The following is a 57,671-nucleotide window of genomic DNA, read 5'->3' on the forward strand; positions in this document are numbered from 1 at the left end:
AGACTTCCTCCACACCTACAACCACCACCGCTGCCACACCGCACTCGACGGACACCCGCCCATCAGCCGCGTCAACAACCCTGCGGGTCAATACAGCTAGGCAGTACCGGCGGGCGCACGGCGGGACAGGGCGGCCTTCGCGTACAGCAGGTGGGCGATGGCCTCGGCGGCGAGGATCAGTACCACGAGCCACGGCGCGAGCACGTCCGCGCCGAGGACCACCAGGAGAGGGACCGCGATCCCGGGCAGGGCCCAGACCGCCACCTCGCGCAGCGGCCGGCCGAACCGCAGCGCGATCAGGGCGTGCGCTCCGTGATAGACCGCCAACCCGCCGGCGAGGGCCCACACCGCGCCCCTCGCCAGATGGTCATGGCTGGACTCCTCCACGGCCGTGGCGAGTCCGGCGGCCATGGAGATGACGGCGGCGGTGACGAAGAAGTGCAGGAAGCCGCCCACGTCACGGGCGAGGAAGAAGGCCTCACGGGTGCCGGCGGTGCCGATGACGCGCTCCGCCGCGGTCGCGGCGAAGTCGAAGTAGGACCACCACAGCGCGGCCAGCAGGACGAATCCGAGCACGGCCACGATCCCGGCCCGGGCGGTCCAGGTGTGGTCCGTGGCGGTGATCAGGGCCAGCACCGACTCCCCGAGGACGATGATCACGAAGAGGCCGACCCGTTCGACGAGGTGGCCGGTATGGACCCGCCCCGGGATGCCTCGCCCCCGCGCGGTCAGCAACAGGACCATCTCCGCCAGGAGCAGCACGGCCCACACCCCGTAGCGCCAGGGAGACGGAACCGCCGCCGAACCGGCCCAGAGCAGCCCGGAGAGCAGACAGTAGGTCAGCGGCCGCCAGCGGGGCACCGTGCGGGGCGCGGGGAAGCGGGTGGCGGGCCACCACAGGGCGAGCAGGACGAGGCGGGTGCCGGCGTAGCCGAGGGCGTAGGCAGGGGCCCGGTCCCCGTCCGCCTCGGGCACCGCGGCGGCCATCACCGCGAGGCACAGCATCGCGGTCAGCATGACGAGGCGACGGCGGGCACTGTCGTCCTGGAAGAAGTTGGCGGAGACCGTGAGGTTCGCCCACATCCACCAGGGCGGGAAGTAGAGCCCGAGGAACACGCCGAACTCCCGCCACCCGGGGTCGCCGTGGAGACCGTGCGAGAGCTGGGCGACAACGGCCACGAAGACCAGATCGAAGAAGAGTTCCAGCCATCCGGCGTGTCGGGGCTCCGGCTCCGGTACCGACGTGGGCGAGGACGACGGCGCGGGGGTGTGCGGAGTGCTCATCGGGCCATCCGAGTGGGGATTCGACCGCGGCTCGGTCTGACCGCATCACATCACGAACCGGGTCACTCGTCGGCGAGGCATGCTCACCGAACGACGGCCGGACGCGGAAAGAGGCTTTCCGGGGGCGTCGCGACCGAGCTCGTCGCCCATGCCGTCCGCCAGCATGATCAGCAGCGGCGGTTCCCGCTGGCGGCAATCGGACATCGTCCTGCGCTTCCGTACCGCACGCCGGAGGGCTCGACAGACGTGCCGGGCATCTGCTCTCGTCGGTTCAGGTGTCCGTGGAGGTCCAGCCGTAGACGAAGCGCAGCATGCCGGTCGCGCGGCGGGCATGGTGGAGTGCTTCCCGAGGTGAGTCGCCGACGGCGAGGACCCGGCCGGAGCGGTCGAAGTTGTGCCGGACGGTGGGCTGGGGGCTGCCCGGTTCCCTCAGGAGCGTGACGGCGCGGACATGCGGGAGGCCGCGGACCTGGTCGACGCCCTGGACTTCCAGCAGGGTGAGTGTCGGGGGGCCGGAGGGTGCCGCGTACCAGGCGGCGGCGCTGCGCTCGTGGACGATCTCGTCGGGCAGCAGCAGGCTGACGTCCTCGCCGATGCTCTGCCGTGCGACCAGGTCGTACATGTCCACCCCCGTGGAGAGGTGGACGAGGTCCATGATCGCGTCACCGCCGATCCGGTTGTGCATCTCGATGATCCGCGGGCCGTGCTCGGTGAGCATGACCTCGGTGTGCGAGGGGCAGTCGTGGAAGCCGAACGCGTCGAGGACGCGGGTGACGTACGCCGTCACGGCGGCGTGCTCGTCGGTGGTGAGGGGGGCGGGGATCACGTGGCCCCGCGAGACGAAGGTCACCGGGTCGGTGAACTTGCGGGTGACCGCGACGATGCGATGGCGGCCGCCCGTGGACAGCGCCTCGACGCTGAACTCGTCGCCGTCGAGGAACTCCTCGACCACCACCCCCCTTTCGATGTGGTACGGGCCGACCCGGCGCAGTGCCGCCTCGATGTCCTGCGCGGTGTCGATCCGGGACACCCCGAGGCTCCCTTCGGTGTCCACGGGCTTGACCATGCAGGGCAGGCCGACCTCCTCGACGGCTTCGAGGACGGCCCGGCGGCCTCGTGCGAAGACGAAGCGGCAGCTGGGGATCGCGTGTTCGTCGAGGATCCGCCTCATCCGTGCCTTGTCCAGGACCCGGTCGAACAGCTCGGCATCGACCGTGGTGGGGATGCCGAGCCGCTCGCTGACGGCCCGCACGATGGGATAGGTGTGCTCGTTGTAGGCGGCCACGGCGTCGAAGGGGTACCGGCGGTGCAGGACCTCGGCCGTCTCGGCCCACAGGTCGGTCCCGGCCTCGTCGTCGAGGATCACCACACGGGAGTACGGGCCGACGGCGTCCTCGCGCCGGGCCCGGCCGCGGGGAACGAAGAGCACCATCTCGTGCCCCTGGTCGCGAAGCCGGTCGTGGCACACCCTGTTGGTGCCGATGACGAGAACGCGCATGGTCCCTCCAGGACGTGGTGCGGAGCGGCGCCGGGCCCGGTGCACGGCGTCATGGCGGGTATCCGCATCCCTCCGGGCGCCGGTCCGGATTCCCCCGGGGTGCAAGACACCACCTAGGTCCGTCGAGTCGCGCCGGGACCTTCGGGGAGCGGCACCGAGTCGACCCGGACGAGGTCCCGCGCCGCCTCGGCCTTGGCCATGGCGTCCTTCGTGCTGTCACCGGCGCAGAGCACGTATCCCTGCCGGGAGTCGGAGGAGAGGAGCGGGCCGAGGTCCTGGCCGGGGCGCAGCGTGCACACCGCCCGGATCACGCCCGGTGCGGTCCGGGCTTCGGTGAGGCCGTCCACGTGCCGGACGCGGACGTTCTCCTGGGAGAAGAAGCGGATGGCGGCCGCGGGGGCGCGGGGGACGCGCGGCGGGTCGGGAAGGCCGAGCAGGGCGCACATGGTCTCGGTGATCTGGTCGGCTCCGCTGACGGTTTCGCACATCTCCCAGATCTGGTCGCCGCCGACGCGGGTCTGGGCTTCGATCAGGCGGGGGCCGTGCGGGGTGAGGCGCAGTTCGCTGTGGACCGGACCGGTCTGCTGGCCGATGAGTTCGAGGAACTCCAGGATGAGCTTCTCGATCGCCTCCAGGTCTCCGGCGTCGAGGCGGGCGGGCACCTGGTGGCCGAGTTCCACGAAGCCCGGGAAGCCGGTGGTCAGCTTCTCGGTGACCATGACGACTTCGTGGGCGCCGTGCCGGGAGACCGACTCGACGCTGAACTCGGGCCCGGACAGGAACTCCTCGGCGAGCACCGGTTCCGGGCCGGCCACGGCCGAGGTCCAGGCCCATCGCTCCGCGAGCTGGCGGCCGGACTCGACGACGTAGACGCCTTCGCTGAGACCGCCCGAGGGAGGCTTGAGGACGAGGGGCTGTCCGTCGAGCTCGGCCAGGAAGTCGGCCGCGTCCGCTTCGGTGGCGCACACCCGGTGGCGCACCGGGCTCAGCCCGTGCCGGTCGAGCAGGGCGCGGGTTCTGGTCTTGTCCCGGGTGGCGAGGACGGCGGCCAGGTTGTCCCCGGGAACGCCGAGATCGATCGCGACCCGGGACGCGGGCTCCAGGCCGTACTCGGTGAAGGAGAGCACGGCGTCGAAGGGGTCCGCCCGGTGCCAGTCCCGCACCACGGGTAGGAGCGAGTCGAGGTCTCGGTAGTCGAGTACGGCGTACCGCGCGGCGGCCGCCTCCTGTTCCCCGCTCGCCCGCTCGGGGCTCTGGACCATCGAGTGGCGCAGGCCCAGCGCCACCGCCTTGGGAATCTCGTGCCCCCGGCCGCCGACCAGCAAGATGTGCTGCTGCCTCATGGGCTCTTTGTACCTCACTGACGCAGGCGGGACAGGTCGATGTCCATCCGGTCGGCCAGTGCCCTCGCCCTGGCGACGACGACGTCGAACAGCTCCGAGTGGGTGACGCGCAGCTCGTCCGGATTGAGGGCGAGCGCGAGGAGTTCACCGATGCGCTGGCGGACGTGGGCACGGAGGTTGGCTTCGTCCAGGCACTTGCGGCCGAGTCCGATGGAGTCGCTGAGGAGCTCGATGCGGTGGAACCACAGGGCGGGCAGGTACAGCACATCGCCGGGGCGCAGGACGAAACGCATCAGCCGGGTGTCGGGGGCGGTGCACAGCGCGTCCAGGCCCGGCTCGCCTCCGGGGCCGGGCAGGAGCTCGGCGCCGGGCCCCATGATGTGCCAGAGCTTCTCGCCGACGACCTGCGCGTGCATGACGTCGACGGAGTACGCGTCCTGGTGCAGGCGTGTGATGCCGCCCTGCTGTCCGATCCACAGCTGGTGGTTGGTCGACGCTGCCTCGCCGTACAGGTCCCGCCGGAAGTCGTACTGGGCGATGTCCAGTTCGGGCATGTCCGCCGCGAGGTGGGGAGCGGTGGTCTGGTAGTACCACTCCTGCAGGTAGAGGGGGGCCGCGCCGCTGCCGGCGTTCTCCTCCAGGAGGTCGACGAACGCTCCGAAGGTGGTCGTACGCGCCGCGGCGCTGCTGTAGCTGTCGACGACGACCGGGACGTCCGCGCAGCGCTCGGCGAGGTTCCGGAAGGTCCATTCGCGCACAGAGGGCCAGTCGGCGGCGTACCCCTCCAGCACGACCGGACGGCCCTTGAAGCGGTACTCCCGCTCGAACTCCTCCCGGGTCAGATCGCTGCGGCGTTCCAGTTCCGGGGCGGATGCGAGGAGATCCGCGAGAGGGCCGGAGTGGAAGGCGGCCTCGACCGTCTTGAGGGCGTCGATGTCACGTCGTTTGAGCAGGTTCCGCTCGTTCTGCACGGCCATGGCGATGCGTCTCCTGGATACGGGAGCGGGGCGGGAAGCACAGTTGGGGCGAGGACTCGGGCGACTCGGACAGGACAGGGGCGTCAGGCGGCGAGCAGGCGCAGCACGACCCGGACGGTCTGCTCCCGCTCCGGCACCCGGTCGGGCAGCCAGCGGTGGACGAAGTGGTCGCAGCGCTCGAACCACACGACCTCCGCGGACCGCGCACGGCGGGCGTTGTCGAGGTACCCCTCGATGACCTCGGGCGCGCACACCTGGTCCTGGCGGGCGCCGAAGATCAGCAGGTCGCCGTCGAATTCCCGCAGGGCGGCGTACGCAGGGGAGTCGGAGTGGTTGGCGGGGCGCACCAGGCTGCCGTCGAAGGGCAGATCGATGGCGTGTGCGGGGTAGGCCGCCGGGCAGAACAGCACCAGGGCGCGCGGGCGCAGCTCCCGCACGGTCCACGCGGCGAGATGGGCGCCCAGGCTGGTGCCGACGACCACGGGCGGCCTGTCCTTGCGGAGCCAGGCGGCCGCGGCCAGTGTCTCGGCACGGCGGCGGCGCAGGGTGGAGCGGCTGAGATCGCCGCTGCTGTCGCCGTTGCCGGAGAAGTCGAAGGTGAGCGAGCCGTGTCCGTGGGCCGCCCAAGCGTCGAGCAGGTACCGCGCCCGGTGCCGGGTCGCGGTCGTGCCCAGACCGTGCAGGGTCAGGATCTCCGGATCCGCCCCGCCGGTCCCCGTGGTCCTCGTCGCCGCCAGCCGTTCTCCAGCGGATTCGAAGAAGAACTCCTCCCCCACGGCCCACTCCCTTTCCTCCGCGTCGGACCACTCGTCGGGCTCGACTGTCGGACTCAGCCGTCGGTGTCGGTCGCGCCGACGGTTCCGGCGGCCAGACCGGCTCCCGTGGCCTCGAACCGCTCCTTGCGTACGGTGGGCCAGGCGTCGCGCAGGATGCTGTAGTAGACGACGTCCCGGCGGCGCCCGCCCGGCATGACGTTGAAGCTGCGCAAGACGCCTTCCTCGTGCGCCCCGATGCCGGCCAGCCCCGCGCGTGCTCCGGTGTTGAGGACGTCGGTCTTGAACTCGACCCGTTCACAGCCCAGCTCGTCGAACGCGTGGTCGAGGAGGGCGAGCTTGACGGCTCGGTTGACACCGGTCCGGCGAGCCCCCGCGTACAGCCAGGACCATCCGATCTCCAGCCGGCGTTCGGCGGGAGCGAGATTGCCGTAAGCGGTGCTGCCGACGATCCGGCCGCTGGACCTGTCGATGACGGCGAACACGATGCGGGTACCGGTCAGCGTGTCCCTGATCGCTGTCTCGAGGAACGCATGGAGATCGTCCGCCGTTTCGATCCGCTGGACGAAGTAGCTCCAGATCTCCGGCTCGTACACGATCTGCGAGAACGCCTCGATGTCGGTGACGCGGACACGCCGCAGCGCCACCCGGTCATTGCCCAGTTCGAGATCGGCCAGCCCGTCCCAGCTCACTGTTCCTGTCCCTCCGCTTCCCTCACCAGCACCGGCGCGCCGCCGATCGTGCCGTCGTTGTAGACGCGGTGCTCGTCGTAGACCCGCTCCAGGGCCTGGGCGTAGCGTGCGCCGATCCGTCCTCGCACCAGCTTGTACTGGGCGTTCAGGAGACCGTTGTCGATGGAGAAGGGCTGCTCCGCGACGACGGCCGCGTAGACGCGCTGCTCGTAGCGGAACTCCTCGTTCAGCTTGGCCAGACCGCGGGCGAGCTCCTCCCGGTACGTCCGCGCCCCGCCGGCCCGGTCCACCCCGCCGGGCGAGGCGGCAGGAGAGATCACCACGGTGAGGTAGGGCCGGCCGTCGCCGAACACGGCGCAGTCGTGCACCCCGGGAAGTTCCCGGACGCGTTCCTCCACGAGCGGGACCAGGACGTTGAGCGCCCCGCTCAGCGTGACGATGTCGTCGACACGGCCGTCGATGTAGAGGAAGCCGTCCTCGTCGACGTGGCCGACGTCGTAGGTCCTGACCTCACCGGTGGGCAGGAACACCTTCTCGCTCGTACCGGGTGCGCACCAGGTGTACCGGGTGTTGACGGGGGCGCTGCTGCCGACGATGAGGACGCCGTCCTCGTCGAAGCGGATCCGCTTGTGCGGCAGGACCCGTCCGACGCTGCCCAGCCGGAACGCCCCGGGATGGTTCTTGGAGACGATGCACGTCTCGTTCAGCCCGTAGCCCTCGTAGAGGGGAACGCCGGCATCGTTGAAGAACCGCAGCACCTGCCGGCCTGCGGGAGCGGAACCGGTCCACAGGTAGCGGACGCGGCCGCCGAGCGCCTGCTGGATCGCCGCCTCCCGGTCTCCGGGATCGGCGGGGACCCCGTCGGCCTCGAGCCGGGCCTTCAGCTGCTCGTAGAAGCCGGGCACGCCCATGACGACGGTGGGAGAGACCGCCCGCGCCGTCGTCTCGGCGGTGACCCGGTCGGCCAGGGTGACGTCGTGGCCGTGGACGAGGGCGGAGTAGAACCAGTAGCGCTGCTGCAGGAACCTGACGGGCAGGAAGACGAGCAGGTTGTCGCCGTCGCGGTGATCGAACATCTCCTGGACGGCGGCCAGCGACCGGTTGATGCTGGCGACGGTGACCTCGATGCCCTTGGGAGGGCCGGTGCTCCCGGAGGTCTGCTTGATCGCGCAGATGTCGGCGGGATCATGCCCGGGGTGGGGCGGGATGCCGGAGGGGTCGGTGGGCCCTCCGGTGGAGCCGAAGGCCCACTCGCGGACCTGCGCGATGTCTCGCACCGGACCGGAATCCGGTCCGGCGTCCCCGAGGCGCGCGTCGCCGGCGTCGGCGGTGAAGAGCAGGGTGAGACCGAACTCGGCGAGCACGGCGGACGGCTCGTACCGGTCCGGCTCGATGCCCGCGGTCACCGCGCCCAGCTTGAGCACGGCCAGATCGAGCAGCAGCCACTCGATCCGGTTCGGCGCCATGACGCCGACGCGGTCACGGGCGCGGACCCCCAGCGCGTGAAGCCGGGCCGCCACTCGCAGGGCCGCGGCGTCGAACGCGGCCAAGCTCAGTGAACGGACCTCGTCGCCGTCGCGGTAGTAGAGGCGATGGCGGGTGTCCTGGCAGCTGCCGCGGGCGATGGTACCGATGACGTCGACGGGTGGGGGCGGGCTCTGGGCCGGACCTGGAAGCTGCTCGCTCATCTACGGGGTGTCCTCCTCGAAGGGGGCCGTGCCATCGGGCCGACGGCGGCGTTCAGCCGGGAACGGAGAGCGCGCCGGCCGCAAGCAGGTACGCGTCAAGACGCTCCCAGCCCCGTGACGCGTACCAGTCGCGGTCGAAGCCGCGCAGCGGGCGTACGGGCAGGCCGCCGTGCTGGACGCCGTCCGCGAGGGTGCGCCACAACTCGTCGACGAGGGAGCAGTGGCGCACGGCTTCGCGCAGCTCCCGAAGGGTGTACGCCGGGCCTTCCATGCGCACGAGCCGGATGTCGTAGCAGCCGCGGAAGCCGTGACCGTAGACGGTGAAAGGCGGGTGCCACACCTGGGCGCCCGGCGCCCGGATGGTGAAACGCACCCGCGAGGCGGCGTGGCCGCCGTGGTGGTGCTCGGCGTGTTCGGCGATGTCGGGGATCTGGGGCGGAAAGAAGTAGTGCCGCGTCTCGGGAATGTCCTCGCGGTCGAATTCCCCGGGAGCGAAGTGCCAGCGGTTGTACATCATGCGCTGGGCCGACCGCCAGAGGACGGACGAGGTGTCGTCACCGACGTCGGCCATCCGCGTGGGGTGAGGCAGACAGCAGCAGACGAAGTCCCTCTTCCCCAGTTCCAGCACACCGTCGGCACCACCCGGACGCGCGCCGCGCAGCCGCGTCAGATCGCGGACCGCGCTGCTCATGCCGTAGTCGGAGTCGGTGGAGCAGACGGCGGAGAGCACGATGGCCGCGAGGAGTTCACCGACGGCGCCGTGTCCGGCCCAGTGCCCGGCGCCCGCGGGCACCTCGGCGTCCTCGCCGGTCCGGGCGTCGAGGAGGACGGCGGCGGTGGCCAGGGCGCGCAGGTCGTCCCGCGCCCGGCCCGTCGGTTCGACGCCGAGCTGTCGGCGGCCGTGGCGGGCGACCAACTCGGGCAGGCCGTGAGGGTCGCGGGGCTTCGGAAAGTCTGCCAGGTACTCGTTCTTGACGAAGGTCAGGCCGTTGATGCGCCGGTAGCGCATCAGGGGCGAGTGCCGGTCGACCTCTTCCTGGAGAGCCCGGACCTCCTCCGCCAGGTCCAGCAGCCCGATGCCGTGGAGGTCACGGGAGGGACGCCCGACAGCGGCGGAGTAATTCGCGTACCGGTCAAGGAAGTACTGCCGCAGCCGGGTCGCCGAGAGCTGCCGTCCGTTGAATTCCTCGAACCGGACAGAGCGGCCGCTGCTGAACAGGCAGTGTGCGAGGACCACGAACAACCGGTCCGCCGCGCTCCAGCTGTCCACCGGGCGAATCCGCAAATCTGAGAGGCGACCCTCTCGTGTCAGGGTATTGCTGCCTGCATCGGACTTCGAGAAGACGTCGCGGCCCACGAAGATGTAAACCGTCTCGACCCGCTCGACCCAATCCGCGAGCCGGTCCAGGCGGCTGCCGATCTCCCCCTTGGCTTCCCATTCCCGGAGAATCGTGTCGACCTCGTGGAGTTCGGCGGCCTCACGCGCCTCGACGGACCGCGCCTCCTCCTCGGCCAGCTCCAGCACTTCCGGCGGCACCCGTAACCAGGCGAGCGGTTCGGCAGACGATTTCGGCAGCTCACCCGGCTTCCAGAACGACACGCTGAAGAGCGCCGAACGGGTCACCGCGACGAGGTCCCCACCCGCAGACGGGTCCGTCACGACCTCGAAGTCCGAGCGGCCGAGGACATGTTGGACGAGCAGCCCTTCCCAGGCCGTCAGTCTCTGGCTAGCGAGACGAAAGGAAATCCGCCCCCTGCTGGTGAGTTCACGCAGTAACCAGCCCGACGCTTCCTGTGCACATAAGACGGCAGTGCCCGACTCAGACGAAAGCATGAAATCCCCGTCGTTCGGCAATGAATCGCGTCAACCAATGTGATGGAACGTGCTGTCCAGCCTGACGGAACATCAGCCATCGTGACGGCGTGCCGCCTTCGACGTACACACACATTCCAGCCGTTCATCACCGGAAGAGGAGGCCGTTTCAGCCTGAACAGCGCGCCAGCCGGGCGAGCGCGGCGAGCACCGGCGCGACCCCGTCCTCCACGGCCAGGCGGTCGGCAAGCGCGCGAGCACACGCGCGGTGGGAGTCGTCCGCCGTCGCCCGGCGCAGAGCCTCGGTCAGGGTCCCGGAGCTGAGACGGGGCAGTGGCATCACCCCGGGCGCGGTGCCCAGCGCAGTCAGCCGGGACGCCCAGAACGCCGCGTCGAACTGGACCGGCACCGGAACGTTGGGAACCCCGGCCCGCAGGACGGCGCCGGTCGTGCCCGCTCCCGCGTGGTGGACGACGGCGGCCGTCCGCGGAAACAGAAGGGAATGCGGCACCTCGTCGACGGTCAGGATGTCGTCGCCCCGAGCGTCCAGACCCGCCCAGCCCCGCTGAACGATCCCGCGTACCTTCGCCGCGCGCAGAGCGGTGACGATCTCGCGGCTCACCCGCTCAGGTTCGGGAACGGTGGCGCTGCCCAGGCCGACGAAGACCGGCCGGGGCCCCGCGGCGAGGAAGTCCTCCAGCTCCCGGGACAGCCGTCCGGTCTCGTGCGGCCACCAGTACCCCGACACCTCAAGCCCGGCCGGCCAGTCCCGGGGCCGGGGGACGACGAGCTCACTGTAGCCGTGCAGCACGGGCCACCCCCGCAGCCCCCGGTACCGGCCCGCCGTCACGAGCCCGTGCCGCCGCAGTGACCGTACGGCGCCGGAGAACATCAGCTCCACCGACGTCATGACGGCCCGTCCGCTCAGCCGGTTCCCCACCGTGCCCAGGGACCGTGTCCCCAGGACGGGGGCGAAGAACTCCCCCGTCGGGTGCAGCGGCTGGAGGTGCAGCCCGATGGCCGGCACCGACAGGCCCTCGGCGATGGCGTACCCCATCGGCCCCAGCGCCCCGCCGACCAGCAGGACCTCACCCTCCTTCGCCACCTCCACCAGGGACGCCGTCATCTCGTCGACCAATCCCCGGGCCATCGACGCCAGCCGTACGAGCTTGCCCGCACCGGTCCGCGCCTGATGCAGCCGCCGACCCTGCGCGGAGTGCAGTGCGGCGCGGGGGTCCACCGGAAGCGGATGGAACCGCACCCCCGACCCCGCCACCAGCGGCTCGAACACCCCGTGCGCGGCCAACGTCACCTCATGCCCGGCCCGTACGAGACCGGCACCCAGACCCGTGTACGGCGCGACGTCACCCCGCGAACCCGCCGTCATCATCACGATGCGCACGCCGCCAGTGTGCCCCACCCGGAGCCGACACCACCGGAAAACCCGCCCGCACGGGGCGATCAGAAATCGAACCAACTGGGCTCCTGCCGCAAGGGCATTGCTCAGGTTCTGTACCTCCAGCATCCCACCGCGCAGATGACGCTGCATGCTGGCACTCTCGCCGGTTGTATGGAATCAAAGGCCAAGGTTGCCCAGGTGCGGATGCCGTACGCATAACGGACACTAATATCGGAAACATGCGGCCGGATCCATGTCGCAGGCAGTTGCCACCACGCAAGAACATCGTTCCGTGGATCCCGCATCGAGGTGCCGTCAATCGGCTTTTCAAACGATCCCAACGAGAACGAGATGGGGCGGTCACCGTGATGTACGACCTGCTCGCCGGCAGTTGGACCTACCGGAGCTTCATCAATCGGTCCGACCTCCTCCCCGGCCTCGACCCCGAGCACATCGTGGAGGACGCCGTCGCCAAGTGGTCCCGCTACCTCTTCGCCCAGGGGGTGATGACGTTTCACCCGACGGTCACGGGCGCACTCACCGGACTGTTCGAGATGGGCACCGATGAAAGTCCGCTCGACATGCACCTGAACGGCAAGATCGAGGATCGCGGCGGAGTCACCTGGATCAAGTGGAACGCCCATGGCCTGCCCGAGACACCGAGCGACGGCTGGCTGTACGAGTACGACGGGTACTTCACCGCCATGTGGCCGGACGGCCGCCGGCAGATCGACGCGATCGTCGGTTCGGTCGTACGCACCGCGCCGCACGACGACCTCGCGCCGAACCAGACGGCGGATCGCGCGGCCGGGGCCGGCAGTGTCGCCTCGTTCGTCATGGTGCGCCCCTCGTTCGTCGAGGCTCGCGATGTGATCGGGCTTCCCCCTGAGCTGCTCGAAATGCTGGGATCACGGTCCCATCGCCTGCACCACGCGATCTGGCACGGACTGCGGGACAATTGGTCCACTCCGAGCGATGGCGACATCTCAGACGACGACAAGGTGGAGATCACCAACCTCGGTTGGGCCCCGCCGCACCCGAATCAACGCCCCACACGCGGAACCGTGGATCTCCGCGAACCGGACAACGGCGCCGGTGAGGATTTTCTCTACATGCACCGCCAGATGATCCAAGAGGTCCGTGAGCTGCTGAGCGGACAGGGCCTGCCCGTGATCGAGGCATGGACCTCCATCCCCTCCCCGAACCGGAAGTCACGGAACCTCGACGGGTTCTCCGTGCCCCAGGCCTGGGATCAGGGACAAGGCGATGCCGCTTTCAAGGGGCTGGCGGTCATCAAGAGCGATGAGTACTGGCAATCGCGGATGACGTTCCTCGAGCGGAAGTTCAAGGATCCGGAATACCTTGCGACGCTGTCCCTCGACCAGCTCGGCGCGAAGATCGAATGGTTGATCCACAATCTGATGCACATCCGGTGGTGCTCGCGTCAGACAGATCCCGCAAATCCTCTCGTGCCGCTGCCCGGCGGCCGGCCGCCCACCGACACGTCCGACAAGTGGATCAAAGCCACGCGTAACGGCAAGCCCTTCTACTACGACGATCTCAACGACACGTTCTCCTCGCACGTACACCCCGTCTTCTGGCGCCTGCACGGCTGGGTCGACGACCGCATCGAGGATTGGTACGCGGCGCACGCCGCCGCGCATCCAGGGCAGGTCACACGCACGACCGTCGGAACCGTCTCCTGGTTCGCCAAGGGAGCATGGGTCAGCGTCGAGACACCGTGGGTGGGCCCGACGGTCGCTGGACATGGTCCGGGTGGCCATGCCGACGGACACGACCACGACCACGACCACGGTGGGCAGGGCCAGCACGGATACGACGTGGCCGTCATGCAGCGGGTCTACGACCTGATCTTCAAGCCCGGGACGACAGCAGCGGTCGCGGCGCCGGCAACACCGACGATGCGCAGCGTCCGGTTCACGGACAAGATCCTCAGGAGCGTACGCCCCGAGACCGCGGTGCTCTAGCGCGACGCCGACATGCTCTGTGCGGGGTTCCCGTTCGTGTCGGGGTCAGCTCGTAGTCGGCGTTCGGGGCCCGCCTCGTGACGCGGACGCGGGCTCCCTCACCCGTCCGGACTGTCCTGACGATCGCCTCAGGCGTACCGCTGCGAAGCTGGAAGCCCCCAACCCCAACAAGCCTTCACCGGCAGCCGAAGGATCTCTGGATGTCCTGTCACGGGCCGGTGGGAGAGGTTGCCCCATGCGAACCGACGACGATGTGAGGGACCTGCCCCTCTTCATCCTGAAGCGGATCAAGACCTCCCGGGACTGGGATCGTTTCCTGATCGCCCAGGCCCAGCGTTACGTGGTGCGTGCCCTGCCCGAGGCCAAGGCGCGCACCTTGTACGGCGACCTGACCCGGGTGGCGGCAGGACTGAACGGCGCCAACGAGACGGTCACCCCGATGGACGCCTTCGCCCGAATGGAACCCCTGCTGGAGACGTTCACCGACATCGAGGACCTGTGTCCGCCGCCGAGACGCCTTCCCATCAAGATCAAGTGGCCGAGGGCGGCGCAGGACGTGGACGTCGTCGAAGGCCCGGTGCCCGACCCATGGCTCGTCATGGGCCCGGTGCCCGACCCGTGGCTCCCGTTCCCCGACATCACGCCCGTCCGGGCCCTTCCCGTACTGGAAGCCCTGGGCTCGCTGGCCGAGGCCTTCACCGACGGTCAGGCCGCCAAGCAATTCCGGGAAGCCCTCGCCAGAGCCCAGTCCGACGTCGCTTAGCGTCACGTCGGCAAACGGGTACCGCCGTTCCCGGGACGGGAGCACCGACCACGCCGGCCCTCGGCGGCTCCCGGGCGTGCGTTCGACCCGATGTGCGGCGCCTTCAGGGCCGGCGGGGATCAGAAGCCCTGGGCCAGCCGGTGGTAGGCCTGGTTCCAGCGCAGTTCCTTGGTGAAGCGGCGCATCGTCGTGTCGTCGTCGATCACCAGGAGCTCGACGCCGAGCATCTCGGCGAGATCGTCGAGCTCCTCGGTGCCGACCGCTCCGGACAGCACGGTGTGGTGTGGCGCGCCGGCGGTCAGCCAGGCCTCGGCGGAGGTGGGCAGGTCCGGGCGCGGCTTCCAGACGGCGCGGGCGACGGGCAGCTTGGGCAGCGGCTCCGGTGACGGGACCACGTCGACCTCGTTGGCGACCAGCCGGAACCGGTCGCCCAGGTCCGCGAGGCCGACCACCACGGCCGGACCGGGCTCGGCGTCGAAGACCAGGCGGACGGGGTCCTCGCGGCCGCCGATGCCGAGCGGGTGGATCTCGCACGAGGGGGTGCCGGAGGCGATGCTCGGGCAGACCTCCAGCATGTGCGCGCCGAGGATCAGCTCCCTGCCGGACTCCAGGTGGTAGGTGTAGTCCTCCATGAAGGAGGTGCCGCCGGGCAGTCCGCCGGCGGTCACCTTGAGCGTGCGCAGCAGGGTCGCGGTCTTCCAGTCCCCCTCACCGCCGAAGCCGTATCCGTCGGCCATCAACCGCTGTACCGCCAGGCCGGGCAGCTGGCGCAGACCGCCGAGATCCTCGAAGTTGGTGGTGAAGGCCTTGAAGCCGCCCTGTTCCAGGAAGCCCCGCAGGCCGAGCTCGATGCGCGCGGCGTAGCGCAGCGACTCGTGGCGCTCCCCGCCGGCCCGCAGTTCGGGCGCGAGGCGGTAGGTGTCCTCGTACTCCTTGGCCAGGTCGGTGACCTCGGCGTCGTCCGTCGCGTCCACGACGGCGACCAGGTCGTTGACGCCGTAGGTGTTGACGGAGACCCCGAAGCGCAGCTGGGCCTCGACCTTGTCGCCCTCGGTGACGGCCACGTCGCGCATGTTGTCACCGAAGCGGGCGAGCCTGAGGCCGCGCAGTTCGGCGCGGCCGGCCGCGGCACGGGCCCAGGTGGCGACCCTGGCGGCCACGGCCGGGTCGCTGACGTGTCCGGCGACGGTCTTGCGGGCGACGCCGAGGCGGGACTGGATGTAGCCGAACTCGCGGTCGCCGTGGGCGGCCTGGTTCAGGTTCATGAAGTCCATGTCGATGCTGTGCCAGGGCAGTTCGACGTTCGCCTGGGTGTGCAGGTGGAGCAGCGGCTTGCGGAGGGCGTCCAGTCCGGCGATCCACATCTTGGCCGGCGAGAAGGTGTGCATCCAGGCGATCAGGCCGATGCAGCCGTCCGCGGAGTTGGCCTCCAGACAGACCCGGCGGATCGCGTCGGCGTCGGTGAGGACGGGCTTCCAGACGATCTCTACCGGGACGGCGGGGTGGCGGTCCAGGGTTTCGGCGATGCGCTGGGACTGCTCGGCGACCTGGCGCAGCGTGTCCTCGCCGTAGAGCCCTTGGCTGCCGGTCAGGAACCAGACCTGGCGGCCTTCGAGTGGCTTGCTCATGGGGTGGCTCCTCACCGGGCCTGGGGCTGGCCGTAGACGTTCTGGTAGCGGAAGTTGAGGCTGTCGATGTCCGCCTGGGCGATCGGCAGGGGCTCGCCGAGCTGGCGGGAGAGGTGGACGGTGCGGGCGACGTCCTCGCACATCACGGCGGCCTTGACCGCCGCCTTGGCGTCCTTGCCGATGGTGAAGACGCCGTGGTTCTGCATCAGGACGGCGGGCGAGCGGTGGCCCTTGAGGGTGTCCACGATGCCCCGGCCGATCGAGTCGTCGCCGATCAGGGCGAAGGGGCCGACGGGAATCTCGGCGCCGAACTCGTCGGCCATCGCGGTGAGGACGCAGGGGACGGCCTCGCCTCGGGCCGCCCAGGCGCAGGCGTAGGTGGAGTGGGTGTGCACCACTCCACCGACCTCGGGCAGCTGGCGGTAGACGTAGGCGTGCGCTGCGGTGTCGGAGGAGGGCGCGTGCTCGCCTTCGACGACGTTGCCGTCCAGGTCGCAGACGATCATGTCGCCGGGCGTCAGCTCGTCGTAGGAGACGCCGCTGGGCTTGATGACCAGCAGGTCCTCGCCGGGAACGCGGGCGGAGACGTTGCCCGCCGTCCACACGACGAGGCCGTAGCGGACGAGTTCCTGGTGGAGGTCGCTGACCTGGTGGCGAATGGCGTCGATGGTCACGTTCACAATGCCTCGCTCGGGGTGGTGAGGGCGGCGTTCCGGATGTCACGCAGGCGGTGCAGGAGCTTGTCCGCGCCCAGGCCGAAGGAGTCGTGCAGGGCGCGGTACTCGGCGAAGAGCAGGTCGTACGTGTCGGCGGCGGCCCGGTGCGGCTGGTAGGCGCCCCGGTGCACCCGGCCCATGGCGGCGGCCGCGGCCCGGACGTCCGGGTGGGCTCCGGCGGCGACGGCGGCGTGGATCGCCGAGCCGAGCGCCGGGCCCTGCTCCGACGCGGCGACCGAGACCGGGCGGCGCAGCACGTCGGCGTAGATCTGCATGAGCAGGGGGTTCTTCTTCAGTCCGCCGGTGACGATGAACTCGGTGACGGGGACGCCGCCCTGCTCCAGTGTCTCGACGATGACACGGGTGCCGAAGGCGGTGGCCTCCAGGAGTGCGCGGTAGATCTCCTCGGGACGGGTGGCGAGGGTCAGGCCGGCGATCACCCCGGAGAGGTGGTGGTCGACCAGGGTGGAGCGGTTGCCGTTCATCCAGTCGAGCGCCACCAGGCCGTGCGCGCCGACGGGTCGGGCAGCGGCCTTGCGGGTGAGCAGCTCGTGTGGGTCTTCGCCGGTCTCCTCGGCCTCGGCCAGGTAGTCGGCCGGCAGGCCCTGGCGCAGCCACCAGGCGAAGATGTCCCCGACGGCGCTCTGTCCGGCCTCGTAGCCGTACGAGCCGGCGATGATGCCGTCCTCGACCACGCCGCAGATGCCGGGGACGTCGGCGAGCGTGGCGCCGTTGACGACGTGGCAGGTGGACGTGCCCATGATGGCCAGGAGTTGGCCGTTGTCGACGGCGCGGGCGGCCGGTGCGGCGACGTGCGCGTCGACGTTGCCGGCGGCGACCGCGATGCCTTCGGGCAGGCCGGTCCACTGGGCGGCCTGCGCGGTGAGCGAGCCGACCCGGGAGCCGAGCGGGGAGAGCGGGTGCTCAAGGCGGGTGCGGGCGAAGTCGGCGAAGTCCGGGTGGAGCGCGGCGAGATAGTCCTCGCCGGGGTAGCTCCCGTCCTGGTGGATGCCCTTGTATCCGGCGGCGCAGGTGTTGCGGCTCTCGGTGCCGGTGAGCTGCCAGACGATCCAGTCGGCTGCCTCGATCCAGCGGGCGGTAGCGGCGTATACGGCCGGGTCCTCTTCCAGGACCTGGAGGGCCTTGGCGTACTGCCACTCGGCGGAGATCCTGCCGCCGTAGCGGGAGATCCACTTCTCGCCGCGGGCGTGGGCCAGTGCGTTGATCCGGTCCGCCTGGCCCTGGGCGGCGTGGTGCTTCCAGAGCTTGGGCCAGGCGTGCGGGCGCGCGGCCCACTGCGGAAGTTCGGCGAGCGGAGTGCCGTCGGCCAGGGTCGGCAGGACGGTGCAGGCGGTGAAGTCGGTGGCGATCCCGATGACGTGAGCGGGGTCGATGCCGGCGGCGGCGAGCGCGGCCGGGACGGTGGTGCGCAGCACGTCCCGCCAGTCGGCGGGGTGCTGCAGCGCCCAGTCGGGCGGCAGCCGCCGGCCGGTGCCGGGCAGCTCGCGTTCGATGACGGCGTGCGGGTACTCGTGGACGGCGGCTGCGACTTCCTCGCCGTCCCGTACGCGGACCACCACGGCACGGCCGGAGAGGGTGCCGAAGTCGATGCCGACGACGTACCGGTCGGTGTCGGGGGCGGCGGGGATCACGGTCACTTCCTCATCCTTCGTACGGGAGGTATGCGTGGTCGTCTGTCACAGCCGCCGTCGTCGGCCCCCTTCGGGGGGCGGAACGTGGGGCCGCCGGAGGACGGACCGAAGCGGGGATTCCGGCCTGGCAGGCAGCTCGGGGGGTGTTTCCGTTGGCGCTCAGAGGAATTGTGAGCGTTAACAATCGCCCCGTCAAGGGCATCGCGACCGGGCGCCGCCCTCGAACCGGGTGAGCCCGATGTTTCGAACCGCTATGAGTTCAACGTCGGTTGGCGGGGGCAACGCTGCGGCGCAGCACCATCTCCGGGGTGATCTGCGCATGAGCCCGGGAGACCGCCCCGCCTTCCAGCTCTTCGACCAGCAGTTCCAGAGCACGGCGGCCGAGCTCGCCGAAGTCCTGCCGCACGGTGGTCAGCGGCGGGATGAAGTACGCGGCTTCCGGAATGTCGTCGAAGCCCACCACGCTGATCTCGTCAGGGACGGACCGGCCGGCCTCGTGCAGGGCGCGCAGCAGGCCGAGGGCCATGTGGTCGTTGGCGCAGAAGACGGCGGTGACATCCGGCAGTTCGGCGATCCGCAGGCCCGCCTGATAGCCCGAGCGGGCGCTCCAGTCCCCGCGCTCCACCTCGGGCACGGGTGCGCCGGCCGCCTGCAGGGCGAGGCGCCAGCCCTCCTCGCGATCCTGGCTCTCCAGCCAGTTGGCCGGGCCCGCCACGTGGTGCACGGTACGGTGCCCCAGGTCGAGCAGGTGCCCGGTGGCCGCCCCGGCACCGTAGCGGTTGCCCACCGACACCATGGGCACCCGGGTCTGGTTGCCGGAGCCGACCGCGACGAGCGGTACGGAGCTGGAGAGCCGGGCCACCGCGCTGACCGCGGAGGTCTGCGGCGCGATCACGACGACACCCTCCACCCCCTGGTCCCGCAGCCGGTCGACGGCCTCCTGGACCGACCGGCCGTCCAGGGAGCGCAGGCTGGTCACGCTCACGAAGTACCCGGCGCTGCGCGCTGCCCGCTCGATGCCCTCCAGCATCGAGGCCGGGCCGTAGAGCGTCGAGTCGAAGCTCACCACGCCGAGCGTCTGGGAGCGGCGGGTCACCAGGGCTCGGGCCGCGGAGTTGGGCCGGTAGTCCAGCTCCCGGATGGCGGCCACCACCCTGTCGCGGGTGTCCGGCCGCACGTGCGGGGCGCCGTTGAGCACGCGGGACACCGTCTGGTGGGACACCCCCGCCAGTTTCGCCACGTCCGCCATCACGGGCTGGCGATGTTCCGTCCCGGCACTCTCGGTTCCCACGCGTCATCCTCCTCGGCCATGAACCACAGTACGCGACCAGGTCCAGGCCAATCCGTCACCCTCGGTCCAACGATGCCTCTCTTCTTACCAGCCGCCAAGGGGCAGCCGTCAGTGATCCCCAGACCCTTGACGCCACCCTTGTGAGCGTTAACACTTCACCACGCCAGGCCAGAGCCACCGCAGCCCCCGACGCCCCGCAGCCCGAGGGAACGGTCCCGGCCGGCCCCGCCCGACCGCTCCCAGTCGCCCAGTCAGGGTCGCTCTGCGCCGGTCGCGGAACACCACTGGAGGAACTGTGCGAAAGATTTCGGCGGGCCTCGTCGCCGCGGGCCTGGTGCTCTCGCTGGCGGCCTGCGGCCAGAGCGCCAACGGCGTCGGCGACGGCACGGCCAAGGCAGACGCCAAGGGCGACGCCAAGGGCGGACTGGTCGGCATCGCGATGCCGACCAAGTCCTCGGAACGCTGGATCAACGACGGCACCAACATGGTCAAGGAGTTCCAGGCCAAGGGCTACACGACCGACCTGCAGTACGGCGACAACGTGGTCGAGAACCAGGTCTCCCAGGTGGAGAACATGATCACCAAGGGCGCCAAGCTGCTGGTGATCGCCGCCATCGACGGTTCCTCCCTCACCAACGTGCTGCAGAAGGCCGCCGACGCCCACATCCCGGTGATCTCCTACGACCGGCTGATCCGCGGCACGGCGAACGTCGACTACTACGCGACCTTCGACAACTACAAGGTCGGTGTTCTCCAGGGCGGTTACATCGCCGACAAGCTCGGCCTCAAGGACGGCAAGGGCCCGTTCAACATCGAGCTGTTCGCCGGCTCGCCGGACGACAACAACGCCGGATTCTTCTTCAACGGCGCGATGAGCGTCCTCAAGCCGTACATCGACAAGAAGAAGCTGGTCGTGCGGAGCGGCCAGACCGACTTCAACCAGGTCGCCACGCTGCGCTGGGACGGCGGACTCGCCCAGTCCCGGATGGACAACCTGCTGAGCAAGTCGTACACCAACGCCCACGTCGACGCCGTGCTCTCGCCGTACGACGGCATCTCGATCGGCATCTTCTCCTCCCTGAAGGGCGTCGGCTACGGCACCGCCAAGTCGCTGCCGATCGTCACGGGCCAGGACGCCGAGCTGGCCTCGGTGAAGTCGATCATCGCGGGCGAGCAGACCCAGACCGTCTACAAGGACACCCGCGAACTGGCCAAGGTCGCCGTCCAGATGGGCGACGCGGTGCTGACCGGCGGCAAGCCCGAGGTCAACGACACCAAGCAGTACGACAACGGCGTCAAGACCGTCCCGGCGCAGCTGCTGCAGCCGGTCAGCGTCGACAAGGACAACTACCGGAAGGTCCTGGTCGACAGCGGTCAGTACACCGCGGACCAGCTCAAGTAGCCCGCGGGGCCCGGTTCCGCCGGGCCCCACGCCGAACCGGCGGTGCGGAATCCGGGAGACCTCGGCCCCCGAGGGCTCCCCCACCGCACCGCCCCGAACGATACGGACGCACAACCATGGCTGGACCCGTTCTCGAAATGCGGTCGATCAGCAAGTCGTTCCCCGGCGTCAAGGCGCTCTCGGAGGTCAACCTGAGCATCGCCGCCGGTGAGGTGCACGCCGTCTGCGGCGAGAACGGCGCCGGCAAGTCCACCCTGATGAAGGTGCTCAGCGGCGTGTACCCGCACGGCGGCTACGAGGGCGAGATCCTCTTCGAGGGCGAGCCCTGCCGGTTCAAGGACATCAGGGCCAGCGAGCAGCGCGGCATCGTCATCATCCACCAGGAACTGGCGCTGGTGCCGTACCTGTCCATCGCCGAGAACGTCTTCCTCGGCAACGAGCACGCCTCCCGGGGCGTCATCAGCTGGCACCGGACGCTCACGCACGCCGCCGAACTGCTCCGCCAGGTCGGCCTCGACGAGAGCCCGCACACCAGGATCGCCGACCTCGGCGTGGGCAAGCAGCAGCTGGTCGAGATCGCCAAGGCGCTCGCCAAGAAGGTCAAGCTGCTCATCCTGGACGAGCCGACGGCCGCGCTGAACGACGAGGACAGCCGCAAGCTGCTCGACCTGATCCTGGAACTCAAGGCGCAGGGCATCTCCTGCATCATCATCTCGCACAAGCTGAACGAGATCGCCCGGGTCGCCGACGCCGTGACCATCCTGCGCGACGGGCAGACCATCGAGACCATCGAGATCGGCCCCGGGGGCATCTCCGAGGAGCGGATCATCCGCGGCATGGTCGGCCGCGACCTGGAGCACCGCTACCCCGAACGCACCCCCGACATCGGCGAGATCGCCTTCGAGGTCGAGGAGTGGAGCGTCCGGCATCCGATCGACCAGCAGCGCATGGTGGTGGACGGCGCCTCGCTGAACGTGCGGCGCGGCGAGATCGTCGGCATCGCCGGTCTCATGGGCGCCGGCCGCACCGAGCTGGCCATGAGCGTCTTCGGCCGCTCGTACGGGCGGTGGGCCGCCGGGCGGGTGCGGATGCACGGCCGGGAGATCCGTACCCGGACGGTTCCCGAGGCGATCGGGCACGGCATCGCGTACGTCACCGAGGACCGCAAGCAGCTCGGCCTCAACCTCATCGACGACATCAGCCGGAACATCTCGCTGAGCGCGCTCGGCAAGGTCGCCCGGTACGGCCGGGTCGACCGGCACGAGGAGGCCCGGGTCGCCGAGTCCTTCCGGCGCACCATGAACATCAAGACCCCCTCCGTGTTCGCGGAGACCGGCAAGCTCAGCGGCGGCAACCAGCAGAAGGTCGTCCTCAGCAAGTGGATCTTCGCCGAGCCCGAGGTGCTGATCCTCGACGAGCCCACCCGCGGGATCGACATCGGCGCCAAGGCGGAGATCTACACCGTCATCGCCGAGCTCGCCGCCCAGGGCAAGGCGGTGCTCGTCATCTCGTCCGAACTCCCCGAACTCCTGGGCCTGTGCGACCGGATCTACACCATGGCCGAAGGCCGGATCACCGGCGAGGTGGCCCGCGCCGACGCCACCCAGGAATCCCTCATGCGGCTCATGACCATGAGCGCCGCATCCAGCAACGAGCAGGTGTGAGGCATGGCCCAGACCGAGATCATCCCGGACTCGTCCCCGAAGGCACGGCAGGACGGCCCGAGCGCCTCCGCCGGCTCCGTCCTGGCCCGCGCGCTGCGCGGGAACGTGCGCCAGTACGGCATGCTGGTCGCACTCGCGCTGATCGTGCTGCTGTTCCAGATCTGGACGGACGGCATCCTCCTCCAGCCGCTGAACATCACCAACCTGATCCAGCAGAACGGCTACATCCTCATCCTGGCGATCGGGATGATGATCGTCATCATCTCCGGGCACATCGACCTCTCGGTCGGCTCCCTGGCCGCCTTCGTCGGTGCCGCCGCCGCGGTGATGATGGTCGAGCACGACGTGTCGTGGCCCGTGGCGATGCTGGCCGCGCTGGTGATCGGCGCGCTGGCCGGCGCCTGGCAGGGCTTCTGGATCGCCTACCTGGGGATCCCGTCGTTCATCGTCACCCTGGCGGGCATGCTGCTGTTCCGCGGCGGCACCCAGATCCTGCTCCAGGGCCAGTCGGTGGCGCCGTTCCCCAAGGGCTTCCAGAACATCAGCAGCGGGTTCCTCCCCGAGGTCGGCCCGCACACCAACTACCACAACCTCACCGTGCTGCTCGGCCTCGCGGTGCTGGCCGTCGCGATCCTCCAGGAGCTGCGCGGACGGCGCCAGACCGCCTCGTACGGGCTTGAGCTGCTCCCGCTCGGGCTGTTCCTCGCCAAGCTCGCCGTGATCACCGCGGCCGTGGCCGTCTTCACCCTGCTGCTGGCCAGCTATCACGGCGCGCCGATCGTGCTGCTGATCCTGGGCGCGCTCCTTGTCGGCTTCGGCTACCTGATGCGCAACTCCGTCATCGGACGGCACACCTACGCCACCGGCGGCAACGAGGCGGCGGCGAAGCTGTCCGGGGTGAAGAGCAAGCGGGTCGTCTTCCTCGCCTTCACCACCATGGGCGTCCTCGCGGCCCTCGCCGGGCTGGTCTTCGCCGCGCGCCTGAACGCCGGCACCCCGCAGGCAGGCATCAACTTCGAACTGGAGGCCATCGCCGCCGCGTTCATCGGCGGCGCCTCCGCCAGTGGCGGCGTGGGCACCGTACTCGGCGCGATCATCGGCGGCCTGGTACTTGGCGTGCTCAACAACGGCATGTCCCTGGTCGGCGTCGGTACGGACTACCAGCAGGTGATCAAGGGCCTGGTCCTGCTCGCGGCCGTCGGCTTCGACGTCTACAACAAGCGCCGGGCCGGTTCCTGACGGTTTCTGACCGGTTCCGACCGGATCCTGAGCTGCCGCCGGACTCCGGACCGACGCGGACGCCCCCCCCCCCGGGTGGGGGGGCGTCCGCGCGAGCAAGCCGGAGCGGGGAGGCCTCCGACCCGCGTCCCCCCTGCCCCAGGCATGCCGCGATTCCCACGATCAGGGGATATGCCAGAAATGGATCAACGATCAGGATAGAGGCGTGCCCGCCGACCCGCGTGTCCCCGGTCCGTCCGATTCCCCGTCTCCTTCTTCTCTTGCCCCCTCTCCTTTCTCCTCCGCCGTTCCGGCCCCTCCTGGCCTCTCGCTCCCCAAGGCCGGCGGCGCGATCCGCAGTATGGGGGAGAAGTTCACCACCGGGCCGGTGACCGGCACGGCGTCGCTCGGGGTGCCGCTCGCCCTCACCCCGGCCCGTGGCGGCTCCGAGCCGAAGCTGACGCTGGCGTACGACTCCGGATCCGGCAACGGGCCCTTCGGGCTCGGCTGGTCGCTCGACGTGCCGTCGGTCTCCCGGACCACCGACAAGGGGCTGCCCCGATATCTGGACGGCGACGTGTTCCAGCTGTCCGGCGCCGAGGATCTCGTCCCCGTCGTGTCCCCGCCGGCACGCACGGAGGGGCCGTACGAGGTCACCCGCTACCGGCCGCGCACGGAGGGGCTGTTCGCGCGGATCGAGCGCTGGCGAGAGCGCGCGACCGGCGACACCCACTGGCGGGTCACCTCCCGTGAGAACGTCACCAGTGTCTTCGGCCGCGGCCCGGCCGCCCGCATCGCCGACCCGGCCGACCCCTCCCGTGTCTTCCGCTGGCTCCTGGAGGAGACCGCCGACGACCACGGCAACCTGGCGCGCTACACCTACAAGGCGGAGGACGGCCCCGTCACCGCCGACCGGCTGCTCAAACGGATCCAGTACGGCAACCCCCGGCCCGGATCGGGCGACGGTTTCTGCTTCGAGGTCGTCCTCGACTACGGGGAGCACGACGACACCGCGCCGACGCCCGAGGAGGACCGGCCGTGGACGGAGCGGGCCGACCCCTTCTCCACCCGCCGCCCCGGCTTCGAAGTGCGCACCGCCCGGCTGTGCCGCCGTGTCCTGATGTTCCACCGCTTCCCCGAACTCGGACCGGATCCCGTCCTCGTCTCCTCCACCCGCCTCGGACACCGGGCCGACCCCGTCGCCACCGAACTGACCACGCTCACCCATCGCGGACACTCCCCCACCTCCGACGGGCCGGTCCGCGCCGAACTGCCCGCGCTCACCTTCACCTACACCGAACGCACCGTCACGTCCGAGACGCGCCCGCTGCGCGCGGCTTCCGGCGACCCGCTGCCCGTCATGGGGCCGGGCAGCCGGTGGACCGACCTCGACGGCGACGGCATCGCCGGGCTCCTCACCGAGACCGGAGGAGCCTGGTACTACCGGCGGAACCAGGGCGACGGACTGCTCGCCGGACCGGCCCCGGTCGACCCGCTGCCCTCCGGCGGCGGACTGGCCCGCGGCCGTCGGCTCCTCGACCTCGCCGGCGACGGGCGGCTCTCCCTGGCCGAGCTCGCCGGACCGGTCCCCGGCCACCATCGGCGTACGGACGACGGCTGGGCCCCTTTCACCCCCTTCGTCCGGCTCCCCGTCCTGGACTGGAACGCGCCCGGCGTCCAGCTCGTCGACCTCACCGGCGACGGACTCGCCGACGTCCTCCTGGCCGGCGACGAGGGCTTCACCTGGCATCCCTCCCTAGGCGCCGACGGCTTCGGCGACGGCCTCTCCGTCCCGACCGCCCGCACCGAGGAGCACGGCCCCCGGCTCCTCCTCGCCGACCCCGAACAGAGCGTCCACCTGGCCGACATGACCGGTGACGGCCTCACCGACCTCGTCAGGATCCGCAACGGCGAGACCGTGTACTGGCCCAGCCTCGGCCACGGCCGCTTCGGCCCCAAGGTCACCATGGCGGGCGCGCCTCACTTCGACCACCCCGACCGCTTCGACCCGCGTCGCGTCCACCTCGCCGACATCGACGGCTCCGCACCCGCCGACCTGGTCTACGCCGGCCCGGACCGGGTCCGCGTCTGGTTCAACCAGTCCGGCAACTCCTGGAGCCCGCCCGAGACGCTGTCCGTCGAGGCCCCCGCGCCGTCAGCGGTCGCCGTCACCGACCTCCTCGGCCACGGCACCGCCTGCCTCGTCCTCACCGATCCCCGCCCCGACCCCGAGCCGCAGATCCGCTACATCGACCTGATGGCGGGCGGAAAGCCCCGTCTGCTGCACACCGTCGACAACGGCATGGGGCTGCGCACCACCCTGCGCTACTCGTCGTCCACCTCCCAACGGCTCGCCGACCAGGCCGCCGGCCTGCCCTGGCTGACCCGTCTCCCGTTCCCCGTCCAGGTCGTCGCCGAGGTGCACACCGAGGACCAGGTCGCGGGCACCGTCCAGGTGTCCTCCTATCGCTACCGGCACGGCCACTACGACGGCACGGAGCGCGAGTTCCGCGGCTTCGGCTACGTCGAGCACCGCGACGCGCTCTCCTACCCGACGGGCGACGACCGGGCGTACGAACCCCCCGCCGTCACCCGGCGCTGGCAGCACACCGGCTGGACCGACGAGCGCGTCTCGACCCGCCTCGCCCACGAGTACTGGCGGCCCGACCCACAGCGGCCCGAGCCCGGCACGCTGCTCCCCGACACCGTCCTGCCGCCCGGACTCGCGCCCGAGGAGGCCCGCCAGGCGGTCCGGGCCCTGCGCGGCAACCCGCTGCGTGAGGAGGTCTTCGCCGAGGACCGCGACGGCGCCCTCGGCACGCCGTACGCCGTCACCGAGACCAACCACCTGCTGCGGGTGCTCCAGCCACAGCACGAAGGACCGCACTGCGTGGTCCTCGCCGTCCCCGGCGAGACGGTCACCGTGCACACCGAGCGCGAGGCCGGAGACGCGCGGACCAGCCATGAACTGACCCTGGAATTCGATGACTTCGGCACCGTCCTGCACTCGGCCCGGGTCGCGTACCCTCGCGCCACCCCGGCCTGCCCCGAACAGGAACGGCTGTGGCTGACCGTCGACGAGCACCTGCCCGCGCACGACACCGGGGTCGAAGGCCCCTGGCGGATCGGCACCCGGGTCGAGGACTCCGCCTACGAGATCGGCGGCGCCGAACCGCCGGCGCAGCCCGGCCTCCTCACGGCCGGTGCCCTGAGGGACCTCCTCGCCGCTGCCGCGGGGAACGAAGTCCCGTACCACGTCCCCCTCTCCGGGGCCGGGCCGCAGCGCCGGCTGATCGCCCGCACCCGGTACACCTACTGCTCGAACGACCTGACGGAGGAACTGCCGTCCGGTGCGACCGGACTGCGGGCGCTGCCCTGGGGCGTGTACCGGCAGGCGTACGCCGACGGCCAGGTCCGGGAGCTCTACGGGGACCGCGTCACCGACACCGACGTGGCCGAGGCCGGATACGTACGGCGCGAAGGACTGTGGTGGGCGCCCGCCCCGCGACAGATCCACGACCCGGACCGCGGCTACCTGCCCGTCGCTCAGGTCGACCCGTTCGGAGCCCGGTGGACCATCGGGTACGACCCCCACCTCCTGCAGGCCACCGAACTCACCGATCCCGCCGGCAACCGCACCCGCGCTGCCCTGAACTACCGGGTGTGCCGTCCCTGGCTGCTCACCGACCCCAACGGCAACCGCTTCGGGGTCCGCTTCGACCCCCTCGGCTTCGTCGTCGCCACCGCCGTCCTCGGCGCGCCCGACCGGGCGGAGGGCGACCGCCTCGACCTGACCCGGGCGGAACCGTCCCGCGCGGACGACCCGACCACGCGCCTCGAGTACGCCCTGGACACGGTCCCCGCCCGCTTCCGGCAACTGGCCAGGGAGCTCCACGGCACCACCGACAGCCCGTACCAGGAGTCCTGGACCTACGCCGACGGCACCGGCCGCACCGCCCTCGTCAAGGCGAAGGCCGAGGCGGTGTCGGGCCGGCCCCGCTGGGTCGGCACCGGCCGCACCGTGTACGACGCCCGCGGGAACCCCGTGAAGCGGTACGAGCCGTACTTCGCCCCCGACCCCGGCTACGACAGCGAGCCCGAGATGGTCGAGCGCGGCGTGACGCCCGTCCTGCACTACGACCCGCTCGGCAGACCCGAGCGGACCGAGTACCCCGACGGCACCGAGGAACGGACCGTCACCGGAGCCTGGGAGCGCGCGGACTGGGACCGCAACGACACGGTCCGCGGCAGCCGCTGGCAGCACGAACGCCTCGCCCTGCCCGCCACGGACGCCCGGCACCGGGCCGCCGTCCTCGCCGACGCCCATGCGGGCACCCCCACCCGTGTCCTGCTCGACGCGCTCGGCCGCCCTCGGGTCACCATCGTGGACCTCGGCGGCGGGCAGACCCTGGTCAGCCGCGTCGAGCTCGACGTCCAGGGCCACGAGACGGAGACGTTCGACGCCCGCGGGATCCGCGTGCGCGAGCAGCACTTCGACATGCTCGGCCGGCCCGCCCACGTCCGCACGGCGGGCGCCGGCCGGCGGTGGACCCTGCACGACGCCGCGGGCCGCCCGGCGCGTGCCTGGGACGGCCGGGGCACCTCCTTCCGCACCCTCCACGACGGTCCCGGCCGCCCCACCCACGCCTACGCCACCGACCCCGGTGGCGGCGAGCGACTGCGCACCCGCTGGTTCTACGGTGAGTCCCTCGGGCGGCCCGAAGCGGGCAACCTGCGCGGCCGGGCCTGCCTGGTCCTCGACGGCGCGGGCGCCACCCGCACCACGGAGGTCGACTTCAAGGGCAATGTCCTGGAGACCGTCCGCCGGTTCGCCCGGGACCCACGCGGCGAGCCCGACTGGTCGGCGTTCGCCGGCCTCACCGACCCGGACGAGGCCCTGCGGGCCGCCGCCGCACTCCTGGAGGACGAGGAACACCGCACCCGCACCGCGTACGACGCACTGGACCGGCCGACCCTGGTCACCCATCCCGACGGCAGCCGGCTGTCGACCTCGTACAACGAGGCCGGGCTGCCCGAGACGCTGGAACTGGAGAGCCCCGGCGAGGAACGCCGTTTCCTCGTCCGCGACATCGACTACGACGAACACGGGCGCCGCACCCTGCTCGAACGCGGCTGCGGCGCCCGGACCCTCACCACCTACGAGCCGGACACCTTCCGGCTGTCCACCGTGACCACCCGCTCCGCGACCGGCGAACCGCTCCAGCTTCTCGAGTACACCTACGACCCGGTGGGCAACGTCACGGCCACCGCGGACCGGGCCCAGGACACCCTGTTCTTCGCCAACGCCGTGGTGCCCGCCTCCCGCGAGTACGGCTACGACGCGGCATACCGCCTGGTCGCCGCCACCGGCCGGGAGCACGTCGGACAGACCGCGCCCGGCATGCCCGAGCCCGGCGGACCGGCGGTGCACCAGCTGCCCCACGCCAACGACGCGACCGCGATGCGCCGTTACGCCGAGTCCTACGGCTACGACCCCTCCGGCAACCTCCTCGTCCTCACCCACACAGCGGGGCCCGACGGCAGCTGGACCCGACGGCACGAGATCGCGGCCGACTCCGACCGGCTGCTCGGCTCCAGCCTCCCCGGCGATCCGGCGGGCACCCACTCGGCGCGCTACACCTACGACGACGAGGGCTGCGTCACCTCCATGCCCCACCTGCCCGCCCTCGCCTGGGACGCCGACGACCGGCTCGTACGCGCCGAACTCGGCGGCGGAGGCACCGCCCACTACCAGTACGACGAGCACGGAAACCGGGTCCGTGCCACCGTCGGCACCGGCACCCGCACCGAGACCCGCATCTACTGCGGCACCTGGGAGCGGTACGTGAGACAGGGCGCCGCCACCGGGCCCCTGACCCGGACCACCGTGCACGCCGAGGACGAGCACGGCCGGATCGCCCTCGCCGAGACCACCACCGGCGGCGGCACCGAGGACGGCACGCTCCTGCGCCACCAGCTCACCGACCTGCTCGGCAGCGCGACCGTCGAACTCGACGAGGAAGGCCGTCCGCTGTCGTACGAGGAGTACCACCCGTACGGCACCACCTCCTTCCGGTCGGCGGCCGGTGCGGCCCGCGCGAGCGCCAAGCGCTACCGCTTCACCGGCCGGGAGAGCGACGCCGAGACCGGCTTCAGCCACCACGGAGCCCGCTTCTACGCGCCTTGGCTCGCGCGCTGGACCAGCCCCGACCCGGCGGGCCCCGGCGCCGACGGACCCAACCTGTACGCCTACGCCCGCGGCAACCCCGTCACCCTGCACGACCCCGACGGCCTGGAGTCGACGCTGCCGGCCGTCACGCACGAAGGGGTGCTCGGCGGGAAGGTGGCGAAGGCGTGGGAGGAGTCCGTCCAGCACGTGCTGTCCGCCCGGTACGGAGGCAAGGACCTCAAGGCGAACCTCCAGCGCTTCCAGGACGAGGTGCAGTGGCTGACGGAGATGCGCGGCGGTCCGGGCTCCAACAGGGCCAAGGGCACGGCGATCAACCACGCCAGGAAGACGTTCGAAGCGGTCGGCGCGCGCTTCCGCTCTGTGACGGGGCTGGAGAAGGGCATCCAGATCCACCACGTGTTCGACAAGCTCGCGAAGGTTCCTTCGAAGGCCCTCGACGCGGCCAATCTGGCGCTGGCCCGTGGCCAGGCCGGCGTCGCGGGCACCACCCACTCGATCCTCCACGCGGCGGACGGAGCAGCCGCCCAGGGCGTTGCCAACCCTGTGGAAGCGGCCGCGCGGGCCGCCGGCAAAGACGGTCTGTACGGCCCCGGCCGCGGGGTGATCAAACTGGGACAACGGGGACAGGCCGCGGCGCGAGGGGTGGCCAAGGGTGCCGGAGCACTCCGCGCGGCGGCCCATTCCTTCTTCACGGCGGCCAAGACCGGCGCGGGACACGTCGCGAAGGTCGCCGGGAAGTACTCCGGCGCCGCTGAGTCCTTGGCCAAGAACGCCAAGGGCGCCGTCCGCATCGCACCGCTCCTCGGTGCCGCGATCGCCATCCACGGCATTCGCGAGGACCTCAAACAGGGGGACTACACGCATGCCGCGGTCAACGTGCTCTCCGCCGTGCCGGGCGTCGTCGGCGCCGCCACGTCCGCCTTGGACTTCGCGGTCGGCAAGCTCGTCGACCACGTAGGCGTACCGCTCCTCGCCAAGTCGGAAGGCTTCCGCAATCACGTGATCGCTGTCAACAAGTTCTTCGGATGGTGAGGAAATGACCAGCGAGCTCCCGAGCCCCGCCGCCCCCGCGCCCGCCGCCGGTCTCCGCAGACTGCGCGGGCGCGTCCTGCGGGCCGACGGCGCGCCCGGCGCCGGTGCGACCGTCGCCGTCAGCGCCCGACGGCTGCGCGCCACCGAACCGGTGTGCGCGACCCGCACCGACGGCGACGGCGGCTACTTCGTCGAATTCACGCGTCCGGCGGGGCCGGTGGACCTGCTGGTCGAGGTCAGTCTCGACGGCACGTCGGCCCGGGCGGTGCGACCGCTCGACGGGCGGCCAGACGCCCCGCTCGACATCACCCTCCCGCAGGACCGGCGTACCGGGTACGAGCGGCTGCTCGCCGATCTGACGCCGCTGCTCGACGGCGCCGACCCGGCGGAACTCACCGACGAGCAGATGGACTTCCTGGCCCGCGTCACCGGACAGGAGCGGAAACGGGTCGCGTGGCTGGCCGCCGCCGCCCGGCACGCGGCGGCCACCGGCCAGCCCGCCGAGGTCTTCTACGCCTTGCTGCGATACGGCTGTCCGGACGACCTGGGCGCCCTGGCGCAGCTGCGGGCGCGGGACGTACGGCGGGCTCTCGGCACGCCCGTGGAAGGGCACGTCACCGATGGACACGCCGACGACGGGCGTTCTGTCGACGGCCACTCCGGCGGCAGGCGCTCCGACGGCGGGCGCTCGGCCGACGGCCACTTCGGCGACGGGCACTCCAGCGGAGGCCCCTCCGTCGACGGCCACTTCGGCGGAGGCCGCTCCGTCGGCGGGCGCGACGGCTCTGCCCGGTCGCGCGCCGCGTACCCGTCGGCGACGGTGCCCCATCAAGACCTCTCCGGGCACACCGACGACTTCCTCACCGCCCTGCGTTCGCGCCAACTCGACTCCGCCGCCGAGCGCGATGCCGCTCCTTCCGCGGCTCCCCCGGGCGGCACCGCCGCCACGACCCCGCTGGCCCGGATCTTCGCCGTCGCCGTCACCGACGCCCCCGCCCGCGAACGTCTCTACAACGCCTACCTCGACCGTACGGACGAGGACACCTGGCACACAGAGGTCGCAGCCGACCCGGACACCGCTCCCCACACCGACCGGCTGCGGCTCGCCCTCGGCCTGGCCGCGGCCACCGCCCAACACCCCGATCTGGTCGCCGTCGTCCTGAACCGCTTCGATTCCGGCGAACTCTCCGCACTCCGCGATCTGGTCACCCTGGACGAGCAATGGACGGACCTGGTCGGCGAGGCCGGCGGGCCGCCGGAGGGGCGTACGGCCGAGGAGTACGCCGAATCGGTCCGCGCCGCCGTCGCCGCCGCCCACCCCACGGCCTACGTGGCGCACAAGCTGGCCGCGCTGCCGGAACACAGGAACGCCCCGGCCGCCCGCTTCCTCGCCGCCCACCCCGATTTCGACATCGTCGGCACCCCGGTCAACCGTGCGACCGTCCCGGACGCCGAGGCCCGCAGCGAACTGCGCCCCGTACAGCGCCTGTTCAAGATCGCGCCACGCTTCGAGACCCTGCGGGCACTGCGCGACAGCGGATTCGACTCGGCCCAGGCCATCGCCCGGATCGACCGGGCCGGCTTCGCCCGCCGGATCGCCGGCCACGTCGGCGAGGAGGAGGCGCACCTCCTCCACGAACGGGCCACCCAGGTGCATGCCGCCGCCCTCAACCTCGTGGCCGACCTGAGGACCGCCGGGCACTTCGACGTACCGTGGCTGCCCGCCGCCGTCGACGGGGACCCGCGCATCCCCGACTGGGAGGAGCTGTTCGGTTCGGCCGACTACCCTGCGGTCGAGGAGTGGCAGACCTTCTACGGCCAGCCCGCCTATCTGGTGGACCTCCTGTACTACCTGCGCCGGCTCGGGGAGAACTACGGCACGCCTCCGCCCACCACGTCCGGCGACGGGCCCGTCGCCGACGTCCTCTTCGCCCGCCGTCCCGATCTGTGGGAACTCCACCTGGGCAAGGACAACACCGAACTGGCCCTGCCCTATGTGGACCTGGTCAACGAACTCCTCGAATCGGCCGTGGCACCCGACACCGCCGTCCTCGCGGAGCGGCGCCAGAGCACGGGCGACGCCGCCGAACTCCGGGTCCGCCCCCAGCACGTCAACCCCGGCGCGTACGACAAGCTGCGCACGGCCGTGTACCCCTGGGACCAGCCCTTCGACCTCTGGCACGCGCAGACCGGCGCCTGCCTCGGGCACCTCGGCGTGACCAGGGACGCGCTCCTCACCACCCTCGGCGTATCCGGCGCGAGCCCCGAGGAGGCCAGTGCCGCCCGCACCGCCGAGCGGCTCGGCCTCAGCCGGGCGCAGCACCGGATCATCGCCGGCGAGGTGCTCACCCCGGCCCGTACCCTCGCCGAGTTCTACGGGCGGCCCGCCGACCAGACCCCCGCCGAACTGGTCACCAAGATGACCCGGGTGCGCGCCCTCCTGGACACCGGGCAGCTGCGCTACGCGGAGCTCGACCTCGCCCTGCGGACCCGCTTCGTCAACCCGGCCGGCACCGTCACCATCCAGCCCGACGACCCCAAGTTCCCCTACACGACCACCGCCATGTACCTGACCGGGGTCGACGCCGTCTTCCTCGACCGGTTCCACCGCTTCGTCCGGCTGCGCCGGGCGCTCGGCCTCTCCGACGAGGAGACCGACCGGCTCATCGCCGGCAGCGGCTCCGGCGGACGTCTGGACACGGCCGCCCTGCGCTGCATCGCCGCCGCCCGGGGGCTCGCCGCCCGCCTCGGTCTCGACGTCGACCAGGTCCTCGCCTTCACCCAGCCGCTCGACACCCACCAGCACCCGGGGGCCGCCCGGCCGCCGCTCTACGACCGGCTGTTCCTCGACCCGGCCGCCGTCACCGTCCCGCCCGGCGAGGCTCACCCCTTCCAGCTCACCCCGGACCGCACGGAACTCCAGGAGGTCGGGCCACTCACCGGACGGCCCGCCGTCGCGGCCGCCCTCCTGGCCGTCCTGCGCGTCACCGACGACGAACTCACCGCACTCACCACCGGCCCCGACGCCGTCATCGGCGACCGGCTCGACCTCCTCGCGCTCACCAAGCTCGTCGCCTGGGTCACGCTCGCCCGGGCCGTCGCGCTGAGCGTGCCCGACACCCTGCGGCTCGCCCACTACTGCCCGCCGTTCCTCTGGGCCACTCCCCCGACCGGGGCCGGGGACCGGGCCGCCGACGGCGAGACCGAACTGGCCGGCGGCGCACCCGTCCGCCTGCCCGCCCGCCCCGCGCACACTCCGGGCGAGACCGAACTCGGCGCGGGTGCGCCCCTGGCCTTCGAGGACCTCGGCCCCGCCGCGGCCGACGCGCCCCCGCAGCCCGTCGACCTCGGGATCGCGCGGACCGAGGAGTTCCTCGACCTCGCGGGGCTGCTCGCCGAAGCCGGACTCGGCGTCGCCGAACTCGACGCCCTGCTCCTCGCGGCACCGCCCGGCCCCGGCGGGCAGAGCCCCGTGCCCCGGGACGAGGCGCTCGCCGCCACCCTCACCACGCTGCGCGCCGCCGTCCAGACGATCCACCAGCAGACCGCCCGCACCACGGACGACAAGGGCGAACTGACCCGCAAGAACCTCGCCCTGCTCGGCTGGGACACCGCCCTCACCCAGCAGGCCGTCGCCACCCTGCTCGGCACCGTCACCTACACCACACCGCTTGCCGCCCTGCCCACCGGCCTGGTCCTGCCTCCCGACCTGCCGCTGCGCCACGAGCCGGGCGAGCGTCCACAGGACGGGCTGCTGACCTTCGGCGGCCCCATGACGAAGGCCCAGCTCGACCGCCTCCTCGCGCTGAGCGGCGACGCAGCCTTCAAGACCGCGGTGGCCGCCCTGCACGACGCACCCCGCGCCTTCGTCCGCGACCGCATGAAGCTCCTGCGCATCCCCGTCTTCGCGGCGCGCCTGGAGGCTCTCCCCGCCGGATACCGCATCCCCCCGACCCTCACGGCCAAGGTCTTCCACGACCCGAGCCTGGGCGCCCTGCGCTGCCGCGGCTACCTCACCGAGCCCGAGATCGCGCTCCTCACCCCCACCGACCCGCGCCCGGGGACGCCCCCGGCGATCGTGCGCGCGGTCAACGACCTCCGGACCGCCCAGAACGAACCGCCCGCGGACGGCAACGCGTTCCTCGACGCCCAGGCCGCCGACACCCTCTTCGACGGCTCGGACATCACCCCGGCGGACCGCTTCCACCTCGTCCTGGAGCGCCTCGCCCCCTACCTCCGGCGGACCCTGAGCGAGACGGCCGCCGTCCAGCAACTCGGTCAGGCCACCGGCCTGGACACCGCGAGCGCCGACGTCCTGCTGCGCACCTGGCTGCGCCCGGCCGGCCGGCCGCCGGCCCTCCAGGAGTTCCTGGCACCGGAGTTCACCGACAGCGACCCCGGTGTCTCGGTGACCCGGACGGCCTTCGACCGGCAGTTCCGGACACTGGCCTTCCTGTACCGGGTGGCGCTCGTACTCGGCCGGCTGCGGGTGACCGCCGAGGAGATCCCGTACGTCTTCGGGTACGCGGCCCAGGGCGGCTGGCTCGACCTCAACACGCTGCCCCTCGCACCCCTGCCCGCCGCCCCTGTCGGCCCGCTGCGGATCCTGCTCGAACTGGGCCGGCTGCGGTCGGCGATCCGCGGCGGCGTACCCACCCTGCGCGCCGTCTTCGACGTGGCCCGTACCCCCGGCGCCCAGGAACGCGACGCCGCCGCCGAACTCGCCCGCCGCACCGGCTGGAACGCCTCGGACATCACGGCCGTGGCCCGCGACCACGGGATCACGACAGCGACCCAGTACGGCGGCGTCCCCGCGCTGCGTGCCGTACAGGCCGGGATCGGACTGCTGCGGCGCCTCGGCGTGGCCGCGGAACGGGCGCGACCATGGCAGCGACCCGAGCTCACGGCCGAGGCCGCGGAGGCCGCATGGCTGACGGCCAAGTCCCGGCACTCGCCCCGCGACTGGACGGCCGCCGCCACGCCGCTGCGCGACGCCCTGCGCGAGCGGCAGGGGGCCGCGCTCGTGTCGTACCTGGTCGCCCACCCACTGCTTGACGGGGACGGCCGGCCTCGGTGGCGCGACGCGAACGACCTGCACGACCACTTCCTGCTGGACGTGGAGATGGGCCCGACGCAGCTCACCACCCGGCTCGCCCAGGCCATCTACACCGTGCAGCTGTTCGTCCAGCGGATCCAGCTCAATCTGGAGCAGGTGTACACCTGGCACGGCGACGGCCTGTGGGCCCAGTGGGAGTGGATGAAGCAGTACCGGCTCTGGGAGGCCAACCAGAAGGTCTTCCTGTACCCCGAAAACTACTTCGAGCCCGAACTGCGCACGGACAAGACGCCGTTCTTCGCCGACTTCGAGAACGCGATCATGCAGCGCGAGGTGACCTCCGCGTCCATCGAGGACGCCGTCAAGGGATACCTGGAGAGCCTGGACAAGGTCGCCCGGCTGCGGCCCGCCGGCCTGTGCCACCAGAACACACCGGGAGACGGGGACCTCCATCTGGTGGGCCGCAGCGAGTCCACGCCCCGCGAGCACTACTACCGCAAGCGGGTCGACGGCCGGTACTGGACCCCGTGGGAGCGCATCGAGCTCGACGTCGACGGAGACCCGGTGGTCCCGGCGCTGTGGAACGACCGGCTGTTCCTGTTCTGGGCGACGCACGAGCTGGTGGCCGAGCAGCAGCAGCTCAAGATGCCGCAGCCCGACCATGCGCTGGAGGAACCGCGCAAGCACCTTGAGTTCAAGCTGAACTGGAGCCAGTACGCGGGCGGCAAGTGGCAGCACAAGACCGTCGCCAAGGACATTTTGTACGCGAGGAACAGCGACATGTACCCCGTCGACGGGGTGCTCGATCCCGAGCTCTACGCGCTCGCCACGTATCCGCTCGGAGACGACTCCCCCGACGAGCTCAAGGTCGAGTTCCTCTTCGGCCACAGGCAGGGCCCCACCGGCTTCACCCACATCGGCGGCAGCTACTACCTCACCCCGCGTCTGGGCGGCATGAGTTTCGGAGTCTTCGTCGAAGAAGGCTCGCGCTACGGAACGTTGCCGACTCCGCCCCGTACCCGGCCGTACTACGGAGAGTTCCGGACGCCCGTTGGGGAGTACGGGCCCTACTTCATGTTCGACGTCCAGAACCCTTGGCTCCGCCCGCATCTCCAACTGCTGGGGCGCTCCCCGAGCGCCGGGCTGCCCCGACTGCTCTGCTCGCACAACCCCACCGACATGCCCACCCGCTTCTACCAGACCTTCACCGACGAGAAGCGGGCCTTCCTGCTGGTGCCGCAGGACGACGGCACCTCACACGTGCAGATCCTCCCCCTGTACCACCCGTACACGCAGACCCTGGCCACCCGCCTGTCCCAGGACGGCATGGACGGGCTGTACGACCGCGACATCCAGCTCCACCCCGAGACGTTCGGCGCGCCGTTCGACTTCAACTTCTGGTACGAGCCCAACATGGACGTCGTCCACGGCGACCTCCCCAAGGAGACCCTCGACTTCGACCGGTCAGGGCCCTACTCCGACTACAACTGGGAGCTGTTCTTCCACGTCCCGCTGCTCGGCGCCGCCCGGCTCTCCACCAACCAGCGCTTCGCTCAGGCCCAGCAGTGGCTGCACCGGATCTTCGACCCCACCGACCGCGACGATCTGCCGGAACCGCAGCGCTACTGGCGGACCCAGCCGTTCCATCTCACCCAGGACTACACCAAGGAGCGGATCGAGGTGATCCTGCGCCGGCTGGCCGAGGGCGGCTGGCACGACACCGCCGAGGTCCACCAGTGGCTGACGCACCCGTTCGAGCCCGATGTCGTCGCCCGGCTGCGCACCACCGCCTACCAGAAGGCGGTGGTCATGAAGTACCTCGACAACCTCATCGCCTGGGGCGACCAGCTGTTCCGGCAGGACACCATGGAGGCCGTCAACCAGGCTACCCAGCTCTACGTCCTCGCCTCCCAGCTCCTCGGTCGGCGGCCCGACGAGGTGACCGGGCGGACCGTGCCGGCGCCCAAGAACTACCGCCAGGTGGTGCAGGGTTCGGAGGGACTGGTCTCCGCCGTCACCCGGGCCGAGCATCTAGTGCCGGCCGGACCTGTGCGGGCCGGCCCGGTCGCGGCCGCCCCGCGGATCGCGCCCGGCCTCGGCCTCAACTGGCTCGACACCTTCGTGGTCCCGCGCAACGACAAGCTCCTCGGCTACTGGGACACCGTCGCCGACCGGCTGGCCAAGATCCGCGCCGGCCAGAACATCTCCGGCGTCCAGCGTCGCACCGCGCTCTTCGGCGCGGCCATCGACCCCGCGCTCCTCGCCCGGGCCGTGGCCGCCGGGCTCAGCGTCGAGAGCGTCCTGGACGACATCAGCGCGCCCGTGCCCCCGTACCGCTTCGCCACCATGGTCGCCAAGGCGAAGGAACTCGTGGGCGAGGTCAAGGCGTTCGGGGCCGCTCTGCTCTCCGCCCTGGAGAAGCGCGACGCCGAGGCGCTGGCCCGCCTCCGCTCGCACCACGAGACGGCGGTCCTCAAGGCGGCGCGTGCGGTCCGCGAACAGCAGGTCCTGGAGGCCGACGCGAGCCTCCAGGCCGTGCGCAAGCAGCGGGAGGCCGCCGACGGCAAGGTGGAGTACTACGCGGGCCGGGCCTACATGAACACAGGGGAGATCGCGCACACCGTGCTCTCGGCGGCGGCCATCGTCCACCAGGCCGTCGCCGCGGGCGTGGACATGACGGCCAGTGCCATGGGCCTGATCCCCGACGTCAAGACCGGCACCCCCACCACCATGGGCCTCACCTTCGGCGGCCAGAACCTCAGCCAGGCCCTGCACGGGCTCTCCGGATCGCTGGAGAAGGTCGCCAACACCCTGAACAGCGCCGGAGCACTGGCCGCCACCATGGCCGGCTACGACCGGCGCCAGGACGACTGGAACTTCCAGGCCGCCCAGGGCGGGGTCGAGCAGCAGCAGTACGACCGGCAGATCCTCGCGGCCGAGATCCGGCTGAAGGTGGCGCAGACAGAGGTGGAGAACCACGACCTCCAGATCGCCAACGCCCGCGAGGCGGACGCCTTCCTGTACGAGAAGTACACGAGCGAGGAGCTCTACGACTGGATGGCCGGCGGCCTGGCCACCAGCTACTTCCAGGTCTACCAACTGGCGTACGACCTCGCCAAGCGTGCCGAGCACGCCTTCCGCCACGAGCTCGGCGTCGAGGAGTCCGACTACATCCGCTTCGGCTACTGGGACACCCTCCACAAGGGGCTGCTCGCCGGCGAACGCCTGAGCGTGGATCTCGGCAGGCTCGACGCCGCCTACCACGAGGCCAACGCCCGCGAGTTCGAGCTGACGAAGCGGATCTCGCTCGCCCAGATCGACCCGGTCGCGCTGCTCCGGCTGAAGGAGACCGGCACCGCGTACGTCTCGCTGCCGGAGGCGCTGTTCGACCTGGACACCCCCGGCCACTACCTGCGCCGGATCAAGAGCCTGGCCCTGACCGTGCCGTGCGTCGCCGGCCCGTACACCTCCGTGAACCTGACCGCGACCCTGCTCGACAGCACCGTACGGGTCGATCCACGCCTGACCGAAGGGAAGTACGCCCGGCAGCGCTCCGACACCCGCTTCCGCGACAGCACCGGCGCCGGCCAGTCCATCGTGACCAGCACGGGTCAGGACGACACCGGACTGTTCGAGACCAGCCTCCGCGACGAGCGGTTCCTGCCGTTCGAGGGCGCCGGAGCCGTCGGCCAGTGGCGGCTCTCGCTGCCCGAGGAGTTCCGGCAGTTCGACTACGAGTCGATCAGCGACGTCGTCCTCCACCTGCGCTACACGGCACGCGACGGCGGCAGCGCCCTCGCCGAGCGCGCGGTGGCGGAGTTGCGGAAGGCGCTCACGGAATGGGCGCGCGGGGACGGCGCGAGCTCCCTCTACCGGGTGTTCAGCGCGCGTCGCGAGTTCGGTGACCACTGGGCCCGCTTCCTGGCCCCGCAGCCCGACCGGCCGGCCACGCTCCGGTTCACGGTCGCCAAGGACCGCTTCCCGTACGTGTTCCGGGACGAGCGGATCACGGTGTCGCAGCCCGAGCTGGTGCTCGTCCTCTCCGGGGAGCTGCGGCCGGACGGCCGACGGCGGTACGTGGACTGCTACGGCGACCGCGAGCCGCTGACCGGCACGGTCGTCGCCCGGCCCGGCCACAGCGCCGCCGTCCGGCTCGCCGCCGACCCCTCGCTCGGCGGCCAGGCCAGGGCGGCGGTCGACGGGGCGGGTGGACCGGTCACCGAGGCGGGAGAGGAGTGGGAACTGACCGTTCCGGCCGACAGCATCGCCGCGCTCGCGCCCGAACTCCGTGACGGGCCCGGCCTCAACGCTGACGCGGTGGTCGACCTGCTGCTCGTCGTGCGGTACACGGTGTCGAAGGTGGACCGGTGACGCATCCGGCGGAGCCGGCAGCAGCTGACGCGTACGAGCGAGCTGTTCACCGAGCGGTGACCGCGGCGCCGCTCCTTCGTCCGGTCACAGCATGACGTGCTTCGGGTGGGTGTGGTCCAGGAGGCCCGCCAGCGACAGGTCGCTGCCGTAGCCGGAGTGCTTGACGCCGCCGTGGGGCATCTCGGAGACCGTGGTGCCGTGGGTGTTGACCAGACGATGCCCGTGCGGAGGGCGCGGACGCGCAGGGCCACCGTGGCCGAGCCCTCGGCCACCCGCAGGCCCTCCCACGCGTCGTACGCGTAGTGCCCGTCGCCGGGTACGGCGGCGTGCTTGCGCAGGGCGGCGACGAGAGAGATGCGCTCGTACGAGCCGTCGGCGAGGGCGAGTTGACCGATCCCCCAGAGGCGTACGACGGCCGGGGGCGCGCCCTCGGCGCGCAGCCAGTCGCCGAAGGAGATCCGGTCGAGGGCCGTGGCGGCGGGGTGGGACCAGGAGGCGGCGGGGTCGGCGGTCGCGGCGAGCGCCACGAAGGCGGCGGTCGCCTTGCGGTGGCAGGCGTCGTCACCGGCGCCGAACCAGTGGGGCGGATCCCCGGCGGAGGTGCCTTCGGGGGTGACGCGGGCGAGGGTGCCCGGTTCGGCGACGTGGCCGGGGACCGGGGTGAGGCCGAGTTCGGCGGCCAGGTCCGTGTTTCGACCGGGAGTTCCCGGAGGTCTGAGCCGACGATGAAGCCGACGACGAAGGAGCACCGTCGTCAGTCGACGAGGACTCCCGGATTGAGGATGTGGTGCGGGTCGAGCGCGTTCTTGGCGGCTCGGAGCACGAGTGCGAAGGGTTCCGGGCGTTGGTGGTCGTAGGCGGGGCGGTGGTCGCGGCCGACCGCGTGATGGTGGGTGACGGTGGCGCGGTGGCGGTGCAGGACGTCGGTCGCCGCGGCCTTGATGTCGTCCCAGATCCGGACCTCGTCGCCGGGGCGGCCGGCCACGGCCACGGTGAAGTAGGGGGCGGCGCCGTCGGGGTAGACGTGCGTCAGGCGGCAGTTGACGGTCGCCTGATGCCCGGTGGCCTTCACGGCGGCGGCGCCGACCTCGGTGCGTACGGCGTCGATCAACGCGGGGATACGGTCCCAGGTGGCGGCGGTCTCGAAGGTCTCGACGACCGCGCCCATCCGGGCCAGACCGTCACGCAGGTAGGGCATGCGGAGGAACGCCGAGCGCCATGCGCCCACGGCCGCGTCGGTTCCCGCGCCGCGGTCGGCCGTCGGCGCCTCGCCGCGGCCGCCGTGCGCGCGGGCCAGCTCCAGGGCGGTCGCGAGGCGGTCGTCCACGGGGGTGGTGGCGGATTCGAAGCCCAGGACGAGGACCGCCGTGCCGTCGTGCGAGGCACCGGACAGGAGTGCCTCGCCGGGGTCGAGCAGACGGCAGTTGGCAGGGGCGAGGTCGGACTGGGCGATGTCCCGCACGGCGTCCAGTGCGCGGTGGAAGTCGGCGAAGGCCACGGATGCCGCGGCTTTGTGCCGGGGGCGTTCCTGCAGGCGCATCCATGCCTCGGTGATGACGCCGAGCGCGCCTTCGGAGCCGAGGAACAGCCGGTCGGGCGACGGCCCCGCGCCGGACGCGGGGAGCCGCCACGAGGTGCCGGTGCCGGCGGGGGTGACCACACGCAGGGACTGCACGAAGTCGTCGATGTGCGTGTGGACGGTGGCGTAGTGGCCGCCCGCCCGAGTGGCGAGCCATCCGCCGAGGGTGGAGAACTCGAAGCTCTGCGGGAAGTGGCGCAGGGTCAGCCCGTGCGGCCGGAGCTGATCTTCGAGTACGGGTCCGAGGGCGCCGGCCTGGATCAGGGCGGAGCGTCCGGTGGTGTCGATCTCCAGGACCCGGTCCATGGCGGTCAGGTCGAGTGACAGTACGGCGCGGTGGGCATCGCCGCGGTACTCCACTCCGCCGACCACGGAGGAACCGCCGCCGAAGGGGATGACGGCCACGGCGTTCCCGCCTGCCCAGTCGAGCAGGTCGGCCACGTCCTGGTCGCAGGTCGGCCGGCCGACCAGGTCGGGAATGCGGCCGGGCCGGCCGCGCAGGGCTCGGATGACGTCGCGGTAGGCCTTGCCCATGGCGTGGGCGGCACGCTCTTCGGGGTCGGCCGTGACCAGGTGCGCCAGGGAGGCCGGAGGTGCCGCGCCCGGCCGGCCGATGGAGAGGTCGGCGATGCGGGGCAGCGGCAGCGGGCCGGCCAGGGTGCCCGGCAGCAGGGCGCCCAGCGCTTCGCACTCGGCGTCGTCGGGGTGCGCGTCTGCGTATCCCCAGCCCCACCAGGAGCGGGGCCGGACGGTGCGGGGGTCGGTCGCGGTGGCAGGCATACGGATGCTCCCGGCGGGATCAGTGAATTTACCCAGCGGTAAATTACCCTAGGGTAAGATGGTGAGCATGACAACGCCTCCTGCCAAGGCGGGTACCAAGGGTGTCCCGAGGGCCGAACGCGAACGCCAGATCCTGGCCGCCGCCACTGAGGAGTTCGGCCGGAACGGCTACGAGGCCACCACCATGGCCGCCGTCGCCGCGCGCGTCGGCGTCACCAAACCGCTGCTGCACCAGTACTTCGGCGGGAAACAGGACCTCTACCTCGCCTGCCTGGATCCCATCGGCGAACGGCTGCTGAGGGCCGTCCGTTCCGCGATGGCCGAACACTCCGCCGGGGCGCCATCGACCCCCCTGCGCGTACTGGACGCCTTGTTCCACGCCCTGGACGGGCAACGCGAGGCCTGGTTCGTCCTCTACGACCCGACGCTGCCGGCGGACAGCGACGCCGCCCACCGCGCGGCGCACTACCGCGAAGCCGTCGACGACCTCGCAGCGACGGGCTCCGCAGGCCTCCTGCACACGACGGGATCCGACGACCCGCTGGACGCCGACGCCCTCACGTACACGTGGCGCGGCCTGTGCACGGCCCTCGTCCGCTGGTGGATCGGCCACCCCGACCAGTCGCCCGACGCCATGACGCGACGCTGCGAACGGCTCTTCGCCGCCGCCCGCTCCCTCGGGGCCCCGTGACCCGGACCCGGGCGCGCCGCATCGTCGCGCCCGGTCACGGAGCGGCGCGCGCCTAAGATCACCGGGACGGGGACGGCGGACGTGACACGGGAGGGGCGGCGGACATGGCGGACGAGCGCGTGTATCTGGTGACCGGGGGCGGAACGGGGATCGGGGCCGCGACCGCGCAGTCATTGGCCCGGGCGGGACACAAGGTGGCGGTGTCCGGGCGCCGCCCCGAGCCGCTGCGGCTGGTCGCCGAGGAGACCGGCGCCCTGCCCGTACCGTCGGACATCGGGGACCCCGCCGCCGTGGCCTCACTCGTCGAGACGGTGGTCGGCACGTACGGGCGGCTCGACGGTCTGGTGCTCAACGCCGGCATCGGGCGGGGCGGCGGGGTGGGCGAGGTGACCCTGGAGCACTGGGACGAGGTCATGCGGACCAACCTCACCGGTCCGTTCCTTCTGCTGCGCGCCGCGCTCCCGCACCTCCTCGACGCCCGCGGCGCGGTGGTCGCGGTGGCCTCGGTGTCCGCCCTGCGCAACGGCGTCGGGAACGCCGCCTACGCCACCTCCAAGGCGGCGCTGCTCCAGCTGTGCCGCTCGCTCGCGGTCGACTACGGGGGCGCGGGGCTGCGCGCCAACACCGTGTGCCCGAGCTGGGTGCGCACCGACATGGCGGACCGCCGGATGAACCGGTTCGCCGAAGAGGCGGGCCTGGAGGGGAACGGCCTGGAAGCGGCGTACGAGGAGGTGACCCGGGTGCTGCCCGCCGGGCGGCCCGGTGAGCCGCACGAGGTCGCGGAGGCCATCGCCTGGCTGCTGTCGCCCGCCGCCTCGTTCGTGAACGGTGCGGTGCTCACCGTCGACGGCGGCGCGACCGCACTCGACCCGGGCACCCTCGGCTTCGAGTTCCGGCTGGAACCACGCGCCGCCCCGCGGGCCTGACCGACAGCCACGACCGAGGTCACCGGCCACGTGTAGCCGGACCATGGCGGCTCCTGGGCCTCCGCTTCCACGGCGGCAGGCCGCTGAACACCTACAGTGGCCATCTGCGATCGAAGGGTGACTCCACGTGCCCTTCTCACCTCGTCGGAGTCGCCATGGCCTCACCCTCACGCTCACCCTCACCCAGCACGCGCCACTCCGGGGTGTCGCTCCTGCCGGTCCTGATTCCCCTTGCGGTTCTGATCGTGGTGGCGGTGTCCGTGGGGTCCCGGCTGCAGTTCTCCGAGCGGCAGGCGAACGACACGGTCCGCGCCGTCGGATCCCGGGCCGCCGACCGGGTGGAGGTGGAGGCCATCGTCCAGAGCGTCGACGCCTCGGGCAGAGAACTCGTCCTGCGGGTCAGGGTCACCCCCCGTGGGGCTCTCGGCGAGGAGGAGGAGACCGCCCCGGTGGCCGATCTCAGCCTCCAGACCTCCGTGGCGACCCTCAGCGACCTGGAGTTCAAGGCACACGAGCGGCTCACCCCCAAGGACGTGCAGGTCGCGATCGCGGGTGGATCGATCGGCGACTACCCCTTCGACACCTACGAGACCGACATCGAGTTCTGGGCAGTGATGGGTGGCAAGGACGTGCCGGTCAGGATGCTCTTCTCCAACAACGACACGCGCTTCTCCGCCTCCACGACGCCCCCGGCCTCCGGGCAGGACGCCGTCGTCGCGCTGCGGCTGTCCCGATCGACCAGCCTGCTCGTCTTCGCGGTCTTCATGATGGTCGTGATGTGGGCGCTGGCGTCGTCCGTACTCCTCGGGGCCTGGTATCTGACGACCCATGGCGAGGGTGTGGTCTGGCCCGCCCTCGCCTGGATGGCCGCCACGCTGTTCGCTCTCTCGGCGTTCCGCACCACCGCTCCCGGCGCACCGCCGATCGGCTGCGTGATGGACTGGTTCGCCTTCTTCTGGGCCGAGACCGTCATCGCCCTGTGCCTGATCACCGTGGTCACCACCGGCGTGCGCGACGCCATCCGCTCTGAGGGCGCCCCACGCCCCTAGGTATCGTCCGTGGCAGTCCACAGCCGTCTCGTTGCACACGTACGGAGCTCAGCCACGCGCGCCCCTCGTCAGGAGCTCGTAGCCTTGGTTCATGGCGGAAGCCACGTCCGACAGCGGGCCGGACAACAGCCACAGAAGGGGTGACGCCTCCGGGCGTACCCCTTCCGGCGGCTCGGCACTCACGGCCCCCGCGGCCGAGAGCAGCGACGAAGCCGGCCGGCTCCCCCCCCCTTGGACCAAGGCACTCGGCTGGCTCGGTGTCGCTGGACTGATCTACCTGCTGATCTGCGCCGTGAGCATCATCAGCCGCGGCTTCGCGGGACTGGGCAGCGACGCGGCGCACACCATGTTCGCCTTCGCCGCGCACCCGTGGGTCGGGCTGAGCGTCGGCATCCTCGGTACGGTCCTGATCCAGTCGTCGACCACGACGACGGCCATCGCCGTCACCGCCGTAGGGTCGGGCGCACTGCCCATCCAGGGCGCGATCCCCATCATTCTGGGCGCGAACGTCGGCACCACCGTGACGACGAGCCTGGTCGCGCTGACCTTCATCGGCAACCGCACAGAGTTCCGCAGGGCGCTGGGCGCCTCGACCGTCCATGACTTCTACAACTGGCTCGCGCTGCTGATCTTCTTCCCGATCGAGCTGATCTGGCATCCGCTGGAACACCTCAGCGGGACGCTGACCACTGCGCTGTACGGCACGGACTGGCTGCCGAACCCGGCCCACTTCAACTTCATCCGGGCGGCCACCCGGCCGGTGGAACACGGAGTGATCCACGCGACCTCGCACGTCAGCAGCACGCTTGGACCGCTGTTCACCATCGTCATCGGCGCCGTGCGGATCCTGGTCGCCGTCCGCTATCTGGGGAAGCTGCTCAAACTGCTCATGGTCGGCAGGGCCCGTGACATTCTGATCAAGGCCGTCGGCCGCAACGCCTACCTCGCCATGGCGTCGGGAATGGGAGTCACCGTCGTCACCCAGTCCTCCACCATCACCACGTCCGTGCTGGTCCCCTTCGCCGGAGCGGGCATCCTGACACCGGCGCAGGTGTATCCCGTCGTCGTCGGCTCCAATCTGGGCACCACGTTCACGGTGGTCTTCGCGGCGTTCGCAGGCGTCGGACAGGACGCGAAGATCGGCCTGCAGGCAGCGCTCGTGCATCTGATCTACAACCTCTTCGCGATCATCGTGATCTACGTGATCCCGCTCATGCGCCCCGTGCCGCTGTACTGCGCCGAGAACCTCGCCCGCATCGCCTCCGAGCACCGGTGGGTCCTCGCCGTCTATCTCGGCGCCGTCTTCATCGCGTTGCCCGCCCTGGTCATCGTGCTGGTGGGCGTGCTCTGAGAACCACCTCCGACCCGCACCCCGCCCCGTCCGACGAGCCAGGCCAACCCATACCGCCTCCTCGCCGGTATGCGCTGACCGAAATGCGGATGCGGATCGCCGGCTCGGGTGCCTACCATCCCGGCCATGCCAAGACCCTTCGGATTCACCTATGCCCAGCGCCCTGACGGCACCGTGACGATCACCCACCAGAGCCGTCCGGCAGGCACGTTGCGTGGTGGGCGTGCTCAGAAGTTCCTTGCGGAGGTCGAGTCGGGGGATGCCCAGCTGGTGATGGCCCGCTGGACCGGTGCCTACAAGCACGGCAATGAACGTACGGCGCGTAACCATCCACGCAACAAGGCGTAGGGCCTGACCGTCGGGGCTTCGCGGCGCCCGTATCACCTATGTCGGGGCGGCCGCTCCCGGCCACCTCGCCCCAGCAAGGAGAGAGCAGCTGGCTCCCCATTCCCTCGCGTTCTACGTGGACGTGGTCATGTCGGGAACGGTGCTCGGCGCCAAGCCGACGGACAGCCCTGACCAGGTCAGCGCGATCTTGGGTTCCGACTTCGTCGAGAACTCCCTCGACGACTACAGCATGTGGCGCGACTACGGATTGGTCGAGTTCTTCTGGGTCCGGGAATCGCCCGACCACCCGTGGGAGGGGCATCACTTCACCCTGCAGGTGCATCGGCTTTCGTACTGGGGAAGCCGCCTCGTCAACACGTCGATTCGCGAGCGCTACGGTCGCTTCGACCGTCACCTCCGCTTCGACAGACTGCAGCGGCTGCTGGCGAACCGCGGCGTGCGCCTGGAGGACGTCCCCGGCATGGAGCAGAGCACGCTACGGCCGTCATCAGGACGGCTAGGAGCGGGTGAACTCGGCCGACCCGGCTCCATGTCCCGTCGACGGTCGTCGGCCCGTTCACCCCGCCCGGTTCCGGCACGGCCGCCCTGAGCCGGCCTGCCTGCGCAGATGTCCACTTCGAGGCTCCCGGAATACCCCCAGGGGGTATGTGGTTATGATCGTCGTCCTGAAGGGGACAACGCCCGAAGTCGCATCGCACCAGGGGAGATGTCATGCAGAACCACGCCGGCCACGACCACGCCAACCACCCCGGCCACGGCGGCCACGGCGACCACTCCGGGCATGGCGGCCACGGAGGGCACGCCGGCCACGGCGGGGCCCAGGCCGGTGGGCTGGCGGTCTCGGCGAACGGGTACACCCTCGAACTCGACTCGACGATCCTCGCCGCGGGCCTCCAGCGGGTCAGCTTCAAGGTGACCGGTCCCGACGGGCAGCCGGTGACCGAGTTCGTCCCCGAGCACGAGAAGGAACTGCACTTCATCGCCGTCCGGCGGGACACCTCCGGGTTCCAGCACGTGCACCCGGTGAGGGACGAGAAGGGCACCTGGAGCACCGAACTGGCCCTGGAGCCCGGGGACTGGAGGTTCTTCACCGACATCCACCCGGCCGGCCACGACGGGACCATGACGCTCGGGATCGACGTCGCGGTCGCCGGACCGTACGACCCGCGTCCGCTCCCCGAGGCCACCCGCGTCGCAGGGATCGGCGACTACGCCGTCACGCTCGACGGCGAACTCGTGCCCGGCGAAGCGAGCGAACTGACCCTCACCGTCAGCCGGAACGACCACCCCGTCACCGACCTGCAGCCCTACCTGGCCGCGTACGGACACCTCGTGGCGCTGCGCGTCGGCGACCTGGGCTACCTCCACGTCCACCCGGAGGGCCACCCCGGCGACGGCATCACCGCGCCCGGGCCCGAGATCTCCTTCATGGCGGTCGCTCCTTCGGCCGGCACCTACCGCCTCTACCTGGACTTCCAGCACGACGGCGTCGTCCGGACGGCCGAGTTCACGGTGCGGACCACCGCGGCCGCTCCCCGCCCGCACGCGCCGTCCCCGACCGCACCCGAGCACGCGGACCACCACGGGCACCACGGGCACCACGCGCACCACTGACCGCGCGTGACCCCGTATGACCGCGTGGACGGAACCGAGCGCCCGCCCTGGCCGCGGCGCACTCGCCCCGTCCCGACCCGTCATCCCGGAAGGAGCGTCATGCCCCTCCCCTCCTTGTGGCCTGCCCTCCGGGCCTCTGAGGACAGCGCGACGCGACACTCCCCGCGTTGCTCCTTCTGTCCCGACTTCTCCGCTGACATGCTGCCTGGCGAGGGCGGCCTGCGACGGGCTGGGCGCCGGGAAGGGGCCGCGTGCGATCCACCGCCTGGGAACCGGTCGCCGTGCTGCTCGCGGTCGTCGTCGCCGCAGTCCTTCTGCTCCATGGCGTCGGAGCCGCCGTACGCGCCGTCCGTGAGCCGCTGGCCACCGGGCCCTTCAGCGGAGGGTTCGAGCCCCGGGAGCATCCGGTCTCGCGCTTCCACGTGCGCTGGTATCCCGTGACGATGATCTTCCTTGCCTTCGACATGGAGATGCTCTTCATGTACCCGTGGACGAAGGTGGTCCCTGAGGTCGGCACCTCGGCCGTCGTCGAGATGTTCCTCTTCCTCGGAATCCTGCTCGCCGCCGTCGGTTACGCCTGGCGCGAGGGAGCGTTCCGGTGGACCTGAGGAGTCGCCTCGGCAGAGCGGCCCTGGATCGCCCGGCCGTTCTGCTCGTCACCGCTGCCGGTGCGACGCGCGAGCGCCTCGCCGTCGAGGCCGAACTCGCGCGCCGGCGTTGGCCGCGGGCATCCGGCCCGGCTGCGGCCGATCTGGTCGCCTTCGCGGGTGCTCCCGCCCCGGCCGGGGACGACGACTGGGCGGAGCGCGTGTGGAACGGCGTACCAGCTCCGAAAGCGCGTGTCAGGGTGACGGATCCCGAAGATGCGGCACATGCCCTGGAGCGCGGACGCCTGGCGCTCCTCGACGGGGCCGGTGCGCAGGGCCGGGAGCGGCCCGAGCCTGCGGGGCACGAGCGGCACGACTCCCACGGCGAGGACCCTCCCCACCACGACGGTCACACCACCTCCGGGCCCAGCGGGCACGACAGCCACGGTCACGACGCACACCAGGGCCATGACGGCTCCCCCGCCGCCACGGGTCACGATCATCACGGCCACCACATGGGCGGCGTGGTCCTCGGGCTTCCGATGGCCGAACGGGCGGACGACCGGGACGGGTTGCGGCTCGACCGGCTGCACGTCCCCTTGGGTCCCGCGTTGCCGGACTGGCCCGCCGCGCTCGTCGTGCACGCCGAGCTCCAGGGGGATGTCGTGCAGCGCGCCTCCGTCGAACCGCTGCTCCCTCCGAGCCCGTCTCGGCCGGCTTTCTGGAGCGAGCCGTGGCTCAGGGCGGCGGCCGGCGAACCGGTGACGGTCGGCGAAGCCGCCCGACGTCGGTGCGCGGCCCACCTGGACAGCGTCGGCAGGTTCCTCGCCGTGGCGGGCTGGCGCGATCCGGCGACCGCGGCCCGCCGGGCACGTGACCAGGTGCTCGACGGTGCCTCCGTCGCCGATCTCCGTCCCCGCCTGCGCCCGTTGACGCGCCGGGTGCGCACGTCGTGGACGCTGCGCTGGCTCACCTCGGGGGTGGGCACGCTGTCCTCCGAGCAGGCGCGCCGGTACGGGGTCACCGGGCCCGCGCTGCTCGCCGACGGTGACGCGTACCGCCGGCTCGTCGTCTGGCTGGAGGAGATCGACCGCGCGGTCGACGCCTGCGACGACCGCTCCCCGCTCGACGCCCACGCGTCACTGAACGGCCCCCGCGGGCTCATCGCCACGGAGGCGTCTCCGGCATCGCGGGCGCTCGTCGACGTGCTGCCCGAACTCCTGGAAGGCACCGAATTCGCCTGCGCGCGGCTCGTCGTGGCCAGCTTGGACCCCGATCTAGACGAGCTGGCACCGCGGGACGCGCTCGGCGGGCACGGGCACGGCGGGGACGGGCATCGCGGGGACGGCGGGCACGGGCACGGCGGGCACGGGCATGGCTGAGGCGGCGCCGCTCTGGACGGTGGCCGTGCTGCCCGTCGCCCTGGTCCTCGTGGCGTGGGCGGTGGCGAGCGTCGATGTCCGGTCCGCCGGCCTGGGCCGCGGGGTGCTGCGGCTGCTGGTGCAGCAGCCCCGGGTGACGCGGGCGGCCGATGTCCTGCTCGTACGGGTGGGGACGACGCTCCTTCCGGTCGCGGCCGTACTCGCCGCGGTCGTCCTTCCCCTCGGCTTCCGCTCCGTGTCCGATCTTCCCGACGGGATCGTCTGGTTCAACGCCATGGAGGCCCTGGCCTGGGCGGCGGCGTGGCTGACCGGCTGGGGGCCGAACTCCACGCTGTCGCTGATCGGCGGCTACCGCTTCCTCGCCCAGGGGCTCGCGTACGAGCTGCCGCACATGCTGGCCATCACCACGGCGGCGCTCGGCGCGGAGTCGCTGCGCGTGGGCGCGGTCGTCGACGCGCAGGCGGGGCTGTGGTTCGCGGTCTGGATGCCGGTCGCCTTCGGGATCTATCTCCTGAGTGCGCTGGCCATGGCTTTCTGGGGGCCGTTCGACCAGCCCGTCGGGACCGACGTGGCCGGCGGGGCGGCGAGCGAGCTGGCCGGTGTGGACCGGTTGCTGTTCCTCGGCGGGCGATGGCTGCTGCTCGTCGTGGCCGCCGCCTTCTCCGTACCCCTGTTTCTCGGCGGCGGACAGGGGCCCTTCCTTCCGGCCTGGGCGTGGACCGTGCTCAAGACCGCCGCGGTGCTGGGACTCCTCGTGTGGTCCCGGCGGAGGGTTCCGACCGTGCGGATGGAGCGTTACGTGGAGCTGGCATGGGTGGTGCTGACGCCGTTGGCGGTGGCGCAGGCCCTGGTGGTGGCCGTGGTGGTGCTGGGGCGATGACGACCGCGGCATTCTGGATCCTGGCCGTGCCGGCGGTGGCGGGCGGCGTGATGGTGTTCCGCTTCGACTCCATGGCGCGGGCGACGTTCTCGCTGCTCACGGCGCTGCTGTGTGTGGGCGGGGAACTGGTCGTGCTGGGCCTGGAGTACCTGGGGATCGTGACGGTCCTCATGATGACGATCGAGATGGCCATCATGGCGGTCTTCATGATCATGTTCATGAAGAACCCGGCCGGTCTGATGCCCATGACGATGGTGCACAACAAGCGTGGCGCCGCCGCCATCTGCGTCACGGCGTTCGCCCTCCTCGTCACCGGCGTTCTGCTGGCGCCGTGGCCTCGACGTCGTGGCCGGGCTCCGGCGGATCCGACCATGGATCTCGGGACGGCCCTGATGGGGCGGCAGATGCTCACCATGATGACTCTGGGCATGGCCCTGTTCGCGACGATCGTCGCGACCGTCGTCCTCGCGACCCGCCGCGGCCGGTACGAGCGCTACGGCGACGGCCTTCGGGCCGCCCGGCCCGACGACCCGGTGCGGGGCGGGGTGGGCCGGTGAACCTGGAGGCGTTCCTGATCGTCGCCGCCGCCCTGTTCTGCGTCGGTCTGTTCGGCGCGCTGACGCAGCAGTCGATCGTGATGCTGATGATGGGCCTGGAGCTGATGCTGGGCGGGGTGATCCTCGCCGCCGGCGCGGCCTGGCACTACATCGCCCCCGCGACGGCCGACGGTCAGGTCCTGATCGTCGTCGCCATCACGGCCATGGCGGTGGAGATGGCGATCGGATTCGCCGTGGTCACCGCGTTGTTCCGGTCCCGCGAGGTCGACATGACCGACATGGCGGCGGAGCTGAGGGAATGAGCCCGGTGCTGTGGGCGCTGGTCGCCCTCCCCATGACGTGCGGGTCACTGCTGCTCACGGCCGGGCGAACGCTGGACCGGTGGGCGCCCGTGACGGCCGTGACGGTGGCGGTCGTGTCTCTCGGCCTCGCCGTCACGGCCGCCCTGCGGCACCCCGCCGCCGAAGCGCCGTTCCTCGACGGGCTTCCCGTCCGGCTCGGGGTGGACGGTCTCTCGGGAGTGCTCGTCGTGACCGTCACGGCCGTCACGCTCGCCGTCCTGGTGTTCAGCACGGCGGATCTCGCCGCCGACGAGGCGCGGGCCCGGTTCTTCGGGCTGATGCTGCTGTTCGCCGGCAGCATGCTCGTCACCGTGACGGCGACGACCCTGCCCACCCTCCTCATGGGCTGGGAGGTCATGGGCGCCACCTCGTGGGCCCTGATCGGCTACTGGTGGCGCGAGCCGGCTCGTACGGCCGCGGCCGGGACCGCCTTCCTCGTCACCCGTACCGCTGACCTCGGCCTCTACCTCGCCGCCGGCGCCGCTCTCGCCGCCGCGCCCGGCCCCCTGTCCCTCGACACGCTCGATGACGCGGCCGAACCGTGGCTGTCGTTCGTCACGGCGGGGATTCTCGTGGCGGCGTGCGGCAAGTCCGCGCAACTCCCCTTCAGCTTCTGGCTGTCGCGGGCGATGCAGGGTCCGAGCCCGGTGTCCGCGCTGCTGCACTCGGCGGCCATGGTCGTCGCCGGCGCGTACCTTCTGCTCCGTACCGGCCCGCTGCTCGACGCCTCGCGCTGGGGCGCGGACACGGCCGCGTGGGTGGGAGCGGTGACCGCGGTCGCCCTCGGGCTCGTCGCCGTGACACAGACCGACCTCAAGCAACTGCTCGCCGCGTCGACCTGCGCCCAGATCGGCTTCATGGTCCTCGCCGCCGGTGTGGGCGCGAGCACCGGCGGGGCACTGCAGCTGATGGCCCACGCCGCCGCGAAGAGCCTGCTGTTCATGGTCGCGGGTGCGTGGCTGACGTCCTGGGGGACGCAACGGCTGACCGAGCTGCGCGGGGTGGCTCGCTCCCGGCGGTCGGTCGGCGTGATCTGCACGGTGGGCACCCTGTCGCTGGCCGGGCTTCCGCCGCTCTCCCTGTGGGCGGCGAAGGACGTCCTCCTCGCCGGAGCGTGGGAGGACGGCGGTGGGCTGTACGCGGTGGGACTCGGCGCGGCCGTTCTGTCGGCCGTCTACAGCGTCAAGATCCTCTGGTACGTGTGGCGCCCGATGCCCGCGTCGGGAGTGGAACGGCGACGCCGGATCGCCGCGTCGGCGGCGCAACAGCCGCCCTCGATGCCCGCGGCGGCCGTGGAACAGCGGCGCCCGATCCCCGCCGGCGCGGTTCCGCCGCTCGCGCTGCTCGCCCTCGCCTGCGCCGCGCTCACGCCTCTGGCGTTTCCGCCGGTGCGGGACGCGCTCTCCGACTATCTCGGCCGAGGAGCACAACCCGAGCCTCACGCCTGGGAGTTCGCCGTCTCGGGCGTGGTCGCGCTCATCGCCGCCGGCCTGGCCTGGTCCTGGCACTGGGGCGTACGGACTCTCACGCCGCCTTGGACGCGGCGACTGTTCCGTGAGTGGCTGCGACTGGAACGGGCCGCCCACGTCCTCCTGGTCTCCCCCACCCTCGCTCTGGCCCGCGCCGCCGCGGCATTCGACGACCGGGTCCTGGACCGCGCCGTGAACGCGTCGGGCGCCGGCGCCCTGGTGCTGGCCCGGTGGACGAACCGGTTCGTCGAAGGGGCGGTCGACGGAGCGGTCGACGGTCTCGCCACGGCGACGCGGCGCCTGGGCCGGTGGGCCCGCCGACCGCAGACCGGGCAGCTGCACCAGTACCTCGCCCAGGCCGTCGCCGCCTTCTCCGTCATCGCCGTCGTGCTCGTCCTCGTGAGGTAACCGTTGCTCACCGCCCTCGTCTTCGTCCCGACCGCGGTCGCCCTCCTGCTCCTGGCCCTGCCCGGCCGTACCCCGGTCCAGGCCATGCGCGCGCTCTGGGTCGCCACGGCGGCCGCCGAGCTCGGGCTCGTCGTGGCCGTGTGGGCCGGGTACGAGACGGGCGGCGGCATCCAGTACGAGGTGCGGGCCCGCTGGATCCCCAACGCGGGGGTCGGCTACCACGTCGGGGTGGACGGCCTGTCCCTGCCGCTGCTCGCCCTCACCTGCGTCCTGTTCCTCGCCTGCTCCGTGTACGCGCTGCGTGACCGGCACCGGTTCCGTGAGTTCGCCGCGCTCTTCCTCTTCCTCCAGACGACCTGCCTGGGCCTTTTCGTCTCCCTCGACCTGATCCTGTTCTTCGTCTTCTTCGACCTGTCGATCGTGGCGATGTACTTCGTCATCGCGGGCTGGGGACACGGTGACGCCAAGCGGGCCGCGCTGAAGTTCTTCCTCTACACCTTCATCGGCTCGCTCGCGCTGCTGCTCGGCTTCATCGGCCTGTACCTGGCCGCCGCCCCGCACACCTTCGACATCGTGGACCTGTCCCGGCAGAACCCCCTGGCCGGCCGGGGTACGTACGCCGGTCTCGTCCTGCTCGCGATCGGCGTCGGACTCGCCGTCAAGACGCCCACCGTCCCCTTCCACACCTGGCTGCCCCCGGCCCACACCGAGGCCCCGGCGGCCGGGTCGGCCATCCTCGCCGGCGTGCTCCTGAAGATGGGGACGTACGGGTTCCTGCGCATCGCCATGCCCCTGCTGCCGGACGCCTGGCGTCGCTACGCCCTCGTCCTCGTCGTGATCGGTGTCGTCTCCGTCCTCCACGGCGCCCTCGTGGCGCTCGCCCAGACGGACTTCAAACGGATGGTCGCGTACACCTCGGTCAACCACATGGGCTACATCGTCCTGGCCGTCGGCGCCGCCGCCGCGACCACCGGCACCTCGGCGCAGGCGCGCTCGCTCGCCCTCACCGGCTCGGTCACCCAGATGGTCAGCCACGGCCTCATCACCGGCGCGCTGTTCCTCCTCTCCGGTGTTCTCCACGACCGCGCGCGCAGCTACGACATGGGCGCGTACGGCGGCCTTGCGGCGCCCGCGCCCGTGTTCGCGGCGCTGACGGGTGTGGCCGCCTTCGCCTCCCTCGGCCTCCCCGGCTTCTCCGGGTTCATCGCGGAGTTCCAGATCCTCACCGGTGCCCTCGGGCCGAGGCCGCTGGCCACCGCCCTGTCCGTGCTGGGCATCCTCCTCACGGCCGGTCTGTTCCTGCGCGCCCTGAGGCGGCTCCTCATGGGCCCGCTGCGCCTCCCCGACGCACCCGGCACCCCTCGTGCGTTCGCCGACCTGCGAACCCACGAGAGCGCCGCCGTCGTCCCGCTCCTCGCGCTCGCCGTCGTCCTGGGCGTCGCCCCGCGCTTCCTTCTCGACGTCATCGAGCCGGCCTCCCGCACGGTCCTGGAGCTCCTCGCCCGATGACCGACATGAACGAGAACCCGCTCGACATCCTCCCCGAGCTGCTCCTCGCCGCCTCGGCCGTCCTCGGCCTGCTGCTCGGGGCGTGGTCGCCGCGCCGCCGGCAGTGGCTGGTGGGGGCCCTCGCCTGCGGTGCGGCGCTCGCGGGCATCGCGGCGGCGGCCGTCGCCGCGGCGGGACCGGATCTCACCGCCTTCGGCGAGGCGTTCGCCGTCGACCCGGTCACGAGCGCCTCCCGCGTCGTCGTGCTCGGAGCCGTCCTCCTCGTCCTCGCCCTGTGCGTCCGGCCGTTCCACGCTCACCGCCGCGAGAGCGAGCTCTACGTCCTGCTCCAGCTCTCCGCCCTCGGCGCCCTCGTCATGGCCGACGCCCAGGACCTGCTGCTGCTCGCCGCCGGCTACCTGCTCGCGAGCGTCCCCGCGTACACCCTCGCCGGCTTCCGCAAGGACGGCCCGGGCACGGAGGCGGCGCTCAAGTACTACGTGATCGGCGCTCTGCTCGGCGTCGTCATGCTGGCCGGTGTCACGGTGCTGTACGCGGCCGGGCGGGCCACGGGATACCCGCTGCTGGGACCCGCCCTGCCCCAGGCACCCACGGCACTGGTCGCCGCCGGGACCGTGGGCCTGCTCGCCGGCGTGCTGTTCAAGGCGGGGGCCGTCCCCGCCCACTTCTGGGTGCCGGACGCGATCCAGGGCAGCACCGCGCCGGTCGCCGCCTTCCTGACCACCGTCCCGAAGATCGGCGCCCTCGCCGCTCTGCTGCGCCTCGGCGAGGCCGCCCTCGCCGACAGCGGCATGCCGTGGGCGGCGCTCGTCTCCGTCATCGCCGCCGCCTCCATGACCCTGGGCAATCTCGCCGCCTTCTTCCAGACGGACGTGAAGCGGCTCCTCGCGTACTCGACCATCAGCCAGGTCGGGTACCTGCTCCTGCCCGTCGCCGTGGCCGGCCGCTCCGATCTGGCCCAACCGGCCCTCCTCTACTACCTGGCCGCCTACGCCGTCACGAACCTGGGCGCCTTCGCCGTGGTCTGCGCCCTCCCCCGCGCCACCCGGATCGACGACTACCGGGGCCTGGCCCGGCGGCGTCCGCTGCTCACCGCCAGCCTGGTGATCTGCCTGCTCGGCCTCGTCGGCACCCCGCCCACGGCGGTCTTCGTCGGCAAGCTGGAGGCCTTCAGCGCCGCCTTCGACGGCGGCTACGCCTGGCTCGCGGTCCTGGCCGCCGTGAACACCGTGACCTCGCTCTTCTACTACCTGCGTTTGATCCTGCCCGCGGTATCAGGACGGCCCGGCGACGCTCTCACCGACGCCACTCCCACCGACGGCGACCGCCCGGCCCGGGGCGTCGCCTACACCGCCGCCGCCGTCTCGGTGGGCCTGGGGGTGGCGGCGGGACCGGTGCTTCCGCTGCTGAGCGGCTCCCTCAGCATGTGAGGGCTGCGGCGAGGGCGCCGAAGCGGGCCGTTCAGGGGTCCTGGAGTGACCTGGCAGCTGTTCCCAGGACCAGAGGCCGTGTCCTTTCGCGGCGGCATCATCCCCACGGGGCGCCCGATTCAACGATTCCACTGGATTCGTACAACCATCCGCACGCTCAAGAGTCATGTAAGGCGAATGCGCCGCAGGCGCGTCCGTTTCGTTTCCAGGGGGAACCCACATGACTCACCACATATCCCTGCGTGCCCGCGTGCTTCCGGCCGTGGCCGCCGCCGGGATGCTCGTATCCGTCGTCGCGGGCGCGGCACCCGCCTCCGCCGCCACCGCGCCGC

Annotated in this window: 37 protein-coding genes and 1 pseudogene (1 of these 38 running past the window's edge); 24 read left to right on the top strand and 14 right to left on the bottom strand. The window is 71.5% G+C overall.

What is annotated here, in order from left to right; translation table 11 throughout:
• Positions 1-100, top strand: a pseudogene (locus ACZ7HT_RS33230) (IS481 family transposase); the annotation flags it as partial.
• On the opposite strand, the gene ACZ7HT_RS33235 reads toward ACZ7HT_RS33230, so the two are convergent.
• From ACZ7HT_RS33235 to ACZ7HT_RS33275, 9 genes are all read right to left on the bottom strand, one after another.
• Complete coding sequence (locus ACZ7HT_RS33235) at positions 97-1,284, bottom strand: low temperature requirement protein A (RefSeq protein ID WP_471172840.1); 1,188 nt, start codon at positions 1,282-1,284, stop codon at positions 97-99. The pseudogene ACZ7HT_RS33230 and the gene ACZ7HT_RS33235 sit on opposite strands and share 4 nt — an antisense overlap.
• Before the next feature lie 271 nt (positions 1,285-1,555).
• A complete protein-coding gene (locus ACZ7HT_RS33240; protein ID WP_471172843.1) occupies positions 1,556-2,782 on the bottom strand; it encodes an ATP-grasp domain-containing protein in 1,227 nt (408 codons plus the stop codon).
• A gap of 113 nt (positions 2,783-2,895) precedes the next feature.
• A complete protein-coding gene (locus ACZ7HT_RS33245; RefSeq protein WP_471172844.1) occupies positions 2,896-4,125 on the bottom strand; it encodes an ATP-grasp domain-containing protein in 1,230 nt (409 codons plus the stop codon).
• A 14-nt stretch (positions 4,126-4,139) separates the two neighbouring features.
• Positions 4,140-5,102: a cupin-like domain-containing protein gene (locus tag ACZ7HT_RS33250; protein WP_471172847.1), complete on the bottom strand. Its 963-nt coding sequence runs from the start codon at positions 5,100-5,102 to the stop codon at positions 4,140-4,142.
• An 83-nt stretch (positions 5,103-5,185) separates the two neighbouring features.
• Positions 5,186-5,878 (bottom strand): alpha/beta hydrolase, encoded by a 693-nt coding sequence (locus tag ACZ7HT_RS33255; protein ID WP_471172849.1) that lies wholly within the window; start codon positions 5,876-5,878, stop codon positions 5,186-5,188.
• A gap of 53 nt (positions 5,879-5,931) precedes the next feature.
• Positions 5,932-6,567: a GNAT family N-acetyltransferase gene (locus tag ACZ7HT_RS33260; protein WP_471172851.1), complete on the bottom strand. Its 636-nt coding sequence runs from the start codon at positions 6,565-6,567 to the stop codon at positions 5,932-5,934.
• Positions 6,564-8,255: an AMP-binding protein gene (locus ACZ7HT_RS33265; RefSeq protein WP_471172854.1), complete on the bottom strand. Its 1,692-nt coding sequence runs from the start codon at positions 8,253-8,255 to the stop codon at positions 6,564-6,566. The genes ACZ7HT_RS33260 and ACZ7HT_RS33265 overlap by 4 nt, the downstream gene beginning before the upstream one ends.
• A gap of 52 nt (positions 8,256-8,307) precedes the next feature.
• Positions 8,308-10,089: a hypothetical protein gene (locus ACZ7HT_RS33270; RefSeq protein WP_471172857.1), complete on the bottom strand. Its 1,782-nt coding sequence runs from the start codon at positions 10,087-10,089 to the stop codon at positions 8,308-8,310.
• A 148-nt stretch (positions 10,090-10,237) separates the two neighbouring features.
• Positions 10,238-11,455, bottom strand: a complete 1,218-nt coding sequence (locus ACZ7HT_RS33275) for a glycosyltransferase (RefSeq protein WP_471173013.1) — start codon at positions 11,453-11,455, stop codon at positions 10,238-10,240.
• Between the two features lie 377 nt (positions 11,456-11,832).
• Between ACZ7HT_RS33275 and ACZ7HT_RS33280 the strand changes: the two genes are divergently transcribed.
• Both ACZ7HT_RS33280 and ACZ7HT_RS33285 read left to right on the top strand, forming a co-directional pair.
• Positions 11,833-13,455, top strand: a complete 1,623-nt coding sequence (locus ACZ7HT_RS33280; RefSeq protein WP_471172859.1) for a hypothetical protein — start codon at positions 11,833-11,835, stop codon at positions 13,453-13,455.
• 235 nt (positions 13,456-13,690) lie between these two features.
• The gene (locus tag ACZ7HT_RS33285) at positions 13,691-14,218 is read left to right on the top strand and encodes a hypothetical protein (RefSeq protein ID WP_471172862.1); all 528 of its coding nucleotides are present in this window, start codon (positions 13,691-13,693) and stop codon (positions 14,216-14,218) included.
• A 119-nt stretch (positions 14,219-14,337) separates the two neighbouring features.
• Here the strand turns inward: ACZ7HT_RS33285 and araA are convergent, their stop codons facing one another.
• From araA to ACZ7HT_RS33305, 4 genes are all read right to left on the bottom strand, one after another.
• The gene (araA, locus tag ACZ7HT_RS33290) at positions 14,338-15,846 is read right to left on the bottom strand and encodes an L-arabinose isomerase (protein ID WP_471172865.1); all 1,509 of its coding nucleotides are present in this window, start codon (positions 15,844-15,846) and stop codon (positions 14,338-14,340) included.
• An 11-nt stretch (positions 15,847-15,857) separates the two neighbouring features.
• Positions 15,858-16,520, bottom strand: coding sequence for an L-ribulose-5-phosphate 4-epimerase (locus ACZ7HT_RS33295; RefSeq protein WP_471172866.1), 663 nt, complete (start codon positions 16,518-16,520; stop codon positions 15,858-15,860).
• 2 nt (positions 16,521-16,522) lie between these two features.
• Complete coding sequence (locus tag ACZ7HT_RS33300; RefSeq protein ID WP_471172868.1) at positions 16,523-18,220, bottom strand: ribulokinase; 1,698 nt, start codon at positions 18,218-18,220, stop codon at positions 16,523-16,525.
• A gap of 253 nt (positions 18,221-18,473) precedes the next feature.
• Positions 18,474-19,505: a LacI family DNA-binding transcriptional regulator gene (locus ACZ7HT_RS33305; protein ID WP_471172869.1), complete on the bottom strand. Its 1,032-nt coding sequence runs from the start codon at positions 19,503-19,505 to the stop codon at positions 18,474-18,476.
• A gap of 295 nt (positions 19,506-19,800) precedes the next feature.
• On the opposite strand from ACZ7HT_RS33305, the gene chvE reads away from it, so the two are divergent.
• The 5 genes from chvE to ACZ7HT_RS33330 all read left to right on the top strand — a co-directional run bounded on the left by chvE (position 19,801) and on the right by ACZ7HT_RS33330 (position 40,438).
• A complete protein-coding gene (chvE, locus tag ACZ7HT_RS33310; protein ID WP_471172872.1) occupies positions 19,801-20,907 on the top strand; it encodes a multiple monosaccharide ABC transporter substrate-binding protein in 1,107 nt (368 codons plus the stop codon).
• 116 nt (positions 20,908-21,023) lie between these two features.
• The gene (gene mmsA / locus ACZ7HT_RS33315) at positions 21,024-22,571 is read left to right on the top strand and encodes a multiple monosaccharide ABC transporter ATP-binding protein (RefSeq protein ID WP_471172873.1); all 1,548 of its coding nucleotides are present in this window, start codon (positions 21,024-21,026) and stop codon (positions 22,569-22,571) included.
• A 3-nt stretch (positions 22,572-22,574) separates the two neighbouring features.
• Positions 22,575-23,810 carry a multiple monosaccharide ABC transporter permease gene (mmsB, locus tag ACZ7HT_RS33320; RefSeq protein WP_471172876.1) on the top strand — a complete coding sequence of 412 codons (1,236 nt, stop codon included), beginning with the start codon at positions 22,575-22,577 and terminating at the stop codon, positions 23,808-23,810.
• A 340-nt stretch (positions 23,811-24,150) separates the two neighbouring features.
• On the top strand, positions 24,151-31,011 hold the full coding sequence (locus ACZ7HT_RS33325; protein WP_471172878.1) for a SpvB/TcaC N-terminal domain-containing protein: 6,861 nt from the start codon (positions 24,151-24,153) through the stop codon (positions 31,009-31,011).
• Between the two features lie 4 nt (positions 31,012-31,015).
• Entirely contained in the window at positions 31,016-40,438 is a 9,423-nt protein-coding gene (locus ACZ7HT_RS33330) for a Tc toxin subunit A-related protein (protein WP_471172880.1), read from the top strand.
• Positions 40,439-41,192: 754 nt separating this feature from the next.
• Here ACZ7HT_RS33330 and ACZ7HT_RS33335 read toward each other — a convergent pair.
• Positions 41,193-42,797 carry an FAD-binding oxidoreductase gene (locus tag ACZ7HT_RS33335; RefSeq protein ID WP_471172882.1) on the bottom strand — a complete coding sequence of 535 codons (1,605 nt, stop codon included), beginning with the start codon at positions 42,795-42,797 and terminating at the stop codon, positions 41,193-41,195.
• A 67-nt stretch (positions 42,798-42,864) separates the two neighbouring features.
• Here ACZ7HT_RS33335 and ACZ7HT_RS33340 point away from each other — a divergent pair, with 67 nt between their 5' ends.
• The 16 genes from ACZ7HT_RS33340 to ACZ7HT_RS33415 all read left to right on the top strand — a co-directional run.
• Entirely contained in the window at positions 42,865-43,488 is a 624-nt protein-coding gene (locus tag ACZ7HT_RS33340; RefSeq protein ID WP_471172884.1) for a TetR/AcrR family transcriptional regulator, read from the top strand.
• Positions 43,489-43,592: 104 nt separating this feature from the next.
• Positions 43,593-44,414, top strand: coding sequence for an SDR family NAD(P)-dependent oxidoreductase (locus ACZ7HT_RS33345; protein WP_471172886.1), 822 nt, complete (start codon positions 43,593-43,595; stop codon positions 44,412-44,414).
• A gap of 155 nt (positions 44,415-44,569) precedes the next feature.
• Entirely contained in the window at positions 44,570-45,463 is an 894-nt protein-coding gene (locus tag ACZ7HT_RS33350) for a DUF4436 family protein (RefSeq protein ID WP_471172889.1), read from the top strand.
• Between the two features lie 91 nt (positions 45,464-45,554).
• Positions 45,555-46,814: a thymidylate synthase gene (locus tag ACZ7HT_RS33355; RefSeq protein WP_471172892.1), complete on the top strand. Its 1,260-nt coding sequence runs from the start codon at positions 45,555-45,557 to the stop codon at positions 46,812-46,814.
• A 126-nt stretch (positions 46,815-46,940) separates the two neighbouring features.
• Positions 46,941-47,162, top strand: a complete 222-nt coding sequence (locus ACZ7HT_RS33360; RefSeq protein WP_471172895.1) for a hypothetical protein — start codon at positions 46,941-46,943, stop codon at positions 47,160-47,162.
• A 115-nt stretch (positions 47,163-47,277) separates the two neighbouring features.
• A complete protein-coding gene (locus ACZ7HT_RS33365; protein ID WP_471172896.1) occupies positions 47,278-47,751 on the top strand; it encodes a hypothetical protein in 474 nt (157 codons plus the stop codon).
• A 122-nt stretch (positions 47,752-47,873) separates the two neighbouring features.
• On the top strand, positions 47,874-48,776 hold the full coding sequence (locus ACZ7HT_RS33370; protein ID WP_471172898.1) for a hypothetical protein: 903 nt from the start codon (positions 47,874-47,876) through the stop codon (positions 48,774-48,776).
• 251 nt (positions 48,777-49,027) lie between these two features.
• Positions 49,028-49,384 carry an NADH-quinone oxidoreductase subunit A gene (locus ACZ7HT_RS33375; RefSeq protein ID WP_471172901.1) on the top strand — a complete coding sequence of 119 codons (357 nt, stop codon included), beginning with the start codon at positions 49,028-49,030 and terminating at the stop codon, positions 49,382-49,384.
• Positions 49,375-50,745, top strand: a complete 1,371-nt coding sequence (locus ACZ7HT_RS33380; protein ID WP_471172903.1) for a hypothetical protein — start codon at positions 49,375-49,377, stop codon at positions 50,743-50,745. Before ACZ7HT_RS33375 ends, ACZ7HT_RS33380 begins: the two co-directional genes overlap by 10 nt.
• Positions 50,738-51,625: an NADH-quinone oxidoreductase subunit H gene (locus tag ACZ7HT_RS33385; RefSeq protein WP_471172906.1), complete on the top strand. Its 888-nt coding sequence runs from the start codon at positions 50,738-50,740 to the stop codon at positions 51,623-51,625. The genes ACZ7HT_RS33380 and ACZ7HT_RS33385 overlap by 8 nt, the downstream gene beginning before the upstream one ends.
• On the top strand, positions 51,622-52,182 hold the full coding sequence (locus ACZ7HT_RS33390) for an NADH-quinone oxidoreductase subunit J (RefSeq protein WP_471172908.1): 561 nt from the start codon (positions 51,622-51,624) through the stop codon (positions 52,180-52,182). The genes ACZ7HT_RS33385 and ACZ7HT_RS33390 overlap by 4 nt, the downstream gene beginning before the upstream one ends.
• On the top strand, positions 52,179-52,484 hold the full coding sequence (gene nuoK / locus ACZ7HT_RS33395) for an NADH-quinone oxidoreductase subunit NuoK (RefSeq protein WP_471172911.1): 306 nt from the start codon (positions 52,179-52,181) through the stop codon (positions 52,482-52,484). Before ACZ7HT_RS33390 ends, nuoK begins: the two co-directional genes overlap by 4 nt.
• Positions 52,481-54,400, top strand: coding sequence for an NADH-quinone oxidoreductase subunit 5 family protein (locus ACZ7HT_RS33400; RefSeq protein WP_471172913.1), 1,920 nt, complete (start codon positions 52,481-52,483; stop codon positions 54,398-54,400). The genes nuoK and ACZ7HT_RS33400 overlap by 4 nt, the downstream gene beginning before the upstream one ends.
• A 3-nt stretch (positions 54,401-54,403) precedes the next feature.
• The gene (locus ACZ7HT_RS33405) at positions 54,404-55,909 is read left to right on the top strand and encodes a complex I subunit 4 family protein (protein WP_471172915.1); all 1,506 of its coding nucleotides are present in this window, start codon (positions 54,404-54,406) and stop codon (positions 55,907-55,909) included.
• Positions 55,906-57,339: an NADH-quinone oxidoreductase subunit N gene (locus ACZ7HT_RS33410; RefSeq protein ID WP_471172918.1), complete on the top strand. Its 1,434-nt coding sequence runs from the start codon at positions 55,906-55,908 to the stop codon at positions 57,337-57,339. Before ACZ7HT_RS33405 ends, ACZ7HT_RS33410 begins: the two co-directional genes overlap by 4 nt.
• A gap of 220 nt (positions 57,340-57,559) precedes the next feature.
• Positions 57,560-57,671, top strand: the start of a protein-coding gene (locus tag ACZ7HT_RS33415; protein ID WP_471172921.1) for a serine hydrolase. It continues 812 nt past the right edge of the window; only the first 112 of its 924 coding nucleotides appear in the window; the start codon lies at positions 57,560-57,562; its stop codon lies off the right edge, out of view.

Source organism: Streptomyces sp. NPDC037410 (assembly GCF_055602235.1).

Bases quoted from the DNA above. Each gene is read 5' to 3' on its own strand.
- ACZ7HT_RS33235 (WP_471172840.1), bottom strand. From the start codon at position 1,284: ATGAGCACTCCGCACACCCCCGCGCCGTCGTCCTCGCCCACGTCGGTA.
- ACZ7HT_RS33240 (WP_471172843.1), bottom strand. From the start codon at position 2,782: ATGCGCGTTCTCGTCATCGGCACCAACAGGGTGTGCCACGACCGGCTT.
- ACZ7HT_RS33245 (WP_471172844.1), bottom strand. From the start codon at position 4,125: ATGAGGCAGCAGCACATCTTGCTGGTCGGCGGCCGGGGGCACGAGATT.
- ACZ7HT_RS33250 (WP_471172847.1), bottom strand. From the start codon at position 5,102: ATGGCCGTGCAGAACGAGCGGAACCTGCTCAAACGACGTGACATCGAC.
- ACZ7HT_RS33265 (WP_471172854.1), bottom strand. From the start codon at position 8,255: ATGAGCGAGCAGCTTCCAGGTCCGGCCCAGAGCCCGCCCCCACCCGTC.
- ACZ7HT_RS33270 (WP_471172857.1), bottom strand. From the start codon at position 10,089: ATGCTTTCGTCTGAGTCGGGCACTGCCGTCTTATGTGCACAGGAAGCG.
- ACZ7HT_RS33275 (WP_471173013.1), bottom strand. From the start codon at position 11,455: ATGACGGCGGGTTCGCGGGGTGACGTCGCGCCGTACACGGGTCTGGGT.
- ACZ7HT_RS33285 (WP_471172862.1), top strand. From the start codon at position 13,691: ATGCGAACCGACGACGATGTGAGGGACCTGCCCCTCTTCATCCTGAAG.
- araA (WP_471172865.1), bottom strand. From the start codon at position 15,846: ATGAGCAAGCCACTCGAAGGCCGCCAGGTCTGGTTCCTGACCGGCAGC.
- mmsA (WP_471172873.1), top strand. From the start codon at position 21,024: ATGGCTGGACCCGTTCTCGAAATGCGGTCGATCAGCAAGTCGTTCCCC.
- mmsB (WP_471172876.1), top strand. From the start codon at position 22,575: ATGGCCCAGACCGAGATCATCCCGGACTCGTCCCCGAAGGCACGGCAG.
- ACZ7HT_RS33325 (WP_471172878.1), top strand. From the start codon at position 24,151: ATGGGGGAGAAGTTCACCACCGGGCCGGTGACCGGCACGGCGTCGCTC.
- ACZ7HT_RS33330 (WP_471172880.1), top strand. From the start codon at position 31,016: ATGACCAGCGAGCTCCCGAGCCCCGCCGCCCCCGCGCCCGCCGCCGGT.
- ACZ7HT_RS33335 (WP_471172882.1), bottom strand. From the start codon at position 42,797: ATGCCTGCCACCGCGACCGACCCCCGCACCGTCCGGCCCCGCTCCTGG.
- ACZ7HT_RS33340 (WP_471172884.1), top strand. From the start codon at position 42,865: ATGACAACGCCTCCTGCCAAGGCGGGTACCAAGGGTGTCCCGAGGGCC.
- ACZ7HT_RS33345 (WP_471172886.1), top strand. From the start codon at position 43,593: ATGGCGGACGAGCGCGTGTATCTGGTGACCGGGGGCGGAACGGGGATC.
- ACZ7HT_RS33350 (WP_471172889.1), top strand. From the start codon at position 44,570: ATGGCCTCACCCTCACGCTCACCCTCACCCAGCACGCGCCACTCCGGG.
- ACZ7HT_RS33355 (WP_471172892.1), top strand. From the start codon at position 45,555: ATGGCGGAAGCCACGTCCGACAGCGGGCCGGACAACAGCCACAGAAGG.
- ACZ7HT_RS33360 (WP_471172895.1), top strand. From the start codon at position 46,941: ATGCCAAGACCCTTCGGATTCACCTATGCCCAGCGCCCTGACGGCACC.
- ACZ7HT_RS33370 (WP_471172898.1), top strand. From the start codon at position 47,874: ATGCAGAACCACGCCGGCCACGACCACGCCAACCACCCCGGCCACGGC.
- ACZ7HT_RS33385 (WP_471172906.1), top strand. From the start codon at position 50,738: ATGGCTGAGGCGGCGCCGCTCTGGACGGTGGCCGTGCTGCCCGTCGCC.
- ACZ7HT_RS33390 (WP_471172908.1), top strand. From the start codon at position 51,622: ATGACGACCGCGGCATTCTGGATCCTGGCCGTGCCGGCGGTGGCGGGC.
- ACZ7HT_RS33400 (WP_471172913.1), top strand. From the start codon at position 52,481: ATGAGCCCGGTGCTGTGGGCGCTGGTCGCCCTCCCCATGACGTGCGGG.
- ACZ7HT_RS33410 (WP_471172918.1), top strand. From the start codon at position 55,906: ATGACCGACATGAACGAGAACCCGCTCGACATCCTCCCCGAGCTGCTC.